This window comes from Amycolatopsis sp. NPDC048633 (assembly GCF_040650695.1).
In the GTDB taxonomy this organism is placed as follows: Bacteria; Actinomycetota; Actinomycetes; order Mycobacteriales; family Pseudonocardiaceae; genus Amycolatopsis.
In genome coordinates this window covers 1-57,671 of sequence record NZ_JBEZHS010000045.1, presented here as the reverse complement: position 1 = coordinate 57,671, position 57,671 = coordinate 1, and the positions used below count along the sequence as shown (strand labels likewise).

Here is a 57,671-nt window from a genome sequence, read left to right as displayed (position 1 = left end):
GACATCGACCTGCCGGGCAAGGACGGCCTCACCGCGGCCGGTGAGCTGCGCGAGCAGCTGCCGTGCTGCCGCACCCTGATCCTCACCGGCCTGGGCCGTCCGGGCACGCTCAGGCGCGCGCTGGACGCGCGGGTGAGCGGGTTCCTGCTGAAGGACGCGCCGCCGGGCGAGCTGGCCCACGCGGTCCGCGGCGTCGCGGCCGGACGGCGGATGGTGGACGGCGCCCTGGCCCTGGCGGCCTGGGACAGCGACGACTGCCCGCTGACCGGCCGCGAGCTCGACGTGCTGCGGCTCACCTCCCAGGGGTACGGGACGGTCGAGGTGGCGGCCCGGCTGTTCCTGTCGGCGGGCACGGTGCGGAACTACCTGACGACGGTGGTGTCGAAGCTGGGGGCCCGCAACCGGGTGGACGCGATCCGGCGGGCCCAGGAGTCCGGCTGGATCTGAAGCGCCGGTCGCCCGGGAAACCGGCTCTCAGACGGGTACCACGGCGCGCAACCGGAACCGGCCGTCGTCCACCACGCCGGCGGTGAGCTCGCCGCCGAGGTCGGTCACCCGGTGGGACAGGTTGCCGATGCCGCTGCCCGACGCGGTGCCGGGCCGCGCGGCTCCGTCGTCCGCCGGATCGGCCGGGGTGACCGGGCGCGGGCCGGACCGCTCGACGCCGTCGTTGACGATCTCGAGGCTGACTCCGCCGTCGACCCGGTGCAGGGCGATCTCGCAGGTCTCCACCCGGCTGTGCCGGAGCACGTTCGTGACGCCCTCCCGCAGCACCACCGCCAGTACCGTGCGGACCGGCGCGGGCAGCTCGTCCTGGAGCATCTCCATCCGGACCCGGACGTCGGCGGCGGCGAGCACGGAGCGGGCCGAGCGGGACTCGCTGTCCAGGGACAGCTCCCGGTAGCCGGTGGCCACCGAGCGCACGTCGGAGAGAGCCTGCCTGGTCAGGCCCAGGATCTCGACCAGCTCCTCGGCCGCCCGGTCGCGGTCCAGTGGCAGCACCCTGGCCGTCAGCTCGCTCTTGAGCGCGATCGCCGAGAGGCTCATGCCGAGCAGGTCGTGCAGGTCGCGGCCGAAGCGCAGGCGCTCCTCGGCGACCGCGGTCTCGGCCAGCCGCCGCCGGCTGTGGTTGAGCTCGGCGACCAGCCGGACCAGCCACAGCATGCCGAACACGATGAGCCCGACCATCACCGTGCCGGCGGAGAACGTCACCGCGTAGAGGGCGTCTTCGCGGGCCTGCCCTGCGACGTACTCGAGCCAGAGGTAGAAGCCGGCGTTCGCGGCGAAGACCAGCCAGCCGGCGACCGGGGGCAGGACCAGCAGCGCGCAGCCCATGAGCAGCGACGGCCAGCTCACCCAGTCCCGTTGCAGCGGCAGCATCGGGAGGTAGATCAGGCAGGCCTGGACGAACAGCATCGCGATGCTCTGGCCCGAGCGCAGCCGGGTGGAGGGGCGGTTGAAGTAGGCGAACTGCAGGGTCAGCAGCGCCGCCAGCGACCCGGCGACGAGCGCGATGTGCCAGCCGTTCGTGGTCAGCAGGAGCTCGTGCACGACGGCCATGAGGCAGAACAGGGTGAAGATGACCGGCAGGAGCACCCGGACCCGCCTCGACTCCGCGTCGGCCGGCTGGGTGCCGTCGTCGGTGGACGGCGGCTCGACCCGGTCCGGCAGCGGCAGCTCGACGAGCAGCCGGAACCGGCCGTCCTCGCCGATACCGCTGCGCGCGGTGCCGCCCAGCGCGGCCACCTCGTCCGGCAGCCGGGCGAGTAGCTCGGACTCCGCGGGCAGGTCGTCGGGGCCCACGCCGTCGTTGACGATCTCCAGCGACACCCGGCCGCGCCGCTGCTGGACCGCGATTTCGCAGTGTTCGACGTCGCTGTGGCGCAGGACGTCGGTGACGCCCTCCTGCAGCACCTTGGCGAGCAGGGTGCGCGCCTGGACCGGCAGGTCGCCCTGGTCCAGGTGGATCCGCACGGCGATGTCGGAGGCGGTCAGCAGCGACTGGGCGGTGCGGAACTCCTTCTCGAGCGACGCGCGGTAGCCGTGGGACACCGCGCGGACGTCGGAGAGCGTGCGCTGCGCGATGGCGGTGATCTCGGCCAGCTCGGCCTGCGCCTGCTCGCTCGACTTGCGCATCAGGCGGTGCACCAGCTCACCCCTGAGGGCGATGGCCGAGAGGCTCATGCCGAGCAGGTCGTGCAGGTCCCTGGCGAAGGCCAGGCGCTGCTCGGCGACCGCGCGGCGGGCGAGCTCGGTCCGGGCCAGGTGCAGCTCGCGGATCATCCGGGCGATCAAAGGAAGCTGGGCGAAGACCAGGCTGTAGACGGCGAGGCCGAGGACGGTGTAAACCGCCTCCAGCGGAGTGTCGTAGCGCAGCTCGATCCACAGCACCGCGGCGAGGTTGAGGCCGAAGAGGGGCCACGCGAACCGGGCGGGCAGCACCAGCAACACCGCGCCGCCGAAGAAGACCGGCATCGCCGACCACACGGCGTCGAAGGTGAAGACCGGCACGTAGCCCAGCAGGGCCAGCACGACCAGCAGGACCCGGCTGGTCCTCGTGTCGAGGCGGACCGACGGCCTGCTGAAGTGGAGCAACTGGATGGCGAGGAGCAGCGCGACCGCGAGGATGGCGTAACCGGCCGCGACCGGGCTCACCGACTGGGGGATGAGGCCGGCGAGCAGCACGGCCCCGAAGCCGGCGACGACCACGGTGATGATCGAGCCGGCGAGGTAGGTCGCCAGCTTGGGCCGCCGGTCGACCGCGCTCGTGCCCCAGGGCACGGAAAGGGCGCCCGAGCGGTTCGAGTCGACGACCGGAGACATGCGCAACGATCCTCCGGTGTCGTGGCGTCGCACGGAGTGGGTTCGGTGACCCGGGCTGAGCTCGGTCTGCATGCTTCCGGCCAATCCTATCTCATCCCGTCGGCTCGTATTACCAATTACCGATCCGGCCCGAAAGTAGGCGGCCCCCTGTACTGCACGTAACCGTTGTCACCAAGCCATTCGGCCGTGACTGTGGCCGGATCGGCGACGATCGGCACAGTCGGCGAAGGGTGGCCGTGCCGCCGTGCGTCCGGCTCCGGCCGAACGTCCGGTCCGCTTCGCCAGCCGCGGCCCCGGCCCCGCGCGACACCGGCCAGCGCGAGGAAATCCAGGTACGGCACCGCGATCGAGCCGGTGTGCAGCACGGATCGCCCGTCCTGGCGGAAGAAGCTCAGGCCGGGACCGTCGTCGTGCTCGCCGGGGCCGGCGCCCTCGAGGCGGCGCGTCGCCGGGAAGTCCGCGGCGAACCCGGTGTCCAGCGCCGAATACACCGGCAGGTCCCACCCGAAGTGCCTGCGGTACTGCTCGATCTTCGTGTAGGGGGCGTGGGAAACGATCACCAGGCGGGTGTCCCGGGTGTGCAGCGCGGCCGAAAGCGCTTCGGCGGAGGCGACGGCGGCGGGCCGGCTGCGATCGGGGACGGTGTGGTGCACCAAGAGCCGTCGATGCCCGTCGAACAACCCGGTCAGGGTGACCGTGCCCGCGGGCCCGGCGAACCGGTACGCCCCGGCCGGCACGGGGCGTGGCCCGGGGTGGGGCCTGCCGGGTCAGGCCGGGCAGCGCCAGTTCGGTCATGATCGCCTCCTGGGTACGGTGTGCCGGTGCCCACCGCGCATTGTGCGCCCGGACGCCGGGCCAGGTCACCGGTTCGTGAGCGGGCAGAGCAAGGTGGGAGACGCGGGCCGCCGGGCGCGGCCGCGGGCCGGGCCCTAGGCTCGCGGCCATGGCGAAGTACTTCGACGTGCACCCGGACAACCCCCAGCGGCGCGCCATCGGCCAGATCGCGGACCTGGTGCGGCGCGACGGGCTGATCGCCTACCCGACCGACTCGTGTTACGCGCTCGGGTGCCGGCTCGACAACCCCGAGGGCCTCGACCGCATCCGGGCGATCCGCAAGCTCGACCGGCGGCACCACTTCACGCTGGTCTGCCAGGACTTCGGGCAGCTGGGCCAGTTCGTGCACGTGGACAACGCGGTCTTCCGGGCGATCAAGGCGGCGACGCCGGGCAGCTACACGTTCATCCTGCCGGCCACCAAAGAAGTGCCGCGGCGGCTGATGCACGACAAGAAGAAGACCGTCGGCGTCCGCATCCCGGCACACGTGGTCACCCAGGCGCTGCTGGCCGAACTGGGCGAACCGCTGGTGTCCAGCACGCTGCTGCTGCCGGACGTGCCGGAACCGCTGACGCAGGGCTGGGAGATCAAGGACGAGCTCGACCACGTGCTCGACGCGGTCGTGGACTCCGGTGACTGCGGGGTCGAGCCGACCACGGTGGTCGACTTCTCCTCGGGGGAGGCGGAGATCGTCCGCCACGGCGCGGGCGACCCGGACCGCTTCGCCTGATCAGTCCGATTCGGACGTCCACAGTGGATTTCTGTGCTGCTGCACCAGTTCCAGCCATCGGCGGGCGCGCGGCCCGGTGGCTTCGACGGCCAGCCCGGCGGCCGGGCGACGGCCGGTGAACAGCAGGCAGAAGTCTTCGGCACGGCCGGAGATCCGGTCCGCCGCGTCGGCGGGGCCGAATTCCCAGAGCGTCCCCGACGGCGCGGTCAGCTCGAACCGGAGCAGCCCGGCGGGCGGCCCGCCGTGCCCGGCGTAGACGTCGCCGCTGGTGCGGGCGCCGTAGTAGGCGACGTGGCCGATGGCGTCGTCGCGCGGGAGCCGGGCGCCGGGCACATCGGCGATGTCCTGGCCGCGGGCGAACAGGACCGTCAGCAGCGCCGCCGCCAGCAGGGACGGCCGCAGCGGGCCACCGGGCCACGGGACGTCCCCGGCCGCGGTGGCCAGCAGCTCGACGGCCTTGCGGTGCTCCGAACGCCAGGCGAGCACGGCGTCGCCGAGCAGGCCGGCGTCGGTGATCCGGGGAGCGGTCCCGGTCCCGGTGCCCTCCACGGCCAGGACGACCCGCCGCGCGACGACCGTCAGTTCGGCGAGGTGGGCGGCGACCGCGCGGGCGGACGGCAGCGGCAAGGCTCCCGCGTGGGCGTGCACCAGGTCCGCGAGGGCGTCCGCCCCGGCCTCCAGATCGGCGTACACGTCGGACATGGTTGCGGCCTCCGTGGCTGATCGGCGCTGAGGTGTCGATGCTGCTCCCGGGCCGCCGCCGCGGGCGACTCGCGGGTTGCGGTCCCGGATCGGCTATGTTCGGGACCGGCAAGGCCGGATCCGGGGAGGACACGTGAAGTACCTGCTGGCGATGTACATGAACCCCGACGTCTGGGAGGCGCTGTCCGAGCAGGACAGGGACGAGGTGATGAGCGGCCACGGCGAGTTCATCCGCCGGATCCGGGAGTCAGGGGAGATGATCAGCACCCAGGCCCTCGACGCCCCGGCCCGCAGCGCCGTCGTCCGGGTGACCGACGGGGTCCCGGCGGTGACCGACGGGCCGTTCATCGAGTCGAAGGAGTTCCTGGCCGGGTTCTACCTGGTCGAGTGCGCCTCGCCCGAGCGCGCCCACGAGGTGGCCGCGATGATCCCGGACGCCGGGATCAAGGGGCTCGGCATCGAGGTCCGGCCGGTGGTGTTCTTCGCCGACGCCGAAACCGAATCCGGGTTCACCGGCGGGTGAGCGCGTCCGTCGGGGAGCGCCTGCGGCCGCTGGTGCCCCAGGTGCTCGGTGCGCTCGTGCGTCGGTACGGCCAGTTCGACGCGTGCGAAGACGCCGTCCAGGAGGCACTGCTCGCCGCGTCGCAGCAGTGGCCCGCCGACGGCGTGCCGGACAACCCGTATGGCTGGCTCGTCGCCGTCGCGACCCGGCGGCTCACCGACCACTGGCGCAGCGAAAGCGCGCGGCGGCGGCGGGAGGAGTCCGTCGCGGTCCGCGAGCCGGTGGTGGCGCCCGGGCCGGACGACGACCGGCCGTCCGACGAGGACGACTCGCTCACCCTGCTCTTCCTCTGCTGCCACCCGGCGGTCTCCCCGCCCTCGCAGGTCGCGCTGACGCTGCGCGCGGTCGGCGGGCTGACCACGGCGCAGATCGCCAAGGCCTTCCTCGTGCCCGAAGCCACCATGACCCGGCGCATCACGCGGGCGAAGGAGAGCATCGCGGCGGCAGGCTCGACGTTCGGCGAACCGGACCCGGCCGACCGCGCGGAGCGGCTCCGGGTCGTGCTGCAGGTGCTGTACCTGATCTTCAACGAGGGCTACGCGGCCACGTCCGGGACGGACCTCCAGGCACCCGAGCTGGCGCGCGAAGCGATCCGCCTGACCCGCGGGGTGCACGCGCTACTGCCGGACGACGGCGAGGTGGCGGGCCTGCTCGCACTGATGCTGCTGACGGACGCACGCCGGCCTGCGCGGGTCGGTCCCGAAGGCGAACTGGTCCCGCTCGCCGAGCAGGACCGCGGGCGGTGGGATCGGGCGATGATCGCCGAGGGCGCCGGCCTGGTCCGCCGTACGCTGGGCCGCCACCCGGTCGGCCCGTACCAGGTACAGGCGGCCATCGCCGCGCTGCACGACGAAGCGCCCAGCGCGGAGACCACGGACTGGCCGCAGATCGTCCAGCTCTACGCGGTGCTCCAGGAGCTCGCGCCGAGCCCGGTGGTCACGCTGAACCAGGCGATCGCGATCGCGATGGCGGAGGGGCCGGAACGGGGGCTGGAGCTGCTGGCCACCCTGGCGGACGACAGCCGGATGAAGCAGAGCCACCGCCTCGACGCGACCCGGGCCCACCTGCTGGAACTGGCCGGCGACCACGAAGCCGCCCGAACCCACTACCGCCGCGCGGCGGAGGCGACCGCGAGCCGGCCCGAGCAGCGTTATCTGCTGGGGCGGGCTGATCGGCTGGGGTGACTCGCGCGCGTGGCCGGGCCGAGCGGGTGCCGCGGCCCGGCACGGGCTCGTGGGTGGCCACCGCGGGGGTGGCCACCCACGGCACTGTCCTCAGTGGACAACGATGCCCTCCTGCGGCGAAGGTGCCGCGGTGATGCGGAAGAACAGGGCGAACAGCTCCAGGTCGGCCAGCCTGCCGTCGATCGCGATGCGGCCCGTGTGGACCGCCTCCGCGGCGCTCGTCCGGCCGCCGATCACGTCGAGGAGGACCCGGCCGCGGTCGGCGTGGATGACCAGGGCCGCGTCCGGGAGGCGGCCCTCCGTCACCTTCAGCGCGCCGTCGTCGACCATCGCGGGACGTGGTCCAGTCGCTGCCGTACTCGGTGAGCTCGTACACCACGCTCGCGTCCAGGTCGGGTCGCACACGCCGGCGGACGACCCCGGGACTTCTCCAGCTCGTCGAGCCGGGCCGAGAGGATGCTCGGCGGGATCTTCGGGAGCCCGGCCTGCAGCTCCGTGTACCGCTTCGAGCCGAGCACGAGGTCCCGCACGGTGAGCAGTGCCCACCGCTCACCGACGAGCTCCATCGCGCGGGCCACTCCGCAGAAACTGGCCATAGGTACGGGTTTGTGCGGTCATCGGTCTTCACTTCGTGCGGTGGGGTGGAACTGGTTGTGGTCGCCCTCGGAGATGAGCTCGCGGTGCAGCAGCTGCAGGTCGTCGCACGGCTCGACGCCCAGCTCCTCGGCGAGCCGGCGGCGCAGGTCGCGGAACACGGCCATCGCGTCGGACCGGCGGCCACTGCGGCCCAGCACCCGCATCAACTGCCCGTGCAGTGCTTCGTCCAGTGGGTTGCCCACGGTCAGCGACCGCAGTTCGCCGATCAGCTCGCGGTGCCGTCCGCTGGCGATCTCCGCCTCGACCAGCAGGTGCAGCGTGGTGCGGTGCTGCTCGGCCAGCTGGGTCACGTACGACTGCAGCACCGGTCCACAAGAGACGTTCGCCAGCGGCGGGCCCGACCACAGGTCCAGCGCCTCGCGGAACCGGCCCGCCGCGTCGTCGTGCCGCCCGTTCCGTTGCAGGACCTGCCCTTCGTGCTGCAGCCGGTCGAAGCGGAAGACGTCCACCTGCGCGGGGTCGATGCGGAAGACGTAGCCCGGGTTCTTGGTGACGAGCAGGTCGTCGGCGTTCTCCGCGAGCCCGCTCTGCTGGATGCACCGCCGCAGATGGTAGACGTAGGTGTGCAGGGTGGTCCGCACCGTGCGGATCGGGTCGCTGGCCCACAGCTCCTGCATGATCGAGTCGGCGTGGACCAGCCGGCCCGGCCGGACCACCAGCAAGGCCAGCAGCTGCAGGACCTTCGGTGTCGTCGGCGCGTAGTCGACGCCGTCACGCAGGAGGCCGAGCGGGCCGAGGACCGTGAAGCGGACGACACTTTCGGATGGTTCCCGTGGCCGCGGGGTTGCCCCGGCCGCTAGCCTAGTTTCGGAGTACATTGCCGAACGCCTCCAGTGTGCAGCCGTGTGCCGGCTCCCCAGTAGTGCCGCGTCAGGACCGATGTACTCCCGATGTACCGTCGATCCCCCGGCTGTCCACATTCGAATGTGACAGAGCGGCCGGAGTGCGGCCAGTGAGCCGCCCACCAGAGTCGAACTGTGTTTCTCCGCCCGGACCCGTGCGTTCCGCACGTTTCGCGGCCGCGTGCCGCGGACTCCCGACCCGGCCGGATTGGCCGTCCGGATCATGCCGCCCGGCCGGGCGAACGGCGGAAGGCCGGTGCTCACCCGCCGTGTCGGGACAGCTTCCACAACGGATCCGTGCGAAGTGCACGACGGGAGCCGTGCCCTTCGCACGGGTTCGGCGTTCCCCGCCGACAGCGCCTTCTCCGGTCTCCGTCGAGGCTCGATCGGTCGTCCACCGACCCGCGACATCCGGCGTCTTACCTGGCGGCGAGGGAAATCCAAGCGGAGGAATTCGAGGTTGGACTGATGATCTTGCGATCGGTTGCGTCCACGGGGGAACAGCGAGAGGCCGGCGAGCCACCGGAGGACGCGGACCGGCTCAGCCGCGAACAAGCCGTCCGGCCGGCGATCCTGCGGGCAATCGAGCTGCTGCTCGAACGCTACTTCGAGCCCATCACCCTGTCGGCGCTGGCCGCCGAGGTGTACGTGAGCCCCTTCCACTTCTCGCGCATCTTCGCGAAGGCGACCGGGGTCACCCCGGGCCGGTTCCTGACGGCCGTGCGCCTGTTCGAGGCGAAACGGCTGCTGCTGACCACTTCCCTGACCGTGTCGGACATCGTCTGCAGCGTCGGCTACAGCAGCGTCGGCACCTTCACCAGCCGGTTCGTCCGGGCCGTCGGCATGACGCCGACCGAGTACCGCGAACCGGACGTCGGCGAGCTGCTCGTCGCGCACTCGGCGTACTTCCAGCGGCTGCCGTCGCAGCAGTCGCTGCGCGAAGCCGGCTGCGCTTCGCAGCCGATGGGCACCGGCCACCTGGACGTCGACCTGGTGCTGCCGGACGACGCGGCCCCGGCCACCGTTCTCGTCGGCGTGTTCGCCGACAACGTGCCGCAGCGCGGCCCGGTCGCCTTCGGCGGCTCGGCCAACACCCGGTCCGGGCGGTTGACCGTGCACGGCGTGCCGGAGGGCAACTGGACCGTGATTGCGATCGCCGACCACAGCATGCACGCCAAGAGCGGCCCCGCTTTCACGGTCGGGACCGCCTCGGCCGCCGTGTCGCCGTTCGACTCGCCGGGCGTCACCGTCCGGCTGCGGCGGCCCGCGCTGACCGACCCGCCGATCGCGATCACCCTGGCGTCCCGGCCGACGCCGTCGAGCCGGCAGCAGTTCGCCACGCAACGGCCGCACCTGCGCGCCGTCGCCTGAGCCCCGTTCCCCCGACCGACAGGAAGATCCGGATGTCGACTCTGCTCGGCGTGCTGCGCAAGCGCGCGCTCGCTCCCTCCCTCGCGTCCGTCGGCTTCGCCGAGCGCGGGTTCCCGGTGGTGCACACCGACGCCACGGCCCGCCTGGAAGCGGTGCCGCAGGCGGTCGTGTGCGGGTTCGAATGGGCCATCGAAGGCGCGTCGCTGTGGGAGATCGAGCGGCGCCTCGCGCTGATCGAGCCCGAACAGCGCGGGTTCGCCTACGAGGGCGCGACGATGGGCTACTCGATCCTCGACGCCATGCCCGGCGGCGGCTCGGATCGGACGCGCGAGCTGCTCGAAGGGCCGGGCCGCCCGCACATCTTCCTGACCTACATCGGGATCGGCTTCGCGATGGCGCGGCTGCCGCGTCCACTGTGGAAGAAGATGCTGCCCGAGCTGACCGGGGTGGCCTACCACCCGGTGATGAGCTGGCTCGCCGTCGACGGCTACGGCTTCGACCGCGCCTACTTCGACACCGGGAAGTGGGTGGAGCGGCAGGCCGCCCCGGAGCCCTACCCGTGGGCCGGCCGCCCGGAGTACTTCCCCCGCGCGTTCGACCAGGGGGTCGGCCGCGCGCTGTGGTTCATCCACGGCGGGAACCCGGACGCGGTGGCCGCCGCGGCCGGCCGGTTCGCCGAGCACCGGCGGGCCGACCTGTGGAGCGGGATCGGGCTCGCCGCGACGTTCGCGGGCGGCAGTGACCAGCTCGGGCTGGCGCGGCTGCGCCGGGCGGCCGGCGGGTACCACGACGAGCTCGGCCTGGGCGTCGTGTTCGCGGTGAAGGCGCGGACCTACTCCGGGTACGTGCCAGCGCACACCGACCTCGCGTGCGGTGCCCTGGTCGACCTGACCGTGCAGGAGGCGCAGAACCTGGCCGACCGCACCGAGCGCGCCGACAGCGACGACGGGCCGGAACCGCCCTACGAGCTGTGGCGGGAGCGGATCCGGCAGGAGCTCCGCCCGGCCGCCGCGCGCCGGGCGAGCTGAGCGGTGATCGCACGCAACCGTGGAGTAGACCGCCGACCAGCGGATCTGCGACCGTGGAATCGACGAGCAGAACCAAGTCCCATTCGACCCGTGAGGGGGAGAGTGCGTTGGGCAATGGCTGGCGAGCGCTCAGACGCCGCATCCTGACACCGAACGTTTCGGAGACCTCGCTGGAAAAGCGTGGCTTCCACCGCAAGAGCCCAGCCGCTCAAGAACGACTCGAGACGGTCGGGGAGAAATTCCTCCTCGGGTACGCACACGCGGTCGAGGCGCGTTCGGTCGAGCAAGCCGAAGAATGGCTCGAGCGCATTCCACCGCAGTTCCGCGGCTTCGCCTACGAAGGCGCGGGAATGGGGTACGGCGTCCTCGACGGGCTGCCGTTCGGCAAGAGCACGAACATCGCCGAATTCCTGGCCGGCCCCGGTGAGAAGCACGACTACATCATCTACGTCGGGGTCGGCTGGGCCATGTGCCGGCTCCCGCGGTTCGCGTGGCCGAAGGCCTCGGCGTTCGACCCGCTGCTGCGCTGGCTCGTGCTTGACGGCTACGGCTTCCACCAGGCGTACTTCAAGACCGACCAGTACATCCGGCAGCAGTACCAGGAGCCGGGTTTCTCGTGGCCGGACAAGCGCTACGACGGTTACGCGTTGCGCGCCATCGACCAGGGCATCGGCCGGGCGCTGTGGTTCATCTGCGGTACCGACGTCGAGCTGGTGACGAAGACGATCGAGGAGTTCCCCGAGTCGCGCCACGGCGACCTGTACGCCGGGGTCGGGCTGGCCTCGACCTACGCGTGCGGCGTCACGGCCGGCGAGCTGGCGGAACTGGTCGACCGGGCCGGCATCCACCACGGGGCGCTGGCGCAGGGAAGCGCCTTCGCCGCCGAGTGCCGGGTGCGCGCGGGCCTGATGATCCCGGAGACCGAGATGGCGGCCCGGGCGATCTGCGGCCTGCCTGCCGAACGCGCGGCGGCCATCACCCAAGAGGTCCGGCCGGACGTGGTCGTCGACGGCGACGACGTCCCGGCGTTCGAAATCTGGCGGCGGCGGATCGCCGACGAAGTCCTGACGCACGGAGGTGTGCACGAATGACCGCGACCTTGGGCCGGCTGCGCAAGCAGCTGGCGGGCATCGTGGCGCTGGCGCTGATCTTCAGCCTGTTCCTGGTCGCGCGCCTGCCGGGCGTCTCGGCCGCCGAGCAGGACTCGATGGCGAGCAAGTTCCACTTCACACCGATGTCGATCGCGCTGCCCGCGGCGAAGAAGGCGCAGTCGATCCGCACGGTGAACAAGGAGTACGAGGACATCGCCGCGTGGATCTCCTCGGTCGGCGCCGCGATCGCGCTCAACGACATCAGCGGCACCGGCAAGGCCAACGACCTCTGCCTGGTCGACACCCGCAGCGACCAGGTCGTCATCACGCCAGCGCCGGACTCGGGCCCGCGGTACGCGCCCTTCGAGCTCGATCCCGCTCCGGTGCTGCCGACGTGGGACTACATGGCGCCGATGGGCTGCGTCCCCGGTGACTACAACGAAGACGGCCGCACCGACATCCTGGCCTACTACTGGGGCCGCACGCCGGTGCTGTTCCTGCAGAAGGCCACCGCGGCGAAGTTCGACGCGGCCGCGTTCCAGCCGGTCGAGCTGGTGGCGGGCAACCACCGCGGCCCGGACGGCAAGTACAACGGCCCGATGTGGAACACCGACTCCGCCACCATCGGCGACTTCGACGGCGACGGGCACGTCGACATCTTCATCGGGAACTACTTCCCGGACAGCCGGGTCCTCGACCCGAACGCCGACGGCGGCATCACGATGAACCAGTCGATGTCGCACGCGCTGAACTCGGGCGCGAAGTACATCTACCGCTGGACCGGCGCCGCGTCCGGCGCGAACCCGAGCGCGCAGTACGTCGACGCTTCGCAGGGCATCCCGGAAAGCGCGCGGTTCGGCTGGACGCTGGCCTCCAGCGCGACCGACATCGACGGCGACAGCCTGCCGGAGCTCTACATCGCCAACGACTTCGGGCACGACCGGCTGCTCTACAACAAGTCCACGCCGGGCCACATCGAGCTCGCCGAGGTCACCGGCGTCCGCGGGATCACCGACCCGAAGTCGAAGGTGCTGGGCAACGACTCCTTCAAGGGCATGGGCGTCGACTTCGGCGACCTGAACCACGACGGGCTCTACGACCTGTTCGTCAGCAACATCACCACGTCGTGGGGCATCGAAGAGTCGAACTTCCAGTTCATGAACACCGCGAAGAACACCATGGACCTGCGCAAGCAGCTGCAGGACGGGGTCGCGCCGTTCGAGGACGAGAGCGGCAGCCAGGGCACCGCCTGGTCCGGCTGGGGCTGGGACGTCAAGATCCAGGACTTCAACAACGGCGGCGAGAACCAGATCGCGCAGGCGACCGGGTTCGTCAAGGGCGAGGTCAACCGCTGGCCGAACCTGCAGGAGCTGGCCACGGCGCACGACGGCATGCTGTCCAACCCGCTCTGGTGGCCGAACGCCCGCGCCGGTGACGACATCGGCGGCGACCACACCCTGCACTTCTTCGTGAAGAGCGCGGACGGCCGGTACACCGACCTCGCGCCGCAGCTGGGACTGGCGGTCCCGGTGCCCACCCGCGGCATCGCCGTCGGCGACACCGACGGCGACGGCCTGCCCGAGTTCGCGGTGGCGCGGCAGTACGAGGCGCCGATCTTCTACCACAACGACAGCCCGAACCCGGGCAAGTACCTGCAGCTGAAGCTGTTCACCGACGCCCCGGTGGCGCCCGGCCCGCTGCCCGCGGCCGGCCCGCCCGCGATCGGCGCCCAGGCCACCGTGACGACGGCGGACGGCAAGAAGTACCTCGGCCGGGTCGACGGCAGCAGCGGTGAGGCCGGCCGGCGCAGTTTCGACGTCCAGATCGGCCTCGGGCACGACGTCAGCGGCCCGCTCGACGTGCACCTGCAGTGGCGGGACCGGACCGGGCAGCTGCGGACCCAGAACCTGAAGCTCGAACCCGGTTGCCACATGTACCAGCTCGGCACCACGGCGAAGGAAGCGATGTGACGTGATGGCGACCCCGACTCTGACCAAAGTGGACACCGCGCCACCGAAGCGCACCGACAAGGTCACCACCGCGCTGCGGCGCTTCGCGATCTCGATCACGATCTTCAACATCGTCGGCTACACCGTGCTCGGCTTCGAGCAGCCGTGGCTGTACCCGTTCGTCGCGCTGGCGACCGCGTACACCACGGAGATCCTACTCGAAATCATCAACGCCCGCGTCACCTCGCGTGCGGTCCGCTTCAAGGGCAACGGGTTCAAGGGGCTCATGGAGTTCCTGCTCCCGGCGCACATCACCGGGCTCGCGCTGAACATGCTGACCTACGTCAACGACCGGATCCTGGTGATGATCTTCGGGGTCGTCGTCGCAGTCGGCACGAAGTGGATCCTGCAGGCGCCGGTGTACGGCCGGATGCGGCACTTCATGAACCCGTCGAACTTCGGCATCACGATCATCCTGCTCCTGTTCCCGTGGGCCAGCATCGCCCCGCCGTACCACTTCACCGAGCAGATCCCCACCTGGGGCGGCTGGCTGATCGTCGGCATCATCCTCGCGTCGGGCACGGTGCTCAACGCGCTGCTGACCGGCCGGATGTTCCTCATCGCGGGCTGGCTGAGCTTCTTCGTCATCCAGGCCGTCGTCCGCGGCTGGCTCTTCGGCACGTCGATCCCCGGCGCGCTGGCGATGGCCACCGGTGTCGCGTTCGTGCTCTACACCAACTACATGGTGACCGACCCGGGCACGTCGCCGTCGAAGCCGGGTTCGCAGTTCGCCTTCGGGGCCGGGGTGGCGCTCGCGTACGGCTTCTTCACCGCCGTGCACGTGGCCTACGGGCTCTTCCTGGCCACCGCGACCGTCTGCCTGATCCGCGGCATGTTCCTGTGGGCCCTGCACTTCTCGAACAAGGCGCGGATCAAGTTCGAGGCCGAGCAGGCCGAGCAGAAGGCGAAACTGGAGCTCGCGCCCGCGCCGGCGGAAGCGGGTGGCGAGAAGCCGGGAGCCGTCGCGGCATGACCGGCCGCCAGCACCGAGCCCGGGCGGCGCGCACCGCGCCGCCCGGGCCGCCGCGCCGGGCGACCCTCCGGTTGCTGAAGCAGCTCTTCACCGACCGGCTCGCGCTCATGGGCGACAACGCCGAGGCTTACGGCGACGTCGTCCGCATCGCCATCGGCCCGAAGGCGATGTACCTGGTGAACCACCCGGACCTCGCGAAGCACGTCCTCGCGGACAACGCCGCGAACTACCACAAGGGCATCGGCCTGCAGGAGGCCCGCCGGGCCCTCGGCGACGGCCTGCTCACCAGCGACGGGGAGACCTGGCGCGAGCAGCGCCGGACCATCCAGCCGGTGTTCCAGCCCAAGCGGATCGCGCGGCAGGCCGCTGTCGTCGCGTCCGAAGTGGACAGGGTGATCAAGCGGCTGGCCGCGCACGACGGGCCGGTCGAGATCCTGCACGAGATGACCGGGCTGACCCTCGGCGTGCTCGGCAAGACGCTGCTCGACGCCGAGCTCGGCGGGTACGAAACGCTCGGCCACTCGTTCGAGGCCGTGCAGGACCAGGCCATGTTCGAGGCGGTCACGCTGAGCGCGATCCCGCAGTGGGTGCCGCTGAAGAAGCAACTGGAGTTCCGCACCGCGCGCGACGACCTGCGCCGGATCGCCGACGAGCTCGTCGAGCAGCGGCTGGCGAACCCGGTCGAGAACGGCGAAGACGTGCTGTCGCGGCTGATCGCGTCCGGGTCTGCACAGGGCGCGTCGCGCGAACGCATGCGGGACGAGCTGATCACCCTGCTGCTGGCCGGGCACGAGACGACGGCGAGCACGCTCGGCTGGGCCTTCCACCTGATCGACGAGCACCCGGAGGTCGGCGAGCGGCTGCACGCCGAAGCCGTCGATGTGCTCGGCGACCGGCTGCCCGAGCAGGAGGACCTGCGGCGGCTCACCTACACCGTGGCCGTGGTCGAGGAAGTCATGCGGCTGTACCCGCCGGTGTGGCTGCTGCCGCGGATCGCCCAGGCCGACGACGAGATCGGCGGGTACCACGTGCCGGCCGGCTCCGACGTCGTCGTGGTGCCCTACACCCTGCACCGGCACCCGGGGTTCTGGACCGACCCGGAGCGGTTCGACCCCGGCCGGTTCGACCCGGCGAACCCGGCCGGGCGGCCGCCGCGGTACGCCTACATCCCCTTCGGGGCCGGGCCGAGGTTCTGCATCGGCAACAGCCTCGGCGTGATGGAGGCGGTGTTCGTGCTCGCCATGGCGGCACGGGACCTGGAGTTGCGCAAGGTGCCGGGCAAGGTCGTCGACCCCGAAGCGATGCTCTCGCTGCGGGTGCGCGGCGGGCTGCCGATGACCGTGCACCGCCGGGAACGGACGCGGCGGGCCGAAGCCGCCTGAGTTCATTGTGGACATTCGACGAGGAGGTAGGCCGGTGCAACCCGAGGCCACCGAAGAAGAACGCGTCAACACCATGACCCTCGAGGCCTACGCGGACACGATCGTGCCGGGGGAGAAGCGGTACGAAGGTGACCGGGCGATCGCCGGGGCCGCGCCCGGCCCCGGTTCGGTGGCGGCGGGCGCGCTCGAGCTGCTGCACTTCGACGCGACCGGCGTCACCGTCGGCCTGCCCTACCTCGCGCAGTCGCTCAACGATCACGCGAAGGCCTACGCGGGCGAGGTGGAGCTCGCGCTCGACCATGACGTCCCGTCGTTCGTCGCGCTGCCCTACGAGCACCGCCGCGAACTGGTGCGCCGGCTGACCGCGCCCGGCCACCCGGAGAAGGACGGCTGGGTCAGTCTCGCGTTGTTCTGCAACATGGCCTTCGACAGCGCCGCGCACAAGCACACCGCCGACGCCATCCGCGAGGGTCACCCGGGCCTGCTGGCGCTGGGCTACACCGCACCGGACGCCGACGGGTTCTGGCGGTTCCCGAAGTACGGCTACGGCCGCAAGCTGGCCGAACTCCACCCCGACACCACGCCTTCCGGGAGCCCCGCATGACTGCCATCGACAAGACCGACGTCCTCATCGTCGGCAGCGGTTTCGGCGGGTCCATCCCCGCCTACCACCTCGCCGCCGGCGGGGCCAAGGTCACCGTGCTGGAGCGCGGGCCGTGGCTGGCCGCGGCCGACTTCGAGCACGACTACCTGCTCGGCTCGTCCTACACGCGGGCGTTCGACTTCGTCGTCGGCGACGGGATGAGCGTGCTCGGCGGCAACTGCGTCGGCGGCGGCAGCGTCGTGTACTTCGCCGCGATGCCGCGGGCGCCGAAGTTCGTCTTCGAGCGCCACGGCAGCATCGGGCGCCGGATGTGGCCCTGGGTGATCAACCGCGACTCGCTCGAGCCGTGGTACGACCGGGTCGACGAGGCGCTGCCGGTGTCCAAACAGGACTGGAGTGACGTCTCCTACGCCGGCGGGCTGTGGGCCGCGGCCTGCAACCACTCGGGCCGGACGGCCAACCCGGCGCCGGTCGCGGTCGACAACGACACCTGCGTCAACTGCAACTTCATGATGGCGGGCTGCAAGTTCGACGCCAAGCGTTCGATGCTGACGAACTACCTGCCCGCGGCCCTCGCGCACGGCGCGGAGATCCGCCCGCTGCACGAGGTCCAGCGGCTCGAGCGCACCGAGGACGGTGACTACCGCGTCTACTTCGACCTGATCGACGAGGAAGACTACCGGATCCACACCGGCAGCGGCGTGATCGAAGCGAAGATCGTCATCATCGCCGCCGGCGCGGGGGCCACCCCGGTGATCCTGCAGCGCTCGGAGGCCGCGCTCGGCACGATGCCGCACGGCGTGGGCCGGTACTTCTCCGGCAACGGCGAGCGGCTCAACACCGCGATCATCGACGAGGACCGCGTCCGCGAGGTGCTGGGACTGTCCCGTGAGGACGGTCCGGTCTACTCGGCCAACCACATCGGCAAGGGCCCGACCGTCGCGAACTGGGACAAGCTCGACGGGTCGCTGCCGGAGTACGAGCGGTACTCGCTGGAGCAGTTGTACTTCCCGCCGGGCCTGGGCACCATCCTCGCCCAGGTGCCCGGCGGCGAGGAGCCGCGCTGGTTCGGGGCGGAGAAGAAGGAAATCCTCAAGCAGTGGGCCAACTGGCTGACGATCTTCCTGATGACCGAGGACGACAACGAAGGCGTGTTCGGGGCCCCGCCGCCCACCGGGAACGCCTACCGGATCTCGCAGCAGATGCTCGGCCGCGGCCCGCTGCGCTACGAGCCGACGACGAACACCCGGCGCGGCTGGGCGCTGGCCGACGCGGACTGCAAGGCGATCATCGAGAAGGACGGCCTGGCGAAGGTGGCCCCCTGGACGAACGACGTCGTCGGGGCGTACACGGTGCACCCGCTGGCGTCCTGCCGGATCGGGGACGACCCGGCGACGTCCGCGCTGCACCCGAACCACGAGCTGCGCAACCACCCGGGCATCTTCGTCACCGACAGCGCGTCGGTGCCGGGCGCGCTGACGGTCAACCCGGCGATGACCATCGCCGCGCTCGCCGAGCGGTCGATCCCGGGCATCGTCCGGGCCCTGCAGGCCCGCGACATCGACGTCAAGTACGGCGCCCCGGCGCCGGACGGCTCGATCACCGGCCGGCGGGCGGTGTCCAAGCTGGACCTGGTCGCCGGCAACTGATGCACGGGTACATCGAACTCGCGCTCCTGGGTGCCTGGGAGCGCGAGTTCGCCGGTTCACGAGGAGGAACGATGGCGCCCGGACTGGTGCGGTTCGCCCTGCGGCGGACATTGCGGGACGTGAAGTACGTCGAGGCCGTGCGGCCGAGGCGAGCGCGGGGGCTCGTGCGGGACGTCTACCGGCAGGTGGAGCGGGACTTCGGGATGCTCGCCCCGCCGATCGCGCTGCATTCGCCGTCGCCGGAGGTGCTGGCCGCGGCGTGGCTGATGCTGCGGGAGTCGCTGGTCGCGGGCGGGGCGGCGAGCCGGGCCGGCAAGGAGGCCGTCGCGGCCGCCGTGTCCGCGGCGAACTCGTGCCCGTACTGCGTCGAAGTGCACGCGATGGCGCTCGGGACGCTGGGGGAGCCGGCCGCCGCCGCGGCCATCGAGGCCGGGGACCCCGCGGCCATCCCGGACCGCGGCCTGCGCGCGCTGACGGCGTGGGCGGGCGGTGACGGCGGGCTGCCCGCGGACGTGCCCGAGGACGCCGCGGCGGAGTTCACGGCCGTGGCCGTCGCGTTCCACTACCTCAACCGGGTGGTGAGCGTGTTCCTCGGACCGTCGCCGCTGCCCGAGGCCGTTCCGCCGACGGCGCGGGCGAAGGCCAAGGCGGTGCTGGGCTTCCTGCTCAAGCCGGGTGCCACGCCGCCGGCCGGGCAGGCGCTGGACCTGCTGCCCGCCGCGCCGGGGCCGGGGCCGGACAGCACGCTGTCCGACGCTTTCGCGCGTGCCGCGGCGGCGATCGAGACCGCCGGGGAACGCTCGGTGCCCTCCCGCGTGCGGGAGCTCGTCCGCCGGGAACTCAAGGCGTGGGACGGGAAACAGCCCGGGCTGAGCCGCGCGTGGGTGGAGCCGGTCCTCGCCGAACTCCCCGCGGAGGAGCACGCACCGGGCCGGATCGCGTTGCTGACGGCCAAGTCGGCCTACCAGGTGACGGCCGCCGATGTCGCCGCGCTCAGTCCGGAAAGGACGGACGACCGCGGGGTGGTCGAGCTGGTGTCGTGGGCGGCGCTCACCGCGGCCGTCGCGGCGGGCGACCGGCTTTCTCCGCCCGCGAAGAGAAGACTCCCCAGGTCGCAACGGCGATGATCGATCAGGAGAAGACGTCGCATCGGTGAAAGGACAGACAGGTGACTGACACCACGGGCGTGATCGCCGACCTGACCGCCGAGGCCGCCGAGGTGGACGCGCTCGTCGCGGGGCTCACCGAGGCGGAGTGGGACACCCCCACGCCCGCGCCGGGCTGGACCGTCCGCCACCAGATCGCGCACCTCGCTTTCATCTTCCGCATCGCGGGGCTGTCGGCGGCGCAGCCGGAGGCGTTCGTCGCCATGACGAAGTCGCTGTCCGGTGGGTTCGAGGCCGCGGTCAACGCCGCGCTGGAGGACTACGTCCACGACCCGGCCGAGGTGCTCCTGACGCGCTGGCGGGCCGAGCGGGACGCGGGGCTCAAGGCCCTCGCGGCCGTGCCCGGGAACCAGCTGGTGCCGTGGCTGGTGAACCCGCTGCCGCCGTACGTGCTGGCGTGCGCGGGGATGATGGAGGTGTTCGCCCACGGCCAGGACGTCGCCGACGCGCTCGGCGTGCGCCGCGAGCGCACCGACCGGATCCGGCACATCGCCGGATTTTCCGTCCGGGTCCGGGACTTCGGCTACGAGGCCCGGAACCTGACGCCGCCCGCGGAAGAGTTCCGGTTCGAGCTCACCGCGCCCTCCGGGGGGCTTTGGGCGTTCGGGCCCGAGGACGCGGCCCAGCGGGTCACCGGCAGTGCCGAGGACTTCTGCCTGCTCGTCACCCGGCGGCGGCACCGCTACGACCTCGATGTGCACGCGACGGGCACGCTGGCCGACCAGTGGCTCGACATCGCCCAGGCCTATCGCGGGCCGGCCGGGCAGGGACGCCGTCCCGGCCAGTTCAACGCCTGAATCCTTTGTGGACATTGCAGGTCGTTGTCCGGTCGTGCTGACGATCCGGTCACGGGCAGCAGCAGAAGAAGACGGTCCGCATCGTCCGGAGATGCTGGACCTGATGGCCCGGCCGCCCGGAGCACCGGGCAGCGGCGGTGCCGCCAGACGGAGACAGGCCGGCGGCGGGACCTCGGTTCCCGCACCGGTGAACAGCGGGGACCTGACGGTACCGATGAAATCGGGCTCGAGAGCCAGCGGGAGTGCTGTGGCATGAGCGTAGAGCGGATTTCGATTGTCGGTATCGGTCTCCGGTACCCCGACGCGAGTTCTCCGGAAGAGCTCTGGGAAAACGTGCTGGCCGGGCGCCGGGCGTTCCGCAGGCTGCCGGACGAGCGGATGAACCGGGCGGACTACTACTCGCCCGACCCGAAGGCACCGGACCGCTTCTACTCGCAGAAGGCGGCCGTGCTACGGGGCTACGAGTTCGACCGGGTGGCGCACAAGGTCGCCGGCAGCACCTTCCGGGCGACCGACACGACGCACTGGCTCGCCCTCGAGGTCGCCGCGGAGGCCCTCGCGGACGCCGGGTTCGGTGAAGGCGAGGGTGCCCCGAAGCAGAGCACCGGCGTCGTCATCGGCAACAGCCTCACCGGTGAGTTCTCCCGCGCCAACATCATGCGGCTGCGCTGGCCGTACGTGCGCCGCACGGTCGCGGCGGCGCTGACCGCCCGCGGCTGGGAGGACGAGGACACCGCGAACTTCCTGCGGGAGCTCGAGGTCCAGTACAAGGAGCCGTTCCCCGAGATCAACGAGGACTCCCTCGCCGGCGGCCTGGCCAACACGATCGCCGGCCGGGTCTGCAACTACTTCGACTTCGCCGGCGGCGGGTACACCGTCGACGGTGCCTGCTCGTCCTCGCTGCTGTCGGTGGTGACCGCGGCCAACGCGCTCGTCCAGGGCGACTTCGACCTCGCCATCGCGGGGGGTGTCGACCTGTCGATCGACCCGTTCGAGGTGATCGGCTTCGCGAAGACCGGCGCGCTGGCCAAGCGCGAGATGAAGGTCTACGACGCCGATTCGAACGGCTTCTGGCCCGGTGAGGGCTCGGGCATGCTGGTCCTGATGCGCGAGAGCGACGCGCTGGAGCAGGGCAAGCGGATCTACGCGTCGATCGGCGGCTGGGGGGTGTCCTCCGACGGCAAGGGCGGCATCACCCGGCCCAAGGCGTCCGGGCACCGGCTGGCCCTCAAGCGCGCCTACGAACGCGCCGGCTACGGCGTCGAGACCGTCTCCTACTTCGAGGGCCACGGCACCGGCACCGCGCTGGGCGACGAGACCGAGATCGAGGCGTTGTCCACGGCCCGCCGTGACGCCGACCCGCTGGCCAAGCAGGCCGCGCTGTCGACGATCAAGGGCAACATCGGCCACACCAAGGCCGCGGCCGGCGTCGCCGGCCTGATCAAGGCGTCGCTGGCGGTGTACCACCAGGTCATCCCGCCCGCGACCGGCCACTACACCCCCCACGAGTCGCTCACCGGCTCCTCGGCGCGGATGTACGTCCCGCGCGAGGCGACGCTGTGGCCGGAGGACCAACCGGTCCGCGCCGGAGTCTCCGCGATGGGCTTCGGCGGGATCAACTCCCACGTCACGGTGACCGAGGCGCCGACCGCGGCCCGGCGCCGGGAGGTCGACGAGCGGGCCCGCTCGCTGGTCGCCGGTCGCCAGGACGCCGAGCTGCTGCTGTTCGACGCCGACGACCTCGCGACCCTGCGCGGGAACATCGCCGCGGTGCTGGAAACCGTGCCGAAGCTGTCGTTCGCGGAACTGACCGACCTCGCCGGCACGCTGGCGGAGGACCTGTCGGGCAAGCCGGTGCGCGCCGCGGTCGTCGCGGCCAACCCCGAGCACGCCGAGCGGAAGCTGACCAAGCTCCTCGAACAGCTCGACTCCGGTGACTCGGTCTTCGACAGCGCCGACGGCATCTTCGCGAGCAGCCGCGGCTCCGCGCCGAAGATCGGCTACCTGTTCCCCGGCCAGGGTTCCGGCCGCGGTGGCGACGGCGCGCTGCGCCGCCGGTTCACCGTGGCGGACGAGATCCACCGAGCCGCCGCGCTGCCCACCACCGGCGACCCGGTCGCCACCGAGGTGGCGCAGCCCCGGATCGTCACCGGTTCGCTGGCCGCGCTGCGGGTGCTGCGCTCGTTCGGCATCGAGGCGTCGACGGCCACCGGCCACAGCCTCGGCGAGCTGACCGCACTGCACTGGGGCGGCGCACTCGACGAGCGAGCGCTGCTGAAGCTCGCCACGATCCGCGGCAAGGTGATGGCCACGACCGTGGGCGACGGGACCGGCGCGATGGCGAGCATCGCCGCTTCGCCCGGCCGGGTCGAGGAACTGGGCCTGGGCGACGACGTCGTCATCGCCGGGTACAACGCACCCGAGCAGATCGTCATCTCCGGGCCGGCCGGGGCGATCGACCGGATCGTCGCCCGTGCGAAGGCCCAGGGTGTCACCGCGACCCGCGTCAAGGTCTCGCACGCCTTCCACTCGCCGGCGGTCGAGCCGGCCGCGAACGCCATGACCGAGCGGCTCGGCGAGTTCGCTTTCGCGCGGCTGGAGCGGCCGGTCGTCTCGACCGTCAGCGGGGACGTGCTGCACGCCGCGGAGGACCTGCCCGGGCTGCTGCGCGACCAGATCGTGCTGCCGGTCCGCTTCCGCGAGGCCGCCGCCAAGGTGGCCGAGCGCAGCGACCTGGTGGTCGAGGTCGGGCCCGGCCGGGTGCTGACCGGGCTGTTCGAGGAGATCGCGCCGGAGACCCCGGTGCTCGCGATCGACACGGACAACGCGTCGCTGCAGGCCCTGCTGCGGGTCGTGGGCGCGGCGTTCGCGCTCGGCGCGCAGATCTCGGTGGACGCGCTGTTCGAAGGCCGGATCGTCCGCGCCCTGCCCGCCGACGGCCAGTTCACCTTCCTGGCCAGCCCGTGCGAGGCGGGGGCGTCGATCGACAGCGAGCTGGCCGCCGAGCTGGCCGCGGAGAAGGCGGAGGCCGCCGCCTCGGACGCCGAGGCGTCCGACGCGGACACCGGCTCGACCCTGGACCTGCTGCGCAAGCTCGCCGCCGAGCGCGTCGAGCTGCCGCTGGAAGCGGTCACCGCCGACACCCACCCGCTCGACGACCTGCACCTGTCGTCGATCACGGTCGGGCAGCTGGTCAACGACGTCACCCGGGCGCTGGGCCGCCCCGCGCTGGAAGGCATGCCGAACTTCGCGACGGTGTGCCTCGGCGACCTCGCCGAGATGATCGACGAGCTGGCGCAGACGGCGAAACCGGCCGACACCGCCGCCGGCGAGGCCCCCGGCGTGGGTCCGTGGGTCCGGCCGTTCGCGGTCGAGTACGTGCCCGCGCCGCGGCCCGCCGCGGACCTCACGTCGGGGGCGGGGAACGCCGAATGGCAGGTCTTCGCGACGCCGCGGCACCCGCTGGCCGAACCACTGAAGGCCGCGCTCGCACGGTCCAGCGCCGGCGACGGCGTGCTGCTCTGCCTGCCGGCGGACTGCGACTCCAGCCACGTCGGCCTGTTCCTCGAAGCCGGTCGCGCGGTCATGGCCGCTCCCAACGGCACGCGGTTCGTGGTCGTCCACCACGGCTACGGGGCCGCCGGCCTGGCCAGGACCCTGCGCCTGGAGGACCCGTCGGCGAAGACGACGATCGTCGACCTCGCCGACCCGGCACCGTCCGATGTGGACGCGATCGCGTCGGCCGTGACCACGGTGGTGGCCGAGGTGGCCGCGACCACGGACTTCGCCGAAGCGCGCTACGGCGCCGATGGCGGGCGCACGGTGCCGAGGCTGTCCGCGCTGCCCGCCCCGAAGCCCGGACCGCTGCGCGACTCGCTGGACGCGACCGACGTCCTGCTCGTCACCGGCGGCGGCAAGGGCATCACGGCGGAGAGCGCGCTGGCGCTCGCCAAGGATTCCGGGGCGCGGCTGGCCCTGCTCGGGCGCAGCGACCCGGAGTCCGACAGCGAGCTGGCGGAGAACCTCGACCGCATGGAGGCGGTGGGCATCCGCTACCGCTACGAGCGGGCCGACGTCACCAGCGCCCCGCAGGTCGCCGAGGCGATCGCCCGGGTGGAGGCCGAACTCGGCCCGGTCACCGCGATCCTGCACGGCGCGGGCCGCAACGAGCCGGCTGCCCTCTTCAGCCTGACCGAGGACAGCTTCCGCAAGACCCTCGCCCCGAAGATCGGCGGCCTCAACGCGGTGCTCGCCGCGGTCGACCAGGACCGGATCAAGCTCCTGGTCACCTTCGGCAGCATCATCGGCCGGGCCGGCCTGCGCGGTGAAGCGCACTACGCCACGGCGAACGACTGGATGACCGAGCTGACCCTGCGCTTCGGCCAGGAACACCCGAAGGCACGGGCGATCGCGCTGGAGTGGTCGGTCTGGTCGGGCACCGGCATGGGCGAGAAGCTCGGCGTGGTCAGCGCCCTGATGCGCGACGGCATCACACCGATCCCGACCGAGGAGGGCATCACCATCCTCCGCCGGGTGCTGGCCGACCCGGCCGCGCCGCCGGTGCTGGTGGTCTGCGGCCGCACGTCGGGCCTGCCCACGCTGCCGATCCGGAAGCGGGAGCTGCCGCTGACCCGGTTCGTCGACCGCGCGATCGTGCACTACCCGGGCGTCGAGCTGATCACCGAAGCCGACCTCTCCGACGGTGCCGACCCGTACCTGACCGACCACCTGCTCGACGGGCAGCTGCTGTTCCCGGCGGTGCTCGGCATGGAGGCGATGACGCAGGCCGCGGCGGCGACGCTGGACCGCACCGGCACCCCGGTGCTCTCCGACGTCGAGTTCCTCCGGCCGATCATCGTCTCGCCCGGCGGGTCGACCACGGTCCGGCTGGCCACGCTGGCCCGCGACGCCGACACCGTGGACGTCGTCATCCGCAGTGACGAGACCGGCTTCAGCGCGGACCACTTCCGGGCGCGGCTGAGCTTCGCGCGGCCGGCCGAGCTGGGGGAGAAGGCCGCCCGCGACGTCGCGCTGCCGCCGGTCCCGGTGGAGCCGATCAGCGAGCTGTACGGCTCGGTCCTGTTCCAGGGCAAGCGGTTCCAGCGCGTCCTCGGCTACCGGCGGGCGAGCGCCCGGCACGCGGTCGCCGAGATCGCGACCAGCGCGGACTTCTCGTGGTTCGCGCCCTTCCTGCCCCAGGAGCGGCTGCTGGCCGACCCCGGCACGCGGGACGCGATGATGCACGCGATCCAGTGCTGCGTCCCCGACGCGACGCTGCTGCCGCAGGGCATCGAGAAGCTGTACCTGGCCGAACCGGGGCGTCAGCACGACGAATACGTCCTGCTGGACGCGAAGGAACGCTCCCAGGACGGCGACAGTTACGTCTACGACCTCGACGTGCGCAACCCCGACGGGACGCTGGTCGAGCGCTGGGAAGGCCTGAAGCTGCGCGCGGTCCGCAAGCGCGACGGTGCCGGGCCGTGGGTCCCGTCGATGCTCGGGTCCTATGTGGAGCGTTCCTGTGAACGGCTGCTTGGCGGGACGCGGTCGGTGGTGCTCGAGCCGGACCCGGCCGGGCGTCCGGCCGAGGGCATCGCCGAGCGGAGGGCGCAGACGGCGCTCGCCGTGGGCCGTGCGCTCGACCGGCCGGTCGAGATCCGGTACCGCCCCGACGGCAAGCCGGAGTGCGACGGCGGGGTCCACATCACCGCGTCACACACCGCACAGCTGACCCTGGCTGTCGCCGGCACCGGCCCGGTGGCCTGCGACATCGAGACGGCGATCGAACGCAGCGAAGAGGACTGGGCCGGGCTGCTCGGCGAAGAGCTCCTCGCCCTCGGCCGGCTGCTGGCCGCCGACACCGGCGAACCGGTCAGCGTGGCCAACACCCGGGTGTGGAGCGCGCTGGAGTGCGTGCGCAAGACCGGGTCGATGACCCAGGCGCTGACCGTGCGCCAGGTCGACGCCGACGGGTGGGCGCTGCTCGCCTCCGGCAACGCCCGGATCGCCACCTGGTCGACCACCGTCAACGACCGGACCGCCCCGATCGTCTTCGCTGTGCTCCACGCAGAGGGGAACTGAGATGTCCGCCTATTACGAGATCCGCCACACGGTCGGGTTCGAAGAGACCAACCTGGTGGGCAACGTCTACTACGTGAACTACGTGCGCTGGCAGGGCCGGTGCCGCGAGATGTTCCTGAAGGAGAAGGCGCCGGCAGTGCTCGAAGAGGTCCGCCACGACCTCAAGCTGTTCACCCTCAAGGTGGAGTGCGAGTTCTTCGCCGAGATCACCGCGTTCGACGAGCTGTCCATCCGGATGCGGCTGGAGGAACTCACCTCGACGCAGATCCAGTTCGCCTTCGACTACGTCCACCTCACCGCCGACGGCGAGGAGCGGCTCGTGGCGCGGGGACGGCAGCGGATCGCCTGCATGCGCGGGCCGAACACGGCCACCGTGCCGTCCCGGGTCCCCGAGCAGCTGCGCGAAGCGCTGGTGCCCTACACGACGGCCGCGGTCAACGGCAAGGGATTCTGACGTGGGCTACGACGCAGAGCCTTCCGAGGTGGCTCCCGTGCCCAAACGGCTGCGGACGTCACGCGCCCGCAGTGGCCTCTCCGTCCAGCCGGGCCTGCGGCAGGTGATGGCCCAGTTCGCGACCGGGGTGACGGTGCTGACGGCGGGCGGGGATGACGCGCACGGCATGACCGCCAACGCGTTCTCGTCGGTGTCGCTGGAACCGCCGATGGTGCTGTGCTGCGTGTCCAAGGCGGCCCGGATGCACACCGCGATCGTCACCGCGGGCTCGTTCGGGGTCAACATCCTGGCGGCCGAGCAGCAGGAGCTGTCGAAGTACTTCGCCGACTGGCGCCGTCCCGACGGGATCGCCCAGTTCGACGCGGTCGGCTACACGGCGGGCAACCTGACCGGCGCGCCGCTGCTCAACGGCGCGCTGGCGTGGCTCGAATGCGAGCTCGCCCAGGTGGTGGCGGGTGGCGACCACTCGATCTTCCTCGGCCGGGTGGTCGCCACCAGCCGCGGCGAGGGCGAACACGCGCTCGTCTTCTACGGCGGCGGCTACCACCGGATCGACGGGCGGGCCCGCGCGGCCTGAGGGAGGCGAAGACAATGCTGATCGCGGTTACCGGCGGTACCGGCTTCCTCGGGACCCACACGGTCGCGGCCCTGCTGCGGCGGGGTCACCGGGTGCGGCTGCTCGCCCGTGACCCCGGCCGACCTGTCCCGTCCACTGTGGACGTCGTGGCCGGTGACGTCACGGACCCCGCTGCCGTCGCCCGGCTGGTCGACGGTGCGGACGCGCTGCTGCACGCGGCGGGTGTCTACACCTTCGACAGCAGGCGCCGGGCCGAGCTGTGGCGGGTCAACGCGGGCGGCACCGACGTCGTGCTCGCCGCCGCACGCAAGGCGGGCACCGGGCGGATCGTGCACGTCTCCACCGTCGGGGCGCTGTACCCGGCGGCCGGGCCGACGATCGGGGCGGCGAGCCCGGTCGGCACCCCGCGGGAGGCCTACCTCGCCTCGAAGGCCGAGGCCGAGCGGATCGCCCGCGCGCACCGCGCCGACGGCGTCCCGGTCACCGTCACCCACCCGCCGGCCCTGCTCGGACCGCACGACCCGCACCTGGGCGACCAGAACGCGCGGCTGCGGGACCTGCTGCGCGGGCTGATGCCGATCTGGCCGTCGGGCGGGCTGCCGATCGGCGACGTCCGCGACTCGGCGGAACTGCACGCGCGGCTGTTCGACGGCGTGCCCGGCGACGGGTACTTCGGGCCGGGCCACTTCCTGACCACCCGCGAGTACCTCGCCGTGGTCCGGGCCGCGACCGGGCGGCGCCTGCCGGCGGCGTTCCTCCCGGCGCGGGCGATGTTCCCGGTCGGCCGGGGTGCCGACTTGCTGCAGCGCGGTTGGCCGTGGCACATCCCGGCCGAGTACGGCGCGCTCTACGTCTGCGCCTCCGCCGCGCCCGTCGCCGCGGACGCACCCGGGGCCGGCGTCCCGGCGCGGCCGGTGGCCCGCACCGTGCGCGACACGGTCGCCTGGTTGCACGCGACCGGACGCCTCACCGACCGGCAGGCGGGCGCGGCCGCCCTGCCCACTGTGCCCATGACGACGACAACGGTCCCGGCCGAGCCGGGACCGTCCCGACCGAGGAGGGTCCTGCCATGACCGCCAGCGACGCCATCGAGCCCATCCGGCCCGGCTCCGACACGGTTCCGACCGCCATGACGGACGTGCCGGACGGCCGGCAGGCCCGGCCGATGCCCCGGCTGGGGCGGGGCATCGTCTGGTCCGACATCGTCGCCGAGATCGAGCACGACTACGAGGTCCGGCTGCGGGATGCCGCATGAGCGGAAGTCACGGCGCGCGGACGCCGCGGTGAGGCACTCGCTCTCGCGTTGAACTGCGGTCGTCGAACCACCTCGGCCACTCGACGGCCGGCCTCCCGGAATGCGTCGAGATTCGTCCGATTCATGAGCTTCCGGGCCGGGGAGGGAGAACGGAGGAAACGCCATGACAGCTCCAGCGTTGCCGGCCGGGAAGGGCCGGGCCGACGGATAGCCGGCCGAACCGAGCGGCCGCCCGCGCGCGGACTCGCCGCGGGAACCGGCCGCGCCGGCCGAGCGGGAGTACCTGCGTGAGCACATCGTTCTCGGTTACAACTGAACGTCCGGCGGCCGGGCGGGTGCCGCGTCACGGGCGCGCGCCTGCCGGTCCGGCGCACGCACAGAGATGACGCGGTCACCGCGAGGGCGGGACACTGGAACCTCACCGGGGCCGGAGTGCGGGGCGGGACTCGCCGTGCGCGCCCGGCGCCCGGCCGAAGTTCGGTTGGGAGGCCGGTGGATGGCGATGCGCCTCCAGCTCACCGCGGGAGTGCAGGTGCTCGAAGACTGGGCCGAGTCGGCGACACAGGCCGAACGGAACGTCGTCTACGAGGCATTGTTCGCTGTGGGCGACGGGTCGGCTTTCCTGGTCTACGACATTTTCGGCGACCCGCACGATCCCGGCAATTTCATGATTATGGTGAAACCGGGTCTGGTGCTGAAGATAATGGTGCAGCGGGCGGAATCCGCATTCGAGATCCGATATGTCGGCAGTCGGCAGGACGGCGTCGACGCGCCGGCCCGTCCGGGCTCCTCGGGTCAGTGAGCACCGGTCGCGAGCTGACGCTGAGGCTTACTCCGGCCAGGCTGCCGCGGCTCGGTCCCATGACGGTTCGTGACCGGGAGGGTCGGGCGGCGTCCGGCAGCCGGATGAGCAGTACTGCGCCGAACGGGGTAAGCCGTCGCCCGGATGGCGTACGTTCCCTCCGGGGCAATGCATGCCACGGAACGGGTATTCCTCACCTTGACAATGTCTCTTGTGGTATGAAAACCTCGTCGTGTTCGCCGTTGCGGCCGTTATTTTCTGGGGTGAATAACGAGGAGGCTTCGTCATGTCGTCGCCCGAATTGCCAGGACTCGATGTTTCCAGCCGGGTCCGCGCCCGGGACATCCAGCTCACCGGCGTAGCCGATGTCGGCCGCCGGGTACTCATGATCACCGGCGCGATCGACACCACCGATCACGACGTTTCGGTGAGTGTCAGCCTGCCGGAGCCGGGGCGTTGGCAGGTCATCAAGGCCGAGACCAACCTGACCGACCGGACGTGGGTCGCCATGCAGGCGGTGCTGGACGAGGACTCGGTGTTCATCGACGACGCCGCGCTGATGTCGCCCCAGTTCGCGAAGAGCTTCATTACGCCCGACCAGCGGCGGCTGACCTTCTACGACGGTGAGGTCCGGCCGGGCGAGGCCGTGCTCAAGACGTACTCGATGGAAACCGGCGGCCGCAAGCCGACGTACTTCTCCTCCCGGTACAGCCCGATCGCCACCGACAGCGCCGAGCGGTCCCAGGAGACGCTCGAGGAGCTGGTCACCAACGGGATGCGGCAGCGACCGGTGGTCGAGCTGATCGTCCCGATCACGGTGATCGGCTGAACCGGCGCCCGGTCCCGGACTCGGGCGTGAGGGGGAGTTCGTGATCAAGTTCGTCCCGGAACCGCACCTGCTTGATTCACCCCGCGGCCGTGACTGGCCGCGGTTGCCCGCCGCGCCGGCCGCGGGCCGCGAAACCCGGCCGCCCGCGACGGCGGAGGTCGTCGTCGTCGGGGCGGGGCCCGCCGGGCTCGCCGTGACGTCGGCGCTGTGGCACCACGGCGTCCGCGACGTCGTGGTGCTCGACCGTGACGGCCGCCCGTGCGGGCGGTTCTTCGACCGGATCGACCGGCTCGGCCAGCGTGTCCTGCGCTCGCCCTACGAGCACCACCCGGGAGTCGAGGGCTACCGCGACTGCGAGCTGGTCGACTTCGCCCGGCTGCACTGGGCGCGGTTGACCCCGGTCGAGCGCCGGGAGATCCGGATGTCGCAGGCCGGCCACCGGTCCGTCGTGCCGGTGGACGTCTTCGAGGCCTACTGCGCGCATCTGGCGGCGAGCCACCACGTCGGCGAGAAGACGTGGCGGGGCGAGGTCCGCGAGGTGCTGCCCGCCGCCGACGCGGTCACGGTGCACGCCGGCGCCTTCACCGTCACCGCCCGCCACGTCGTGCTCTGCCTCGGCGAGGAACGGCGCCCGGCCCCGGATTCGTGGTGGGGCGGCGGCCCGACACCTCCCGGGATCTCGTACTGGGACGAGCCCGTGCCGGACGGCGGGCGGCAGATCGTCGTCGGTGCCGGGCTGACCGCCGCGCACCTGATCACCAACGCGCTTTCGGCCGGGCGGGAGGTGCACTGGGTGCTGCGCGACCCCGGCGAGCGGTACCAGTGCGCCGACGTCAACTCGTCGTTCTTCCGCCCGGAGGGTCGCAAGCGGTTCGACAGCGTCGGCTGGGACGACCGGCTCGCCCTGATGAGCCAGTTCCGCCGGGCGTCGATCATGTTCGAGTTCCAGCCCTTGCTCCGGCAAGCCGAAGCGGACGGCCGGCTGGTCGTCTACCGCGGCGAAACCGTGGCCCGGATCGCGACCGGCGTCGGCGGGACGGTGACGGTGCGCCTCGCGAGCGGCCGCCGGATCGCCGGCGACCACGCCGTCCTGGCGCTGGGCACGGCACCGTCGATCGGCGACGGCCTGCTGCCCGCCGAACTGGTCGGCGAGCGCGACGGATGGCCGGCCCTGGACGAGCGCACCCTGGTCTTCGAGCGCGCCCCCCGCGTTTCGGCGGTCGGCGCCGCCACGGCGATGGTCCTCGGCCCGGCGGCCCGGAACATCGACGGGCACCGCGTGGCGACGACCCGGGCGGCCGCGGCCATCGCGGCCGCCGTCCGCGAGGAAAGCCCCGTCCGGACGCTCCGGGAGGCCGTCGGTGTCTGAGCCCGCCGACAGCCGGTTCGCCCGGCCCGACGTCGACGCGCCCCCCGACAACCGGTTCGCCCTGCCCGACGTCGACGCGCCCGCCGACGTCGAGGTCGGCATCATCCTGCTCGGCCTCGATCCCGACCGCCTGCTCGGCGGGCTGGGCCTGGCGCGGATCGCCGACGATCCCGCGCTGGTCACCCAGCTGGTCGACCAGGTGCGCCACGGGGGGAGCAGCTTCGACCTGGCGGGCCTGGTCGCGCTCGGCCGGGCCCACTGGCGCTCGGTGCGCTCCGCCCTCGGCGAGCCGGCGGCGGACACCCCGGGCTCGCTCCGCCAGGAGTGGGTCAAGACCGCCGCGCGCGTCGCCGCCGTCGCGCCCGGTGCGGGCCACGCTTCGATCGCGTACCTGACCGCGTGCGTGCTGCGCCGCGCGGACGTCGATCCCCGTGCCGACGCACCCTCGAACGGAAAGGATCCACGATGTCCTACCTGAAGTCCCTGCCGGCCGAGACGACCCTGCTCCAGGTGTTCCAGGCCTACCCCGAGCCGGCCCGGCACCTGCTGGCCTTCCACGAGCTGGTGCTGCGCGGCGAGTCCCCGTTCACGCCGGGCGAGCGCGAGCTGATCGCGGCTTACGTGTCCGGCGTGAACAGCTGCGACTACTGCCACGGCATCCACACCGTCACCGCCGAGGCGTTCGGCATCCCGGAGGGCACGCTGGCGGCGGCACTCGCCGACCTCGAGTCCGCTCCGGTGGACGCCCGCCTCAAGCCGGTGCTCGCCTACGTGGGCAAGCTGACGAGGACGCCGTCGAAAATGACCGACGCGGACGCCGAAGCGGTCTTCGCGGCCGGCTGGGACGAGCGTGCGCTCCACGACGCCGTTCTGGTCTGCGCCCTGTTCAACTTCATGAACCGGATGGTCGAGGGACTCGGCATCCGCGCCGCCGAGGGCTACACGACGACCTCGGGCGAGCGGCTGAAGAACGCGGGCTACGCGGGTCTGGCGGAGTTGCTCGACGCCCCGGTCTGACCGGGTGCGGGCCGGGCTCACGAGCCCGGCCCGCCTGCTCGTCAGGTGTTGAGAACGGCTTCGATGTCCAGCGTGATGTCGACCTTGTCGCCGATGACGACCTTGCTGCCGTCGACCGCGAGGCCGAAGGTGAGCCCGAAGTCGGAGCGCTTGATCGTGGCCCGCCCTTCGAAGCCGATGCGGGTTTCACCCTCGAGACCGGTCGGGTCGATGCCGAGCAGCTCGAGCCGGATGTCGACCGGCCGGGTGGTGTCCACGATCGTGAGGTCGCCGGTGAGCACCCAGTGCTCCCCGTCCGGACGCAGTCCGGTGCTGACGAACCGCATCTTCGTGTTCTGGTCGGTCCGGAACCAGTCGGCCGAGCGCAGGTGGTCGTCACGCATCTTGAGGCCGGTGTCGACCGAAGCCAGGTCGATGTCGGCGGTGACGGTCGACCGGGCCGGGTCGTCGGCGGTCACGATCTGCGCGGTGAATTCGGAAACTGCCGCGCACCTTGCTCATCAGGTGCCGGGCGGAGAACCCACCGCGGAGTGGAAGTGGTCGACGGTCCACGTGCCGGCGATCCACTCCGGAACCGCCGCCGGATCCACCGTGGCCTCGCTCATGAAAGGCCTCCCCGTGCGCTCGTGGTGCCTTTCAGCCGACCTTGACACCGTCCCCCTCCGGAAGGCACCCTTCGCACGTGCTCTGTTCCGGCGGGTATTCATCCGCCCAGCGCCTCGAGATCGGCGACGACATCGAGAGGTGAGAGCTGCGCCGCCATCTCGCGGGCGACGGCCGAAGCAGCCGCGGCGAACGCGGGCGTGCCGAGCAGTTCTTCGCAATGCGCGGCCACGGCTCTCGGGGTGACTTCGTCCGGCAGCATCCTGATCCCCGCGCCGGCCTTGGCGACCGCGTCCGCGTTCTCGAACTGGTCGTCGAACTGCGGCAGCGCCAGTTGTGGCACACCGGCGGAGAAGGCGGTCAGCGTGGTTCCCTGGCCGCCGTGCTGGATCAGCACATCGCAGGCGCCGAGCACCTGGTGCAGCGGCATCCGGCCGGCCTGGCTGACGTTCTCCGGCAAGGGACCCCAGGAGGCCATGGCCCGCTCGTCGACCGCGATCACCACGTCGACGTCCAGCCGCCCGAGCTCCCGCACGACGGCCAGCATTTTCCTGTGCAGGTCGGGAATTCCGAAAAGCGGAACCAGCGTGCCGAGCGTCAGGCAGATCCTGGGCTTCGTGCGCGGCGCCAGCACCCAGTCGGGAACGTCCGCGGTGCCGTTGTAGGACACGTGCCGGAAGCTCAGCTGGCCCGTCGCGTGCGGCAGGCGCAGGCTGGGTGGCCACGGGCTCAGCGACAGAGCGGGCTCGGGAATAGCCAGTCCCGCCGCGACCGGCGAGCCGGCGAGCACCTCGACCGCACCCGCGCGGTACTCCGGCAGTTCGGCCACACCCCAGCGCACGTCGGCCAACGGCGTTCCGTGCGCGGCCGCGGCGAGCGGGCCGGCGAACTCGGCACGCTCGCTCAGCACGACATCGGGCCGCCAGGCGTCCACAATGGACAGCATGCGCGGGAGCGTCGCGGCGGCGATCCGCCCGAATACCCGGCCGTGCACGTGCCGCCGCTGTTCGATCGGGTGCGTGGACAGGTCCGGGCCCAGCTCGACGAAGTCCATCGGCGGCCCGCTCGACACCGCGGGCAGCCCGGACCGCAGGACAGTGTCGACGAAGTTTTCCGGGACGGCGACCAGCACCTCGTGCCCCGCCGCCCGGCAGGCCCAGGCGAGCGGGACCAGCGGGAAGAAGTGCCCGAGCAGCGGCTCGGTGGTGAACAGGATCCGAATGATTGGCTCCGATCTCGGTAACCGGCATGCCCGGTCAGTGCCCCAAGGCCACTTCGGCGGCTTTGCACTTGTCGTAGTGCGGAAGCAATCCGCGTTCCCGGGCTTCGGCGAGCGTCGGCGCGACTCGGTCGCGAGCGGACAGGATCGGTGTGAGGTCCTGCGGCAGCGGAAGTCCGAGCTCGGGGTCCGTCACCGAGAGCGCGAGCTCGTTCTCCGGCACGTACTCCCCGGAAAACAGGTAGGACATCACGGTGTCGTCCTGCAACGCGATGAACGCGTGGCCGACGCCGACCGGGAAGTAGACCGCACGGAAGTGCTCCTGATCGACCCCCACGGCATCCCAGTTGCCGAAGGTCGGTGAATCGACGCGGATGTCCACGACGACATCGATCGCCGATCCCCCGGGGCAGTAGACGTATTTGGCACAGCCGGGCGGCGTCGCCGTGAAGTGCACACCCCGGACCACGCCCCGGCGCGACCGGCTGTGACTGGTCTGGGCCACGCTGAAGAGCCGCCGACCGGTGGCCAGCCGGAACGGCGTCTCCTGGAACGGCGAGACGAAGAGGCCGCGATCGTCTGAAATCGGGTTCGGCGTGATTTCCAGGGCACCTTCGACGGAAAGCTCACGTATCTGCATCGCTGTCCCCGCTCAAGAGTGACTCCCACGATGTTCGGACTGCGCCTGGATTCACCGCAGCAAGCGTGGCACCGGCACAACCGGGCCGGCGTCTTCAGCCATGCTGTTCGCCGCCGGGCGATGGCGGGTGGCGCTTCGCGCGCGGTGTCACCGGACCGCTGTCCTTGTGGAGACAAGACCGCCGGGCTCCGGTGGTCCGGTCCTCTTGCCCGCCCTGCCCGCCCTGCCCGCTCGCCGGCGTCAAGCCGCGTCCGATGTGGAGGGCGGGTGCTCCGTTGGCTCTTCGGGCGTTCGGGGCGGTGGTTCCGGAGTGGGGCGGGCACGGTCGGCGAGGTGGCTGAGCTTGGTCAAGTGGCGTTGGACCAGCCCGGCGCGGCGGGCTTCGTCGAGCGCTGTCCGGGTGATGGTGTTCTGCCGTCGTCGGCGGTGACGACCGCCGGGTGCTTCCTGGTGCACTGTGGGTCTCCTTTCCGTTCGGTGCTTCACTCGATCGTGGGGTGCGTGCGCGCACCGAAGCCGCGGTCGATCGGTCAGGTAACAAGGTTGTTTCGGGAAGAACTCGTTCGGGACCCACTGGGCCACCTGGGCGCTTACGCGGTGCGCCTTCCGGAGTCCTGCACGCGAGAGGGGACGAGACGCGGGACCGTCCACAGTGGGAGTACGGCCGAGGCGACGAGTGTGGGCCCGATCACTGGCCCGGGGCACGCCGTGCGCTGCTGCGCACGGCGTCTTCCCTGGTGGCGCCCCCGGCAGGACTCGAACCTGCGACCTAGAGATTAGAAGGCTCTTGCTCTATCCAGCTGAGCTACGAGGGCCCGCGCCGACGGCTGCTGCCGGTAACCCGGCACTGGCAGCTTAGTCGTCGCCATCCTCTCGATCGTTCGACACCGGCGAATCGTTTCAGGTCTCGTTCGACGGAATTCGGAATTTCGGTGGAAGCGTCGTCGAGAGCGTGGTGCAGACCTCCTTGAGTGTCGGGTGCGGTGCTGAGGGTGACCGAGCGGGCTACCCGGCGGGCCTCGAACCTGTAATCTGGCGATCAGAAGGCTCTTGCTGTGTCCAGCCCGACCACGCTCGCCCGCACGACCAGCGGCCGGGCAGGCAGCGCCGCGAGCGTCCGCACGCCGCTGCCTCCCTGCCGCGGCGGGCGGCGCGGTGGTCGCCTCACCTGCATGAATGTGGTCTTGGGACACCTGCGGGCCTCCCGGTCGCTGTCTACGGCGGCCGGTCTGGGGTACTGAGCCGGCCGCTTGGGTCATCGCGGGTCCCTGCCGCGGTGGACGGGGTTCTTGATCGGCGGACTGTTGCGATGGCTGCGGTGGTGCCTGCCGTGCGGGCGGTCGGGGGTCGCCGAACCGGCCGCTTGGGGTGCTTGCCCGCCGTGACTGGGCGGTGGCCGTCGGCGGATCGGCTGAGGTGGGCGCCACCGGAGCTGGCCGCTGCGGCCGTCGGGGGTCGCCGAACTGGCCGCTTGGGGTGCTTGCCCGCCGTGACTGGGCGGTGGCCGTCGGCGGATCGGCTGAGGTGGGCGCCACCGGAGCTGGCCGCTGCGGGCCATCGGGGTCGCCCGACTGGTTGACTGCCGCCGTCGGCGTGTGCCGCCGCAGGACTGGCTCAGACGCATCCTCAGGCGTCTGTGGGCGCCTACTCACCTTTGCTCAGCCCGCGCGGGCCCGAACCGCCGTGAGACACCTCCTGGGAAGCCCGTGGGCGCGCCCCGCCGCTGGGGCGCGCCCACGGGTGGGGCCGCTGTCGGGGGAGCGGCCCCGGTCGGGTCCGGCCGCCGCCGCGAGCCGGCTCTCCCTTGGGAGCGGACGGCGGTGCGGGCCCGGGTCTCAGTGCGTCACTCCCAGATCTGGATCCCGCGGACCAGGAACGGCGCGTCCGGCACGAACGTGCCACCACCCGGGTAGGTGACGAAATCTCCCTCGGTCGAGCATTCCTCGCTCTGGTAGACCGTGACGTCCCGCGTCAGCAGATTCGCGAATGACGACCCGACGAATCCCTCGGACAGGGGAATGCATTCCCCGGGATTCGCGGTCCGCAGGTCGAATCGCTGGATCTCGCCGCCGTAGTCGTCCGTCGACCACAGGCAGAACTCGCCCTTCTGACAGCCCGGATCGGCCTGCGCCGATACGGCGGCCTGAGCGGTTCCGACGCTGGTCAGCAGGCCCAGCGCGGCCAGGACCAGCAGGTGCGGCAGCCGGGCGCGGAGGCGGCGTGAAGACATGGTGGATTTCCCCTCTGGATTCGCGGCTTTCGCGGGCCGCGGTGAACTGGTGATTCCAGATTGGCGGGCGGCGGAAGATTTGTCAGCCCGCGATTTCGAATCTGTGGACAGGTCGCCGGGCGGGAACCGGTTGTCCACAGATCCGCGAACGGTCTTGTGGGAGCGCGAAGGAAATGCTAGGCGGGGCCCGTGCTGCCCCGCACCACCAGGGAAACCGGCACTTCGGCCGGCGACGGCACCGAGTCGCCGGCCAGCAGCCGCAGCACCAGCTCCCCGGCGATCCGGCCCTTCGCCGCGAGGTCCTGCCGGATCGTCGTCAGCGGCGGCGACGACCACGACGCCGGTGGGCTGTCATCGAAGCCGACCACCGAAAGCTCGTCCGGCACGCCGATCCCGAGCTGCCCGGCCGCGGCGAGCACCGCCAGCGCCAGCTGGTCGGACATGCACAGCAGCGCGGTCGGCCGCGGCGTCCGCCCGAGCAACGCGAACGCCCCGGTCAGCGCACTCTCCACGCTGAGCCCGGCCGCTTCCTCCACGACGACCGACGCCGAAGTCGGCTCCAGCTCGCCGAGATACCCCGCCAGCCGCTCACGCGTGTCGTGGAAGACCGCGGTCGAACCGGCCGGAACCGGGCCCCCGCCCGGAGTGATCCGGCTCGACGCCGCGAAGATCCCGAACCGCCGGTGCCCCAGCTCGACGAGGTGCCGCGCCGCCAGCGCCGCACCCAGCCGGTCCTGGCAGCCGACCCGCGCCACGCCGGGCAGCAGCGGCTGGTCGACGACCACCAGCGGCAGCCCCCGCGCCCGCACCGAGTCCAGCGCCGGGGCACCGTCGGCCAGCGAATACGCGACCGCGATGTCCGCCTGCGCCGTCAGCACCCGGGCGGCCGGCGGGCCACCCGAAGCGCCGCCCGGCAGGAGCAGCAGCGCGTGCCCGTGCGGGTCGACGACGCGCGCCAGCGCGTCCAGCGTCAGGGACAGCGCGGGGTCGGAGAACGCCGCCGACAGCGAGGTGTCCAGCAGGACGGCGATCGCCCCGGTCCGGCTGGTCGCGAGGCTGCGCGCGGTCGGGTCCGGGCCGGCGTAGCCGAGCTCCGCCGCCGCCCGAAGGACCTCGCCCCGCAGGCGGTCGGACAGCTGGTCAGGCCGGTTGTACGCGTTCGACACCGTGGCTCGCGAGACACCCACGGCCGAGGCGACGTCGTCGAGCGTCGGACGGCGGCGCCGGGTCATCCGCGCAGTCTAGCCATGGACTTTCTGAAGCGCTTCAGTCACGCTGGTGACCACGAAAGGGGGAACCGATGCGGGACCGGGTCGCGGTGTTCGTCGTCTTCGCGATCAACGGCCTCGCGCTGGGCTCCTGGGCGTCGCGCACGCCGGCGCTGGCGGCGCAGGTGCACGCCTCGCCCGGCGTTTTCGGCCTGGCCCTGCTCGGCGCCAGCGCCGGGATGCTCGCCGCCGCCTCGGTGGCCGGCCGGATCATCGAACGGGCCGGCGCCCGCGTGGTCGTCGCCGGCAGCACCGGGTGCGCGGCCGGTTCGATGGTGCTGGTCGGCTTCGCGCCGGACGTGCCCTTGCTGGCCGGCGCCCTGCTCCTGATCGGCGCGAGCGTCGGGATGCTCGACGTCGCGATGAACGTCGCCGCGGTGGCTGTCGAACGCCGGGTCCGCCGCCCGATCATGCCGGAGTTCCACGCGGGCTTCAGCTTCGGCGCGCTCGCCGGTTCGCTGGCCGCGGGCCTCGCTGCCGGTCACGACTGGTCCCCGGCACGGCACCTGACCGTGGCCGCCGTCGTCGCCGTCGCGGTGCTGCTGTTCATCGTCCGCGCGGTCCCCGGCAGCCGTCCCGAACACACCGAAGCCGCGACGCCGAGCCGGGTGCCGATCCGCCGGCCGGTGCTGTGGCTGCTCGCCGCGGTCGCCCTGAGTTCGGCCATCGCCGAAGGGGCGTCTTCGGACTGGTCCGCCTTGCTGATGACGGCCGAACGCGGCGTCGGCCAGGGTGCCGCGGCGCTCGCGTTCGCCGGCTTCCAGCTGGTCATGGGGCTGACCCGGCTCGCCGGTTCCTGGGCGCAACGCCGGTTCGGCCCCACCCGCTGCCTCGCCGCGGGTTCGGTCCTGGCCGCCATCGGGCTGCTTGCCGCGGCCGCGATCCCGGTCGCCGCCGTCGGTTACGCCGGCTTCGCGCTCGCCGGCGCGGGGCTGGCCGCGTCGTTCCCGCTCGCCTTGAGCCTCGCCGGCGACGCCGGGAAACGCGGGGACGGCACCGGCGGCGAGCGCGAGATCGCCTTCGTCACGGCCATCGCCTACACAGGGTTCCTCGGCGGGCCGCCGATCGTCGGCGGCATCGCGCAGGTGACGAACTACGGCGTGGCGTTCGGGTTCGTCGCGCTCGTCGGCGCGCTGATCCTGCCCGCCGCTCTCGGCGCCCGGTGGGCGCGGAAGCGGGAGGAAGCCGCACTGACGCCCGAATCGTGACAAAACCCCTGGAGCCGCGGTGGGCGAGCGTGCGTCTCTTCCCCGTACGGCCCCTATCGCCGAAGCCCCGTTGACAGTGCGGAACCGCGCGGGGCAAGCTGAGCGCGTCGTAAGCTGAAATGAATGCACCGACGTTACGAGTTCAGGTGGGCTGGTCAGGGTAGGGGCCTTGACCCGGGGAGGACGTCGTGAGGGTTGTGCTGCTCGGCGGAGCGGGGGCGCTCGCCGGCGGAGCCGGGCTCCCGCTCGTGCAGGGGGCGGTGCCGAGGCTCGTGCTCGTGCCGGTGGCGTTCCGGCTCGCTCTTTTCCTGCAGGCGATCTGGGCCGGCGGCCCGCTGGGCGCGCCGGTGATCGGCGTCGCCATCGTGCTGTACCTCCTGCCGAACCTGGCCGAGGTGGCCTGGGTCTTCCACCGCAGCACCGGCATCCGGCCGGTGCTCGCCGCCGACACCGCGTACACGCTCTTCACGAGCATCGCCGCGGCGCTGTTCGCCGGGCACGCGCCCGATCTGCTCGCCCTGACCTGGCCGAACATCATGGGCACGGTCATGGTCTGGACGTTGTTGCGCGGCGCCCCGGCGGGCGCGATCGCGATCACCGGCGCCGTGTTCCTGCGCTACGGCATGGCCGTGGTGTCCGGCACGTCGGCGCCCGCGACGTGGATCGTGCTCGCCCTGGTCGCGGCCGCCGCGACGGCGCTGGCGATCGTCATGCTCGTCGCCGGGGCGATGCGGTTCGCCCACCGGCTCGGGGAGCAGCGCGGCCGCGCCGCGGAACGGGAGCGGTACCGGCGCGACCTGCACGACACGGTCCTGCAGGTGATGGAGTCGCTCGCGCTGCCGGCGCCCCGCGACGGCCTCGACCCGGTCGGCAGCCTCGACCAGGTCCGCCGCATCGCCCGCGCGCACGCCCTGCGCCTGCGGCTGAGCCTCGACGGCGACGCACCCGCCGAGCCGGGCGGTCTCGAGCACCGCCTCGGCGCGCTGGCGGTCGAGATGACGGCGGAGGGCCTGCGCGTCGACCTCGTCGCGCTCGCGAAGCCCGCCGACGTCCCCGAGAGCGTCGTCAACTCCTTGCACGACGCGGCTCGCGAAGCACTGCGAAACACCTTGAAGCACGCGAAGACGCTCAAAGCCGTCATGTGCCTCGAAGAGCACGACGGCATCGTCACGGTGTCCGTCCGCGACCACGGGACCGGCTTCGACGCCGGGGCCCACCGCGCCGGGTTCGGCATCGAGAACTCGATCCACGCCCGGCTGGCCGAGATCGGCGGCACCGCGCGCATCGACTCGGCGCCCGGCCAGGGCACCCGCGTCGTGCTGACGGCGCCGCTAGAGCTGCGTTTCCCCGTCGGGTGAGTCCCGCCACTGCGCGAACGGGCGGTCCAGCGACCACTTGCCGCCCTGCTCTTCGAGGACGCGGTACTCGCAGGTCCCCGGGTTGGACAGCGACTCGAAAAGCTCGATGCTCCAGCCGAAGAGCCGGCGGCACAACAGCCGCAGCGTGAGCCCGTGCGAGACGATCAGGACCGTGTCCGGGTGACCTTCGTCGCGCTGGCGCAGGTCCGAAAGGAACCCCGCGACGCGGTCGTCGACGTCCGCGCCCGACTCGCCGAACGGCAGCCGGTAGAAGAAGTGCCCGAACTCGTTGCGCCGCGCTTTCTGGATCTCCTGGTCCGCCGGGTCCTGGAGGTTGCCCCAGTCCTGTTCGCGCAGCCGCGGCTCCGGCAGCAGCCGTTCGCACGACGCCCGGATGTCCAGCAGCCGCAACGTCTCCCGCGTGCGCAGGTACGGGCTGACGTAGACGGCGGGCCGCTCGCCGTCGAGCAACCGGGCGATCTCCGGCCCCACCGCAAGCGCTTCCCGCTCGCCCCGGTCCGTCAGCGGCAGGGCGTGGTCGGGGATCCGCGTGTAGGCGAGCTCGTCGACGTTGCCGAGCGACTCGGCGTGCCGCAGGAGGATCATCTTCACGCTCCCATCCTGCCCGTCACACGGGCCTGACCGGGGCTGGGCATACCCTCTGGGGCGTGTCCAGCGAGAGCGTGACGAAATCCGACGTCCCGACGCAGCGCCGGGCCAGTGTGCTGCCCCTGCTCGCGGTCGGCGTGCTGCTGGCCGCCGTCGTCGCGATCGGGCTGATCGCACTCACCGGCGGGGCCGGCTACGTCATCGCGGGCCTGCCGGATCCGGGGCTGGTCACCAAGTACGGCATCACCGTCATGCGCGTGCTCTCCGAGGCCGCGTCGGTGATCTGCGTCGGGTCGCTCCTGCTGGCCGCGTTCCTGGTGCCGCCGCAGAAGTCCGGCACGCTCGGCCCGGAGGGCTACGGCGCCGTGCGCGCGGCCGGGATCGCCGCCTGGGTGTGGTTCGGCGCGGCCCTGCTCTCGGTCGCCTTCACCGCCGCCGACACCGCCGGGAAGCCGTTCGGCGAGGTCCTGGACCCGCAGACGCTGCTCGACCTCGTCGGCGCCATCGAGCAGCCGAAGGCCTGGCTGTGGACGTCCTTGATCGCGATTCTCGTCGCGCTCGGCTGCCGGCTCGCGCTGTCGTGGGGCTGGACGGCGGTGCTGTTCTTCCTGGCCGTCGGCGGGCTGATCCCGGTCGCGGTCACCGGGCACTCCGCCAGCGGCGGCTCGCACGACGTCGCCACCAACAGCCTGCTGTTCCACCTCGTCGCCGCGTCCTTCTGGGTCGGCGGGCTGATCGCGCTGCTGGCACTGGCGTACCGGCGCGGGAACCACCTGACCCTCGCCGCGCAGCGGTTCTCGCGGCTGGCGCTGGTCTGCTGGATCGTGATGGCGATCTCCGGCGTGGTCAACGCGCTGGTCCGGATCGGTCTCGGCGACCTGTTCACCACCGACTACGGCCTCCTGGTCGTCGCCAAGACGGTCGCGCTGCTGCTGCTCGGCGTCTTCGGCCACCAGCAGCGCCGCAAGGGCGTCGCGGACCTCGTCGACGGCAAGGGCGGCGGCCAGCTGATGCGGCTGGCCGCGGTCGAGATCCTGATCATGTTCGTCACCATCGGGATCGCGTCCGGGCTGGCCAGGACGCCGCCACCGGCGGACGCGGTCACCCAGCCGTCCACCACCGAGCTGCTCATCGGCTACAACCTCGACGGCGCGCCGACGGTGTGGCGGCTGCTCTTCGACACCCGCTTCGACCTGGTCTACGGCACCCTCGCGCTCGTGCTCGGCGGGCTGTACCTCGCCGGGGTGCAGCGGCTGCTGCGCCGCGGCGACACCTGGCCGGTGGGCCGCACCGTCGCCTGGATCGTCGGCTGCGTCGTGCTGCTGATCGCGACGTCGTCGGGCATCGGCCGCTACGCGCCCGCGATGTTCAGCGTGCACATGGGCAACCACATGCTGCTGTCGATGGTGGCGCCGGTGCTGTTCGTGCTGGGCGGGCCGGTGACGCTGGCGCTGCGCGCCCTGCCGGCCGCGGGCAAGGACGCCCCGCCGGGGCCGCGTGAGTGGCTCGTCGCCTTCGTGCACTCCCCGGTCTCGCGGTTCCTGACCCACCCGGTGGTCGCGCTGCTGCTGTTCGTCGGCTCGTTCTACGCGCTCTACTTCTCCGGCATCTTCGACAACGCGCTGAACTACCACTGGGCGCACCTGGCGATGAACGCGCACTTCCTGCTCGCCGGGTACGTCTTCTACTGGCCGGTGATCGGGGTCGACCCGGCGCCGCGGCGGATCCCGTACCTCGGCCGGCTCGGCATGATGTTCGCCGCGATGCCGTTCCACGCCTTCTTCGGCGTGATCCTGATGAGCAAGCAGACCGTGATCGGGCAGGCGTTCTACGGCCAGCTGCACCTGCCGTGGGTGTCCGACCTGCTCACCGACCAGCGGCTCGGCGGCGGCATCGCCTGGGCGGCGGGCGAGCTCCCGGTGCTGCTGGTGCTGATCGCGCTGCTGGTGCAGTGGTCGCGCCAGGACGAGCGCGAGGCGAAGCGGCGGGACAGGCGCGAAGCGGCGACCGGCGACGAGGAGCTGAACGCGTACAACGCGATGCTGAAGAACCTCGCCGACGGCAAACGGGCCGACTGAGTCTCGACTTCCGGTTGAGGGTGAGACCGTTCCCGGAGCCCGGCAAAACGGCGGTTTCGGTGTTCTCGCGGTGATCCCGGGCTGACTTTCGGTAGTCCGACGGTGACCGGCGTCAGGTCGCGATCAGGTGCGCTCTACGATCGTCGGTATGGCCGAGTTCATCTACACCATGAAGAAGGTGCGCAAGACCGTCGGGGACAAGGTCATCCTCGACGACGTCAGCACCGCGTTCTACCCCGGCGCCAAGATCGGCGTGGTCGGGCCGAACGGTGCCGGTAAGTCCACCGTTCTCAAGATCATGGCGGGGATCGAGCAGGCCAGCAACGGCGAAGCGTTCCTCCAGCCCGGCGCGAGCGTGGGCATCCTGATGCAGGAGCCGGAGCTCAACGAGGAGAAGACGGTCCGGGGGAACGTCGAGGAGGGCCTCGGCGAGATCAAGACCAAGCTCGACCGCTACAACGAGATCGCCGAGCTGATGGCGACCGACTACAGCGACGCCCTGATGGAGGAGATGGGCCAGCTCCAGGAGGAGCTGGACCACGCCGACGCCTGGGAGCTCGACTCGACCGTCGAGCAGGCGATGGACGCGCTGCGCTGCCCGCCGCCCGAGGAGGGTGTCTCGCACCTCTCCGGTGGTGAGCGCCGCCGCGTCGCCCTGTGCAAGCTGCTGCTGTCCGCGCCCGACCTGCTGCTGCTCGACGAGCCCACCAACCACCTGGACGCCGAAAGTGTCCTGTGGCTGGAGCAGTTCCTCTCCCGCTACGCCGGCGCCGTCCTCGCCGTCACCCACGACCGGTACTTCCTGGACAACGTGGCCGAGTGGATCATGGAGATCGACCGCGGCCGCGTCGTCGGCTACGAGGGCAACTACTCCACGTACCTGGAGAAGAAGCAGGAACGCCTCGCGGTCCAGGGCAAGAAGGACATGAAGCTCGCGAAGCGCCTGAAGACCGAGCTCGAGTGGGTGCGCTCCAACGCGAAGGCCCGCCAGACGAAGTCCCGGTCGCGGCTCGACCGCTACGAGGAGATGGCGGCGGAGGCGGACAAGCACCGCAAGCTCGACTTCGAAGAGATCCAGATCCCGCCGGGCCCGCGGCTCGGCAGCATCGTGGTCGAGGTCGACAAGCTCAAGAAGGGCTTCGACGGCCGCGTCCTCATCGACGGCCTGTCGTTCGACCTGCCGCGCAACGGCATCGTCGGCGTGATCGGCCCGAACGGCGTCGGCAAGACCACGCTGTTCAAGACGATCGTCGGGCTCGAGGAGGCCGACGACGGCATCGTCAAGATCGGCGAGACGGTCAAGCTGTCCTATGTGGACCAGAACCGCGGCGGGATCGACCCGAAGAAGACCGTCTGGCAGGTCGTCTCCGACGAGCTCGACTACATCCACGTCGGCCAGACCGAAATGCCGTCGCGCGCGTACGTCAGCGCGTTCGGCTTCAAGGGCCCGGACCAGCAGAAGCCGGCGGGCGTGCTCTCCGGTGGTGAGCGCAACCGGCTCAACCTGGCGCTGACGCTCAAGCTGGGCGGGAACCTGATCCTGCTCGACGAGCCGACGAACGACCTGGACGTCGAGACGCTGGGCTCGCTGGAGAACGCGCTGGAGCAGTTCCCCGGCTGCGCCGTCGTGATCTCCCACGACCGGTGGTTCCTCGACCGGGTCGCGACGCACATCCTGGCCTGGGAAGGCACCGACGAGAACCCGTCGCAGTGGTTCTGGTTCGAGGGCAACTTCGAAGGGTACGAGAAGAACAAGGTGGAGCGGATGGGCGCCGAGGCCGCCCGCCCGCACCGTGTCACCCACCGCAAGCTGACCCGCGACTGAGGGGGCGGGTTTCCCCGTGGAAGCCAGCAAGCAGCACCGGACGGGCTCGCTTTCCCACGAGAGCGGGCGCGCCGCCAATGCCGGGGGAACCCTCTCCGCAGTCGGCCGGCTGATCGAGCGGGCGGACGCCCTGCACCTGCGCGCGCCCGAGCTCGCGCTCGTCCTCGGTGAGCGCGCGGCCGCGTTGTCCGAAGCCGCCGGTGCCGAGGAGCAGTGGATCCGGTCCGAGAGCCTGGTCGTGTCAGCGCGCGTCCGGCTCGGCGAGCGGCCGGGCACGGTCGGGCGGGCGGTCGCGGCGTTGCGCGCGGCCGAGCACGCCGGCTACGGCGACATCGCCGCCCGGCTGCGCATCGACCTCGCCGTCTGCGCCCGCAGCCTGGGCGTGCCGCTGACCGGGCTCGCCGCGCTGCGGCCGGTCCTCACGGACCCGGTGGTGTCGCCGGTGCACCGCGCCGCCGCGCTCTGTCACCTCGTCGGCTGCCTCGCGCAGATCGGGCGGAAGTCGGAGCTGGACCGCGTGCTCGTCGAGGCGGACAAGCTCGTCCTCGGCGACGAGTCCCTGGGCGCCGACACCCAGCTTCTGGTGCGGGCGCTGCTGCGCGTCGGCACGGCCGCGCACCGGCGCCGCCACGGCGACCTGACCGCGGCGGCCGACGCCGCCCGGACCGGCCTGGGCTTCCTGGAGAAGCTCGACAACCCGGCCGACGACGGCGGCCTCGTCCGGATCCGGCTGGTGCTGCTGCTGGTGAGCACGCTGCTCGACCGCGGCGACGCCGAAATGGCGTACGAGATCGCCGAGCCGGTCCTGGCCGAGCCGGTGCGGGCGGCCGGCGTCGCGCCGATGGGCTGGCTGCGGCTGGCCGTCGCGACCCGGATCCACCTGCCGTCCGGCTCCGGCGAGGCCGCGATGGAGCTGGTCCGCGAAGCCGTGGCGAGCACGGATCGGCACGGGCTGTCCGCGGTCACCGCCCGGCTGTGGCTGGAGCTGGCGCAGCTGCAGGAGCGGTTCGGGCAGGCCGAGGAGGCCATCGCGTGCCTGTACCGCTCGCGGGCGGCCGAGCAGCTCCACGCGCGGGCCCGGCGGCAGGCGTGCAACGTGCTGGCCGGCGAGTTCGGCAGCGGGGAGCCGGCGTCGGTGGACCTCGACGAGGTTTTGAAGGCGGTGCCGTCGCGGCCGGTCCCGGTGATCGCCGCGGTTCCGGAGGTCCCGGCCGAGCCGGTCGCCGCGCCGCCGGCGCCCGAACCCGCGCCGCGGACGCCGGCCTGGTCGTTCGGCCGCGAGGAGACACCCAAGCCCGAGCCGCGGCAGCCGGCGCCCGCGTGGTCGTTCGAACGGCCGCGCGTGACCGCCGACGCGGCCGAGACGTCGGTGATGCCAGCGGTGCGGGACGAGCCCGCGGAGCCTCGCGTGCGGCCGGAGCCGGTGGTCGTGGAGCGGCGGCCGTCGCCGGTCCGGGCGGAGCCGATCGAGGTGCGGTCCGGGACTCCGCCGACGGGGCGTCGCCGGCAGCCGGAACCCATCGAAGTCCGGTCCGCGCCGGCACCCGAAGCCGAACGTCCTCGCGAGCCGGCCGAGCCGGTCCGGCCTGCGGCACCCGATTTCCGTTCGGAACCGGCCGAGGAGCCTCCGGCGCCGATCGAGGTCCGGAGCAGCGCGCCGGAGCGGCGTCCCGAGCCGCCGGCCGAACGCCGGAGCGAGCCGGAACCGCCGCCTGCGGCCGCCGAGAACGGGAAGACCAAGTTCTCCTGGGCGGCGCTCGCCGAATCGCGGCTGCGGGAGACCGCCGCCGAACGCGAGTCGGCGCCCACGCGCGTCACCCCGGCGTTGCCGCTGGCGCCCGAGCCCGCCGCCGAACGGGAGCCGTGGGAGCCGGACGCGCGGCGCGAACCGCAGCCGTCGACCCGGCACGACGCCGAGCACGGCTCGGAGGCCGCCCGGTCGGTGCTGGACCGCCTGGGGATCTCGTCGTCGGGCGGCGCGGGCGGCGGCCGCCGCCGGGCGGAGGACGCGGAAAGCCCGCGCGAAACCGGCACCGAGCGGCCCGCCGAAAGCCCGCGCCGCGAGCGCGCCGAGGCCCGTCCCGAGCCGGAGCTCGCGCCGCCGCCGAGGCCGGAGGACGAGCCGCCGTCGGTGCCGGACTACCGCGACGAAGCCGAGCCCTGGCTGCCGCGGCTGCGGATGCCGCCGACGCTGGAGCCGATGGAGGACTTCGGCCACTGGACGCCGGCCACGGCACCGTTCCCGGAGAGCTACGCGCGCGCCATCGCGGAGGACGAGCCCCCGCCGGACGCGGGCCTCGCCGACCTGCTGGCCCGCGCGCTCGCCGAGCACCAGGCGGGCACCGCGAGCGCGGCCGCGCTCGTCAAGCAGCTGGGTTCCCAGGACACCGGCCGCCGCAACGGTCACGGCCGCAACGGTCACGGCGCCGAGTCCCGCCGCCACGGCTCGGGCGACTGACCGGAGTCCGCCGGCGACGTCATGAACGACTCGTTCATGACGCCGGACGACATGAACGAGTCGTTCAGGTCGTCACCGGCCGCCCCGCGTCGGCGAGACACCCCTATTCGTCGCCGACCTGCCGCGGCCCCGGAAACAGTGGGATCCGTCGCACTCCTACGTCGCCGACCGGCCGACAACGTTCGCCGAGCGGCGCCGCGGCCCGTCAGCTGAACCGATCATGTTGGCTCTACCTCAGGTAACGCCCGTCGAGCCGGGCTGGTCAGCGGCGCGCGGCGCCCCGGAACGCAACCCGTCAGTAGCTTGACCGATCATGCGAATCCGCTGGCCCGGAAGGGTTTTCCGACACTGGGGAACCCCCGGGTCTTCATGTGATCCCCGGCCGGGGCGCATTAGTGTGGGGTGGCCGGACTTCAACGCCGAACCGGCGCGGTGCCATCTCACGAATACTGGAGAGTTGCCTCAAATGAGCTCGACCGGAGTCTCGTCCCTACCCGGAACCGGAGCCGAAACCGAACCCGAATTCGGTCAGCGCTCCCCGGCCAGCCCGGAGCAGATCAGGGACGACCTGATCGACGCCGCCGCCGGCCTGGCGCCGGAGATCGGGGAGCTCATCCGGCTTTACTACCGGCACATCCCGGCCGAGGAGATCGTCGGCGACGAGCCCGTCAACCTGGTCGGCGCGGTGCGTTCGCACCTGCAGCTCGCCAAGCACCGGATGCCCGGCCGCCCGGCCGTGCGGCTGCTGAACCCCACCGTCGCCGAAGACGGCTGGGCTCGCGAAGCCACCGTCGTGCAGGTCGTCACCGACGACATGCCCTACCTCGTCGATTCGATCGCCGCGGAGTTCGCCCGCGACGGCGTGCAGGTGCAGCGGATCGTCCACCCGATCATCGTCGTCAGCCGTGACCTCACCGGCGAGCTGCAGGAGGTCCACCCCGACGCCGACCCGGGCAACCCGCCCGCGAACTCGGCCGCCGAGTCGTGGATGTACATCGAGATCGACTTCGTCACCGACCCGAACCGGGCCCGCGAGCTCGACAACCGCCTCGCCAGCGTCCTCGGGGACGTCCGCGAGGTCGTCGAGGACGCCGAGAAGATGGCCCAGACGGCCTGCCAGCTCGCGAGCGAGCTCGAGACGGACCCGCCGCAGCTGGCCCAGGCCGGGGAGGTCGCCGAGGGCGCCCGCCTGCTGCGCTGGCTGGCCGACGGGCACTTCACCTTCCTCGGCTACCGCCGGTACGAGCTCGTCGAGAACCCGCACCCGGACTCCGAAGAATCGACTGTGCCGGCCCTGCGCGCGGTGCTGGCCTCCGGGCTCGGGGTGCTGCGCCAGGACAGCCTGGCCGCCCGCGGCCTCACCGCCGGCCCGGACACCGCCGCGTCCGCGCTCTCGCCGACGCTGCTGGTGCTGACCCAGGCGAGCGCGCCGTCGACCGTGCACCGGCCGGTCTACCCGTACTACGTCGGCGTGAAGACCTTCGACGGCGAAGGCAACGTCACCGGCGAGCACCGCTTCCTCGGCATGTTCACCACCACCGCGCTGCACGAGAACGTGCTCGACATCCCGGTGGTCTGCAACCGGGTCCGCGAGGTCATCCACCGCGCCGGGTTCCCGATGGAGTCCTTCTCCGGCCAGCGGATGCTGGAGGTGCTGCAGAACTGGCCGCGTGCCGACCTGTTCTCCGCCGACACCGACTCGCTGTACTCGACGACCACCGGCGCGATCACGCTGTCGGACCGCCGCCGGCTGCGGCTGTTCCTGCGCCGCGACCCGTACGGCCGCTTCTACTCCTGCCTCGTCTACCTCCCGCAGGACCGCTACACGACGCGGTCGCGGCTGGCGATGCAGGAAGTCCTGCTGGAGGAGCTCGAAGGCACCCAGCTCGAATACAGCGCCCGCATCGGCGAGACCGTCCTCGCCCAGGTGCACTTCATGGTGCACACCGATCCCGCGCGCCGCTTGGAGCCGGACACACCGCGGATCCAGGACCGGCTGAACGACGCCGTCCGCAGCTGGGACGACCGGATGGTCGAGGCGGTCCTGGACGAACGCCGCGAGCGGTCGGACGGCGGCGTGGCCGTCGGCGTCCTCGGCGAAGAGTCGGCGACCGAGCAGGGCCAGCGCTTCGCGAGCATTTTCCCCGAGGGCTACAAGGAGGACTTCGCCGCCGGAGAGGCCTTGGCCGACCTCCGCTCCCTCGACTCGCTGACCGACGAGGGAGACCTCGCGCTGTCGTTCTACCGGCCGGCCGACGCCGAGCCGGGCGAACGGCGCTTCAAGCTCTACCTGCGCGGCGAAGGCGTCACCCTCTCGAAGGTGCTCCCGGTGCTGCAGGCCATGGGCGTCGAGGTGGTCGACGAACGGCCGTACGAGCTGCACCGCGAAGACGGCGGCGCCTGCTGGATCTACGACTTCGGCCTGCGCGTCGCCCAGAAGATGCTCGACGAGGGCGACGACCACGCGGTCGAGCAGCTGCGCGGCCGCTTCCAGGACGCCTTCGAGGCCGCCTGGCGCGGAGACGCCGAGGTGGACGGGCTCAACGGCCTGGTCCTGCGCGCCGGGCTGACCTGGCGCCAGGCCGCCGTGCTGCGCGCGTACTCCCGGTACCTGCGCCAGGCCGGCAGCGCGTTCTCCCAGGACTACATCCAGAACACGCTGCTGAACCACACCCAGGTCGCGACGAAGCTGCTGAGGCTGTTCGAGGCCCGCTTCGACCCGCAGCTGGGCGACGCCGACCGCGAAGCCGCCACCGAAGCGCTGACGAGCGAGCTGAGCGCGATGATCGACGAGGTCACCAGCCTCGACGAGGACCGCATCCTGCGCCGGCTGATGGCCGTCATCCGGGCCACGCTGCGGACGAACTACCACGTCACCGACGCCGACGGGAACCAGCGGACCTACCTGGCGATCAAGCTCGACCCGGCCGGCGTGCCCGACCTGCCCGAGCCGCGGCCGCGGTTCGAGATCTTCGTCTACTCACCGCGCGTCGAAGGTGTGCACCTGCGCTTCGGCGAGGTCGCGCGCGGGGGCCTGCGCTGGTCGGACCGCCGCGAGGACTTCCGCACCGAGATCCTCGGCCTGGTCAAGGCGCAGGCGGTGAAGAACGCCGTGATCGTGCCGGTCGGCGCGAAGGGTGGCTTCGTCGTGAAGATGCCGCCGGCCCCGACCGGCGACTCGAGCATCGACCGCGACGCCCAGCTCAACGAGGGCATCGCCTGCTACCGCATGTTCATCTCCGGCCTGCTCGACCTGACCGACAACCGCGTCGAGGGCAAGACCGTGCCCGCGCCGGGCGTCGTCCGGCACGACGCCGACGACTCGTACCTGGTCGTCGCGGCGGACAAGGGCACCGCGAAGTTCTCCGACATCGCCAACGAGATGTCCGCCCGGTACGGCTTCTGGCTGGGCGACGCGTTCGCCTCCGGCGGCTCGGTCGGCTACGACCACAAGGCCATGGGCATCACGGCGAAGGGCGCCTGGGAGAGCGTCAAGCGGCACTTCCGCGAGCTGGGCAAGGACACCCAGACCGAGGACTTCACCGTGGTCGGCATCGGCGACATGATGGGCGACGTCTTCGGCAACGGCATGCTGCTCTCGGAGCACATCCGGCTGGTCGCCGCGTTCAACCACATGCACGTGTTCCTCGACCCGAACCCGGACGCCGCTTCGACGTTCGCCGAGCGCCGCCGGCTGTTCGACCTGCCGCGCAGCTCCTGGGACGACTACGACCGCTCGCTGATCAGCGAAGGCGGCGGCATCTACTCCCGCTCGGCCAAGTCGATCCCGGTCAGCCCGCAGGTCCGCGAAGCCCTCGGCCTCGATGAGAGCGTCACCGCGCTGGCACCGATGGACCTGATCCAGGCGATCCTGCTGGCGCCGGTCGAGCTGCTCTGGAACGGCGGCATCGGCACCTACGTCAAGGCGGAGTCCGAGACCCACGCCCACGCCGGCGACAAGGCCAACGACGCCATCCGCGTCGACGGCAAGCAGCTGCGCGTCAAGGTGTTCGGCGAGGGCGGCAACCTGGGCCTGACCCAGCTCGGCCGGATCGAGTTCGCCCGCGAGGGCGGCAAGATCAACACCGACGCGCTGGACAACTCGGCCGGCGTCGACTGCTCCGACCACGAGGTCAACATCAAGATCCTGCTCGACCACCTGGTGCAGACCGGGAAGCTCGAGGAGGCCCAGCGCAACGAGCTGCTGGCCGAGATGACCGACGAGGTCGGCGCGCTGGTGCTCGACGACAACTACCGGCAGAACGCCGTCCTCGGCGTCAGCCGGGCGCACGCCGCGCCGATGCTGTCGGTGCACGCGCGCCAGGTCCAGGCGCTGGTGTCCGCGGGCGCCTTCGACCGGAAGCTCGAAGCGCTGCCGAGCAACTCCGAGTTCCGCGAGCTGGAGAAGGCGGGCAAGGGCCTCACGTCGCCGGAGCTCGCGACCCTGCTCGCGCACGTCAAGCTGGAGCTGAAGGGCGAGCTGCTGGCCAGCGACCTGCCCGACTCGAAGGTCTTCGCGGCCCGGCTGCCCGGGTACTTCCCGGAACCGCTGCGCGAGCGGTTCCCGGACGCGATCGGGGAGCACCCGCTGCGCCGGCAGATCATCACCACGATGATCGCCAACGAGGTCGTCGACGGCGGGGGCATCTCCTTCGTCTACCGGCTGATGGAGGAGATGAACGCGACCGCCACCGACGCGGTGCGCGCGTACGCGGTCGTGACGCAGGTGTTCGACCTGCCGGCGCTGTGGAAGGAGATCGACGCGCTCGACAACGTCGTGCACACCGACGTCGCCGACGCGATGGTGCTGGAGACGCGGCGGCTGCTCGACCGGGCCGCGCGCTGGTTCCTCACCAACCGGCCGCAGCCGCTGGCGCCGCTGTCGGAGATCAAGCGCTTCGGCCGGGTGCTGGGCAAGCTCGTCCCGAAGATCGGCGACCTGCTCCGCGGCCGCGAGGCGGAGTCGGTGCAGAAGCATGTGGACGAGCTGATCGCCGCGAACGTGCCCGAGGAGCTGGCTCGCCGCGTCTCGCTGCTGCTGCACACCTTCGGCCTGCTCGACGTCACCGAGGTGGCCGAGCTCGCCGAGCAGCAGGTCGGCGTGGACGCCCCGCACAGCCCGGCGGAGACGGCGGAGCTGTACTACGCGCTTTCGGCGCACCTGGACGTCGACAAGATGCTGACCGAGATCAGCGCGCTCGAGCGCGGCAACCGCTGGCACGCGCTCGCCCGGCTTTCGCTGCGCGACGACGTCTACGGCTCGCTGCGGGCGATCACGCTGGACGCCCTGAAGCACAGCGACCCGGGCAGCAGCGGGGACGCCAAGATCGCCCAGTGGGAGACGACGAACGCCTCGCGGTTGCAGCGGGCGCGCGTCGCGCTCGACGAGATCACCAAGTCCGGCCGGCTCGACCTCGCGACGCTTTCGGTGGCGGCCCGGCAGATCCGGAGCACGGTGCGGTGACCTACGTTGCACACGTCCGCCCGCGCTGGACGGACATGGACGTCTACGGCCACATCAACCACGCGAAGATGGTGACGCTGCTCGAAGAGGCGCGGATCCCGCTGCTGTTCAAGGGCGCCGTCGAGGCCGGGCTCGAGCAGCTGCCCAAGGGCATCGTCGTGGTCAAGCTGGAGATCGCCTACAAGGCGCCGATCGTGGTGTCCGGGCAGGAGCTGCGCGTCGGCATCGACCTGACGGAGCTGCGCGCGGCGAGCTTCACGCTGGCCTACCGGGTCCACGCCGGGCCGGCGGAGTCCGACCCGGTCGCGGTGACGGCGGAGACGGTGCTGGCGCCGTACGACACGGTCGCGTTGCGGCCGCGTAGGCTCAGCCCGCCCGAGTCGGAGTTTCTGAAGCAGGGGTTCGCGGATGCCTGAGTTGTTGGTGCCGGACGCGGCGGACCGGGAGACCCTCGGCGCCTTCGTCGCCCGCGCGGTCCGGCTGGACGGCCAGACGGCCGTGCGGCTGCGGCAGCGCGGCGACGGCGTGGTCGAGGCCTGGACGGCGACGCCGTTCGAATGCCTGGCCACGCGCGCGGTGGCCGGTGACGTCACCCCCGGCGACGTCACGGTGTCCGGCAACGAGCTGCTGGCGGCGCTGACGGTGGCGGGCGGCCCGCGGATGGACCCGGGCCCGGCCCGCGACCTCCTGTGGCACGGCGAGCTCCCGCCGTCCGGGCCGTGGCAGCGGGTCGACGAGCTCCCGGCGGCGGTCGTCGCGGACCTCGCCGACCGCGGCGTGACGCTGGCCCGCGACAACGCCGGCCCGCACGGCAACCCGCCGGCGTCGCTGATGGACCAGGCGGTGCTGACGGTGACCGGCGGCTCGCTGGAGATCAAGGTCCAGATGCGCTGCCTGTTCGCGATGTCCGGCATGGGGTTCGTGGACTCGGACGTGGAAGGCGACGTCGTCCGCGTGACGGCGACCGATTCGTGGCTGCGTCTCGACGCCCGCTACGGCGCGATCGTCCGGCGCCGGCACGCGTTGCTGCCGTTGCTGTTCTGATTACGGAGTTCTTGCGTCTCGGGCGTGCGCCGGGTTTCGGTGGCACCCTGGAGGCATGCCCCCGGACGACGACCCGACCGCGGACTTCCTCGACGGAGTCCGTGCGGAGGAGACGCCGTGGCGCCGCGAGCGGCCACCGGGGGAGCAGGCGCCGGAGCGCGCCGAGCGTCCTGAGAGGTGGGGCCGCACGCGAACGGTGGGCCGGGCGGCCGCCCAAGCGGCGCCCTACCTCCAGGCCGCGGCGCTGGTGGCCTGGCTGGCGAGTGGTGCCTTCGACGACGGCTCGGACGACCAGAGCGGTTGACAGGTCCGTGACCGATTGGTTACAGTCCGCGCCTTCCCGGAGGTGAGCCAGTTGATGAGGTTCCCGGCGTTCACCATCACCGTGACCCGCGAAGCCGCCGTGTGGACCGCGAAGGTGACCGACGGCCTCGACGGCGCCACGGGTGAGTTCAAGCAGTTCGGCGACGTCGACCCCGGCATGCGGAAGGTCGTCGCGAACCTGACCGGCCTCCCGGCCGAGCGGTTCCACCTCCGCTGGCGCTACGAGTTCGACGACGCGGACGCGACCGAGCTCGTCCTGCAGTACCAGGAGGCGGACCGGCTCGCCGAGGAAGTGACGCGGTGGCGGGAAGGGGTCCGTGCCCGCCTGGTCACCACGCTGAACGGGCAGATCCCGCAACGGGCGATCGCCGACCTGGTCGGCCTGTCCCACCAGCGCGTCAACCAGATCACCCACGGCCCGGTGCCCGCGGCGGCCGAGGTCGTCAAGCCGGGCACCTGGGTTCCCCGCTTCTAGACCAGCCAAGCGGCGGCGTCGGCCGGGAGCTTCCCGTCCACCAGCGGGCTGCTGGACAGCAGCAGCTCACCCGGCGGCAGCGCGATCGGGCTCGCGGACGTGTTCAACGCGCACACCAGCCCGCCGCTCTTGCGGCGGAACGCGAAGCACCCCGCGGGCGCGCCGTACCACTCCAGCTCGTCGCCGCCGAACGCCGAGTGCGTCTTGCGCAGCTCGATCGCCTGCCGGTACAGCGAAAGCGTCGAGTCGGCGTCTTCGATCTGCTTTTCGACCGTCAGCCCGGCCCACTCGGCCGGCATCGGCAGCCAGGTCCGCGGGTTGCGCGAGAACCCGAACGGCGGCAGGTCGCCCTCCCACGGCAGCGGCACCCGGGAGACGTCCCGCCCGAACTCGGCCCCGCTGGTCTTCGCGCGCGGATCGGCCATCTCCGCAGGCGGGATGTCCACGTTGGCCAGGCCCAGCTCTTCGCCGTTGTACAGGTAGACCGCGCCCGGCAGCGCCAGCTCGACCAGCGCCATCGCCCGCGCGCGGCGCACGCCGGCCGCGCCCCCGCCGTAGCGGCTGACCTGGCGCCAGACGTCGTGGTTGCTCAGCGTCCAGGTCGCCGGCGCGCCGACCTTCGCCGGCACGGTCAGGGAGCGCTGGATCGCCGTGCGCATCGCGTCGGCGTCGAAGTGGGTCAGCACCAGGCGGAAGTTGAACGCCAGGTGCAGTTCGTCGGGGCGCAGGTACCGGGAGAGGCGCTCCTCGTCGGTCACCCAGATCTCGCCGACGGCCATCGCTTCCGGGAACTCGTCGAGCACCTTGCGGATCATCTGGTGGATCTCGTGGACGCCGTCGTAGTCCCACCGCGGGTCGTAGTAGTGGCTCGGCCCGAGCGCGTCGGCCCGCGGGTCCATGTCCGGCAGTCCGGGCGGCTTGGCCATGCCGTGCGCGACGTCGATGCGGAAGCCGTCGACGCCGCGTTCGAGCCAGAAGCGCAGGGTGCGTTCCAGGTCGGCGGCGACCTCCGGGTTGGTCCAGTTCAGGTCCGGCTGCTGCGGCGCGAACAGGTGGAGGTACCACTGGCCGTCCGGCACGCGGGTCCACGCCGGCCCCCCGAACGCGCTGACCCAGTTGTTCGGCGGGTCCTCGCCCTTCGGGCCGACGCCGTCGCGGAAGACGTAGCGGTCGCGCTCCGGGCTGCCCGGCGCGGCCGCCATCGCGGACTTGAACCAGGCGTGCTGGTTGCTGGTGTGGTTGGGCACGACGTCGACGGTGACCTTGATGTTGCGCTTGTGCGCCTCGGTCAGCAGCACGTCGAAGTCGCCGAGGGTGCCGAACATCGGGTCGACGTCGCGGGGGTCGGCGATGTCGTAGCCGTGGTCGGCCATCGGGGAGCGGTAGAACGGCGTCAGCCACAGCGCGTCGACGCCCAGCAGCTCCAGGTAACCGAGCCGGGAGTGGATGCCTTCCAGGTCTCCGACGCCGTCACCGTCCGAATCGGCGAACGAGCGTACGTAGACCTGGTAGAACACCGCGTCCCGCCACCAGGCGGGCTCTCCCGGCTCCGGTCTCATCAGACGAAGCTGTTCATCATGCTGTGGGCGGCCATCTCCAGGTAGGCCCAGAGCTGCCCGCGGTAGGGCTCCTCGAGGTTCTCCTCGTCGACCGCGATCCGGATGCAGCGCAGCCAGGCGTCGCGCTCGATCGGCCCGATCTTGAACGGCGCGTGCCGCATCCGCAGCCGCGGGTGCCCGCGCTGGTCGGAGTAGGTGTGCGGGCCGCCCCAGTACTGCATGAGGAACAGCCGGAAGCGCTCCTCGGCCGGGCCGAGGTCCTCCTCGGGGTAGAGCGGGCGCAGGATCTCGTCCCGCGCGACTTCTTCGTAGAACCGCCCGACGATCCGGCGGAACGTGGGTTCGCCGCCCACAGCTTCGTAGAGGTTCGCCGGTTCGCTCACTGCTGACACGCCTTCCATTTTGCCTTCCGGGTGCGGGTTCCCGACGCGATCCAGCGCTACAAGGGTCTCGGCGAGATGAACGCCGAAGAGCTGTGGGAGACCACGATGGACCCGGCCAACCGGCTGCTGGGCCAGGTC

At 71.9% G+C, this 57,671-nt stretch carries 46 protein-coding genes, 1 tRNA gene and 3 pseudogenes (1 of these 50 running past the window's edge); 35 read left to right on the top strand and 15 right to left on the bottom strand.

All coding sequences use genetic code 11. From position 1 onward, the window contains the following. On the top strand, positions 1-447 hold the 3' portion of the coding sequence (locus AB0C38_RS44235; protein ID WP_360685728.1) for a response regulator transcription factor. It extends 159 nt beyond the left edge of the window; the window shows 447 of its 606 coding nt (coding positions 160-606); the start codon falls outside the window, past its left edge; it ends in the stop codon at positions 445-447. A 27-nt stretch (positions 448-474) separates the two neighbouring features. Here the strand turns inward: AB0C38_RS44235 and AB0C38_RS44230 are convergent, their stop codons facing one another. Next, positions 475-2,823, bottom strand: coding sequence for a histidine kinase (locus AB0C38_RS44230; protein ID WP_360685725.1), 2,349 nt, complete (start codon positions 2,821-2,823; stop codon positions 475-477). A gap of 116 nt (positions 2,824-2,939) precedes the next feature. Next, positions 2,940-3,560 (bottom strand): DUF899 family protein, encoded by a 621-nt coding sequence (locus AB0C38_RS44225; protein WP_360685722.1) that lies wholly within the window; start codon positions 3,558-3,560, stop codon positions 2,940-2,942. A gap of 206 nt (positions 3,561-3,766) precedes the next feature. Here AB0C38_RS44225 and AB0C38_RS44220 point away from each other — a divergent pair, with 206 nt between their 5' ends. Next, on the top strand, positions 3,767-4,387 hold the full coding sequence (locus AB0C38_RS44220) for an L-threonylcarbamoyladenylate synthase (protein WP_360685719.1): 621 nt from the start codon (positions 3,767-3,769) through the stop codon (positions 4,385-4,387). Here the strand turns inward: AB0C38_RS44220 and AB0C38_RS44215 are convergent, their stop codons facing one another. Further along, positions 4,388-5,089: a wyosine base formation gene (locus AB0C38_RS44215; protein ID WP_360685716.1), complete on the bottom strand. Its 702-nt coding sequence runs from the start codon at positions 5,087-5,089 to the stop codon at positions 4,388-4,390. A gap of 133 nt (positions 5,090-5,222) precedes the next feature. Here AB0C38_RS44215 and AB0C38_RS44210 point away from each other — a divergent pair, with 133 nt between their 5' ends. Further along, positions 5,223-5,612: a YciI family protein gene (locus AB0C38_RS44210; RefSeq protein WP_310972070.1), complete on the top strand. Its 390-nt coding sequence runs from the start codon at positions 5,223-5,225 to the stop codon at positions 5,610-5,612. Further along, positions 5,609-6,835, top strand: a complete 1,227-nt coding sequence (locus AB0C38_RS44205) for a DUF6596 domain-containing protein (protein WP_191307830.1) — start codon at positions 5,609-5,611, stop codon at positions 6,833-6,835. The genes AB0C38_RS44210 and AB0C38_RS44205 overlap by 4 nt, the downstream gene beginning before the upstream one ends. A 90-nt stretch (positions 6,836-6,925) precedes the next feature. On the opposite strand, the pseudogene AB0C38_RS44200 reads toward AB0C38_RS44205, so the two are convergent. Together AB0C38_RS44200 and AB0C38_RS44195 are read right to left on the bottom strand one after the other, a co-directional pair. Next, a pseudogene (locus tag AB0C38_RS44200) lies at positions 6,926-7,453 on the bottom strand (helix-turn-helix domain-containing protein). Then, positions 7,450-8,310: an AfsR/SARP family transcriptional regulator gene (locus AB0C38_RS44195; RefSeq protein WP_360685712.1), complete on the bottom strand. Its 861-nt coding sequence runs from the start codon at positions 8,308-8,310 to the stop codon at positions 7,450-7,452. Before AB0C38_RS44195 ends, AB0C38_RS44200 begins: the two are co-directional and overlap by 4 nt. Before the next feature lie 492 nt (positions 8,311-8,802). Here AB0C38_RS44195 and AB0C38_RS44190 point away from each other — a divergent pair, with 492 nt between their 5' ends. The 20 genes from AB0C38_RS44190 to AB0C38_RS44095 all read left to right on the top strand — a co-directional run bounded on the left by AB0C38_RS44190 (position 8,803) and on the right by AB0C38_RS44095 (position 32,788). Next, the gene (locus AB0C38_RS44190; protein ID WP_360685709.1) at positions 8,803-9,705 is read left to right on the top strand and encodes an AraC family transcriptional regulator; all 903 of its coding nucleotides are present in this window, start codon (positions 8,803-8,805) and stop codon (positions 9,703-9,705) included. Positions 9,706-9,737: 32 nt separating this feature from the next. Next, entirely contained in the window at positions 9,738-10,733 is a 996-nt protein-coding gene (locus AB0C38_RS44185; RefSeq protein WP_360685706.1) for a DUF1702 family protein, read from the top strand. A gap of 107 nt (positions 10,734-10,840) precedes the next feature. After that, positions 10,841-11,824, top strand: coding sequence for a DUF1702 family protein (locus AB0C38_RS44180; protein ID WP_360685703.1), 984 nt, complete (start codon positions 10,841-10,843; stop codon positions 11,822-11,824). After that, on the top strand, positions 11,821-13,794 hold the full coding sequence (locus tag AB0C38_RS44175) for a VCBS repeat-containing protein (protein WP_360685700.1): 1,974 nt from the start codon (positions 11,821-11,823) through the stop codon (positions 13,792-13,794). The genes AB0C38_RS44180 and AB0C38_RS44175 overlap by 4 nt, the downstream gene beginning before the upstream one ends. A 4-nt stretch (positions 13,795-13,798) precedes the next feature. Beyond that, positions 13,799-14,806 carry an enediyne biosynthesis protein gene (locus AB0C38_RS44170; RefSeq protein ID WP_360685697.1) on the top strand — a complete coding sequence of 336 codons (1,008 nt, stop codon included), beginning with the start codon at positions 13,799-13,801 and terminating at the stop codon, positions 14,804-14,806. Further along, positions 14,803-16,188: a cytochrome P450 gene (locus AB0C38_RS44165; protein ID WP_360685694.1), complete on the top strand. Its 1,386-nt coding sequence runs from the start codon at positions 14,803-14,805 to the stop codon at positions 16,186-16,188. Before AB0C38_RS44170 ends, AB0C38_RS44165 begins: the two co-directional genes overlap by 4 nt. Positions 16,189-16,222: 34 nt before the next feature. Further along, positions 16,223-16,792, top strand: a complete 570-nt coding sequence (locus AB0C38_RS44160; protein WP_360685691.1) for a DUF5987 family protein — start codon at positions 16,223-16,225, stop codon at positions 16,790-16,792. Then, the gene (locus tag AB0C38_RS44155; protein ID WP_360685688.1) at positions 16,789-18,441 is read left to right on the top strand and encodes a GMC family oxidoreductase; all 1,653 of its coding nucleotides are present in this window, start codon (positions 16,789-16,791) and stop codon (positions 18,439-18,441) included. The genes AB0C38_RS44160 and AB0C38_RS44155 overlap by 4 nt, the downstream gene beginning before the upstream one ends. 71 nt (positions 18,442-18,512) lie before the next feature. Further along, positions 18,513-19,568: a carboxymuconolactone decarboxylase family protein gene (locus AB0C38_RS44150; RefSeq protein ID WP_360685685.1), complete on the top strand. Its 1,056-nt coding sequence runs from the start codon at positions 18,513-18,515 to the stop codon at positions 19,566-19,568. 41 nt (positions 19,569-19,609) lie between these two features. Further along, a complete protein-coding gene (locus AB0C38_RS44145) occupies positions 19,610-20,404 on the top strand; it encodes a TIGR03084 family metal-binding protein (RefSeq protein WP_360685682.1) in 795 nt (264 codons plus the stop codon). A 252-nt stretch (positions 20,405-20,656) separates the two neighbouring features. Beyond that, positions 20,657-26,485 (top strand): type I polyketide synthase, encoded by a 5,829-nt coding sequence (locus AB0C38_RS44140; protein WP_360685679.1) that lies wholly within the window; start codon positions 20,657-20,659, stop codon positions 26,483-26,485. 1 nt (position 26,486) lies between these two features. Further along, on the top strand, positions 26,487-26,939 hold the full coding sequence (locus tag AB0C38_RS44135) for an acyl-CoA thioesterase (protein ID WP_360685676.1): 453 nt from the start codon (positions 26,487-26,489) through the stop codon (positions 26,937-26,939). Position 26,940: 1 nt separating this feature from the next. Beyond that, positions 26,941-27,516: a flavin reductase family protein gene (locus AB0C38_RS44130; RefSeq protein WP_360685673.1), complete on the top strand. Its 576-nt coding sequence runs from the start codon at positions 26,941-26,943 to the stop codon at positions 27,514-27,516. Between the two features lie 14 nt (positions 27,517-27,530). Continuing rightward, positions 27,531-28,589: an NAD-dependent epimerase/dehydratase family protein gene (locus AB0C38_RS44125; RefSeq protein ID WP_360685670.1), complete on the top strand. Its 1,059-nt coding sequence runs from the start codon at positions 27,531-27,533 to the stop codon at positions 28,587-28,589. Beyond that, positions 28,586-28,771: a DUF6222 family protein gene (locus AB0C38_RS44120; protein ID WP_360685667.1), complete on the top strand. Its 186-nt coding sequence runs from the start codon at positions 28,586-28,588 to the stop codon at positions 28,769-28,771. The genes AB0C38_RS44125 and AB0C38_RS44120 overlap by 4 nt, the downstream gene beginning before the upstream one ends. Positions 28,772-29,267: 496 nt before the next feature. Continuing rightward, positions 29,268-29,573: a DUF6235 family protein gene (locus AB0C38_RS44115; RefSeq protein WP_360685664.1), complete on the top strand. Its 306-nt coding sequence runs from the start codon at positions 29,268-29,270 to the stop codon at positions 29,571-29,573. Positions 29,574-29,859: 286 nt separating this feature from the next. Further along, positions 29,860-30,402: a DUF6423 family protein gene (locus AB0C38_RS44110; RefSeq protein ID WP_360685661.1), complete on the top strand. Its 543-nt coding sequence runs from the start codon at positions 29,860-29,862 to the stop codon at positions 30,400-30,402. Positions 30,403-30,442: 40 nt separating this feature from the next. After that, positions 30,443-31,771 carry an NAD(P)-binding protein gene (locus AB0C38_RS44105; RefSeq protein ID WP_360685658.1) on the top strand — a complete coding sequence of 443 codons (1,329 nt, stop codon included), beginning with the start codon at positions 30,443-30,445 and terminating at the stop codon, positions 31,769-31,771. Continuing rightward, complete coding sequence (locus AB0C38_RS44100) at positions 31,764-32,249, top strand: DUF6187 family protein (RefSeq protein WP_360685655.1); 486 nt, start codon at positions 31,764-31,766, stop codon at positions 32,247-32,249. Before AB0C38_RS44105 ends, AB0C38_RS44100 begins: the two co-directional genes overlap by 8 nt. Beyond that, on the top strand, positions 32,237-32,788 hold the full coding sequence (locus tag AB0C38_RS44095) for a carboxymuconolactone decarboxylase family protein (RefSeq protein ID WP_360685652.1): 552 nt from the start codon (positions 32,237-32,239) through the stop codon (positions 32,786-32,788). The genes AB0C38_RS44100 and AB0C38_RS44095 overlap by 13 nt, the downstream gene beginning before the upstream one ends. A 41-nt stretch (positions 32,789-32,829) precedes the next feature. On the opposite strand, the pseudogene AB0C38_RS44090 reads toward AB0C38_RS44095, so the two are convergent. The 7 genes and pseudogenes from AB0C38_RS44090 to AB0C38_RS44060 all read right to left on the bottom strand — a co-directional run. Next, positions 32,830-33,258, bottom strand: a pseudogene (locus tag AB0C38_RS44090) (YceI family protein); the annotation flags it as partial. A gap of 233 nt (positions 33,259-33,491) precedes the next feature. Further along, positions 33,492-34,565: a nucleotide disphospho-sugar-binding domain-containing protein gene (locus AB0C38_RS44085; protein WP_360685778.1), complete on the bottom strand. Its 1,074-nt coding sequence runs from the start codon at positions 34,563-34,565 to the stop codon at positions 33,492-33,494. An 82-nt stretch (positions 34,566-34,647) separates the two neighbouring features. Beyond that, positions 34,648-35,250: a dTDP-4-dehydrorhamnose 3,5-epimerase family protein gene (locus AB0C38_RS44080; RefSeq protein WP_360685649.1), complete on the bottom strand. Its 603-nt coding sequence runs from the start codon at positions 35,248-35,250 to the stop codon at positions 34,648-34,650. A 738-nt stretch (positions 35,251-35,988) separates the two neighbouring features. After that, positions 35,989-36,065: transfer RNA gene (locus tag AB0C38_RS44075), tRNA-Arg, on the bottom strand. A gap of 224 nt (positions 36,066-36,289) precedes the next feature. Continuing rightward, positions 36,290-36,418: a hypothetical protein gene (locus AB0C38_RS44070; protein WP_284742184.1), complete on the bottom strand. Its 129-nt coding sequence runs from the start codon at positions 36,416-36,418 to the stop codon at positions 36,290-36,292. A 675-nt stretch (positions 36,419-37,093) separates the two neighbouring features. Then, positions 37,094-37,480, bottom strand: coding sequence for a peptidase inhibitor family I36 protein (locus AB0C38_RS44065; protein ID WP_360685646.1), 387 nt, complete (start codon positions 37,478-37,480; stop codon positions 37,094-37,096). 176 nt (positions 37,481-37,656) lie between these two features. Then, positions 37,657-38,712 carry a LacI family DNA-binding transcriptional regulator gene (locus tag AB0C38_RS44060; protein WP_360685643.1) on the bottom strand — a complete coding sequence of 352 codons (1,056 nt, stop codon included), beginning with the start codon at positions 38,710-38,712 and terminating at the stop codon, positions 37,657-37,659. Between the two features lie 68 nt (positions 38,713-38,780). Here AB0C38_RS44060 and AB0C38_RS44055 point away from each other — a divergent pair, with 68 nt between their 5' ends. Both AB0C38_RS44055 and AB0C38_RS44050 read left to right on the top strand, forming a co-directional pair. Further along, positions 38,781-39,956, top strand: coding sequence for an MFS transporter (locus AB0C38_RS44055; protein WP_360685640.1), 1,176 nt, complete (start codon positions 38,781-38,783; stop codon positions 39,954-39,956). Positions 39,957-40,153: 197 nt separating this feature from the next. After that, positions 40,154-41,314, top strand: a complete 1,161-nt coding sequence (locus AB0C38_RS44050) for an ATP-binding protein (protein ID WP_360685775.1) — start codon at positions 40,154-40,156, stop codon at positions 41,312-41,314. On the opposite strand, the gene AB0C38_RS44045 is transcribed toward AB0C38_RS44050, so the two are convergent. Further along, on the bottom strand, positions 41,288-41,926 hold the full coding sequence (locus tag AB0C38_RS44045) for a phosphoglycerate mutase family protein (protein WP_360685637.1): 639 nt from the start codon (positions 41,924-41,926) through the stop codon (positions 41,288-41,290). The two genes, AB0C38_RS44050 and AB0C38_RS44045, sit on opposite strands and share 27 nt — an antisense overlap. A gap of 56 nt (positions 41,927-41,982) precedes the next feature. On the opposite strand from AB0C38_RS44045, the gene AB0C38_RS44040 reads away from it, so the two are divergent. From AB0C38_RS44040 to AB0C38_RS44005, 8 genes are all read left to right on the top strand, one after another. Continuing rightward, complete coding sequence (locus AB0C38_RS44040) at positions 41,983-44,001, top strand: cytochrome c oxidase assembly protein (RefSeq protein WP_360685633.1); 2,019 nt, start codon at positions 41,983-41,985, stop codon at positions 43,999-44,001. Positions 44,002-44,149: 148 nt separating this feature from the next. After that, positions 44,150-45,826, top strand: a complete 1,677-nt coding sequence (ettA, locus tag AB0C38_RS44035; RefSeq protein WP_360685630.1) for an energy-dependent translational throttle protein EttA — start codon at positions 44,150-44,152, stop codon at positions 45,824-45,826. A 16-nt stretch (positions 45,827-45,842) separates the two neighbouring features. Further along, entirely contained in the window at positions 45,843-48,284 is a 2,442-nt protein-coding gene (locus tag AB0C38_RS44030) for a hypothetical protein (protein ID WP_360685627.1), read from the top strand. A 466-nt stretch (positions 48,285-48,750) separates the two neighbouring features. After that, positions 48,751-53,748 (top strand): NAD-glutamate dehydrogenase, encoded by a 4,998-nt coding sequence (locus AB0C38_RS44025; RefSeq protein WP_360685624.1) that lies wholly within the window; start codon positions 48,751-48,753, stop codon positions 53,746-53,748. Then, positions 53,745-54,164 (top strand): thioesterase family protein, encoded by a 420-nt coding sequence (locus AB0C38_RS44020; protein ID WP_360685621.1) that lies wholly within the window; start codon positions 53,745-53,747, stop codon positions 54,162-54,164. Before AB0C38_RS44025 ends, AB0C38_RS44020 begins: the two co-directional genes overlap by 4 nt. Further along, positions 54,157-54,792: a hypothetical protein gene (locus AB0C38_RS44015; RefSeq protein WP_360685618.1), complete on the top strand. Its 636-nt coding sequence runs from the start codon at positions 54,157-54,159 to the stop codon at positions 54,790-54,792. The genes AB0C38_RS44020 and AB0C38_RS44015 overlap by 8 nt, the downstream gene beginning before the upstream one ends. 55 nt (positions 54,793-54,847) lie before the next feature. Then, positions 54,848-55,096, top strand: coding sequence for a hypothetical protein (locus AB0C38_RS44010; protein ID WP_360685615.1), 249 nt, complete (start codon positions 54,848-54,850; stop codon positions 55,094-55,096). Between the two features lie 54 nt (positions 55,097-55,150). Then, positions 55,151-55,591, top strand: a complete 441-nt coding sequence (locus AB0C38_RS44005; RefSeq protein WP_360685612.1) for a hypothetical protein — start codon at positions 55,151-55,153, stop codon at positions 55,589-55,591. Here AB0C38_RS44005 and AB0C38_RS44000 read toward each other — a convergent pair. Both AB0C38_RS44000 and AB0C38_RS43995 read right to left on the bottom strand, forming a co-directional pair. Then, a complete protein-coding gene (locus AB0C38_RS44000; RefSeq protein WP_360685609.1) occupies positions 55,588-57,150 on the bottom strand; it encodes a glycoside hydrolase family 13 protein in 1,563 nt (520 codons plus the stop codon). The two genes, AB0C38_RS44005 and AB0C38_RS44000, sit on opposite strands and share 4 nt — an antisense overlap. Further along, positions 57,150-57,551, bottom strand: a complete 402-nt coding sequence (locus AB0C38_RS43995) for a globin (RefSeq protein WP_257920085.1) — start codon at positions 57,549-57,551, stop codon at positions 57,150-57,152. Before AB0C38_RS43995 ends, AB0C38_RS44000 begins: the two co-directional genes overlap by 1 nt. Positions 57,552-57,575: 24 nt before the next feature. Between AB0C38_RS43995 and AB0C38_RS43990 the strand changes: the two are divergent. Beyond that, a pseudogene (locus tag AB0C38_RS43990) lies at positions 57,576-57,671 on the top strand (hypothetical protein); the annotation flags it as partial.

What these genes read in the sequence shown, in the direction of transcription:
- AB0C38_RS44120 (WP_360685667.1), top strand. Translation starts at nt 28,586, where the DNA reads ATGACCGCCAGCGACGCCATCGAGCCCATCCGGCCCGGCTCCGACACG.
- AB0C38_RS44005 (WP_360685612.1), top strand. Translation starts at nt 55,151, where the DNA reads ATGAGGTTCCCGGCGTTCACCATCACCGTGACCCGCGAAGCCGCCGTG.
- AB0C38_RS44215 (WP_360685716.1), bottom strand. Translation starts at nt 5,089, where the DNA reads ATGTCCGACGTGTACGCCGATCTGGAGGCCGGGGCGGACGCCCTCGCG.
- AB0C38_RS44135 (WP_360685676.1), top strand. Translation starts at nt 26,487, where the DNA reads ATGTCCGCCTATTACGAGATCCGCCACACGGTCGGGTTCGAAGAGACC.
- AB0C38_RS44080 (WP_360685649.1), bottom strand. Translation starts at nt 35,250, where the DNA reads ATGCAGATACGTGAGCTTTCCGTCGAAGGTGCCCTGGAAATCACGCCG.
- AB0C38_RS44155 (WP_360685688.1), top strand. Translation starts at nt 16,789, where the DNA reads ATGACTGCCATCGACAAGACCGACGTCCTCATCGTCGGCAGCGGTTTC.
- AB0C38_RS44150 (WP_360685685.1), top strand. Translation starts at nt 18,513, where the DNA reads ATGGCGCCCGGACTGGTGCGGTTCGCCCTGCGGCGGACATTGCGGGAC.
- AB0C38_RS44175 (WP_360685700.1), top strand. Translation starts at nt 11,821, where the DNA reads ATGACCGCGACCTTGGGCCGGCTGCGCAAGCAGCTGGCGGGCATCGTG.
- ettA (WP_360685630.1), top strand. Translation starts at nt 44,150, where the DNA reads ATGGCCGAGTTCATCTACACCATGAAGAAGGTGCGCAAGACCGTCGGG.
- AB0C38_RS44140 (WP_360685679.1), top strand. Translation starts at nt 20,657, where the DNA reads ATGAGCGTAGAGCGGATTTCGATTGTCGGTATCGGTCTCCGGTACCCC.
- AB0C38_RS44015 (WP_360685618.1), top strand. Translation starts at nt 54,157, where the DNA reads ATGCCTGAGTTGTTGGTGCCGGACGCGGCGGACCGGGAGACCCTCGGC.
- AB0C38_RS44125 (WP_360685670.1), top strand. Translation starts at nt 27,531, where the DNA reads ATGCTGATCGCGGTTACCGGCGGTACCGGCTTCCTCGGGACCCACACG.
- AB0C38_RS44115 (WP_360685664.1), top strand. Translation starts at nt 29,268, where the DNA reads ATGGCGATGCGCCTCCAGCTCACCGCGGGAGTGCAGGTGCTCGAAGAC.
- AB0C38_RS44000 (WP_360685609.1), bottom strand. Translation starts at nt 57,150, where the DNA reads ATGAGACCGGAGCCGGGAGAGCCCGCCTGGTGGCGGGACGCGGTGTTC.
- AB0C38_RS44065 (WP_360685646.1), bottom strand. Translation starts at nt 37,480, where the DNA reads ATGTCTTCACGCCGCCTCCGCGCCCGGCTGCCGCACCTGCTGGTCCTG.
- AB0C38_RS43995 (WP_257920085.1), bottom strand. Translation starts at nt 57,551, where the DNA reads ATGGAAGGCGTGTCAGCAGTGAGCGAACCGGCGAACCTCTACGAAGCT.
- AB0C38_RS44010 (WP_360685615.1), top strand. Translation starts at nt 54,848, where the DNA reads ATGCCCCCGGACGACGACCCGACCGCGGACTTCCTCGACGGAGTCCGT.
- AB0C38_RS44185 (WP_360685706.1), top strand. Translation starts at nt 9,738, where the DNA reads ATGTCGACTCTGCTCGGCGTGCTGCGCAAGCGCGCGCTCGCTCCCTCC.
- AB0C38_RS44190 (WP_360685709.1), top strand. Translation starts at nt 8,803, where the DNA reads ATGATCTTGCGATCGGTTGCGTCCACGGGGGAACAGCGAGAGGCCGGC.
- AB0C38_RS44055 (WP_360685640.1), top strand. Translation starts at nt 38,781, where the DNA reads ATGCGGGACCGGGTCGCGGTGTTCGTCGTCTTCGCGATCAACGGCCTC.
- AB0C38_RS44110 (WP_360685661.1), top strand. Translation starts at nt 29,860, where the DNA reads ATGTCGTCGCCCGAATTGCCAGGACTCGATGTTTCCAGCCGGGTCCGC.
- AB0C38_RS44165 (WP_360685694.1), top strand. Translation starts at nt 14,803, where the DNA reads ATGACCGGCCGCCAGCACCGAGCCCGGGCGGCGCGCACCGCGCCGCCC.
- AB0C38_RS44220 (WP_360685719.1), top strand. Translation starts at nt 3,767, where the DNA reads ATGGCGAAGTACTTCGACGTGCACCCGGACAACCCCCAGCGGCGCGCC.
- AB0C38_RS44195 (WP_360685712.1), bottom strand. Translation starts at nt 8,310, where the DNA reads ATGTACTCCGAAACTAGGCTAGCGGCCGGGGCAACCCCGCGGCCACGG.
- AB0C38_RS44095 (WP_360685652.1), top strand. Translation starts at nt 32,237, where the DNA reads ATGTCCTACCTGAAGTCCCTGCCGGCCGAGACGACCCTGCTCCAGGTG.
- AB0C38_RS44060 (WP_360685643.1), bottom strand. Translation starts at nt 38,712, where the DNA reads ATGACCCGGCGCCGCCGTCCGACGCTCGACGACGTCGCCTCGGCCGTG.
- AB0C38_RS44025 (WP_360685624.1), top strand. Translation starts at nt 48,751, where the DNA reads ATGAGCTCGACCGGAGTCTCGTCCCTACCCGGAACCGGAGCCGAAACC.
- AB0C38_RS44230 (WP_360685725.1), bottom strand. Translation starts at nt 2,823, where the DNA reads ATGTCTCCGGTCGTCGACTCGAACCGCTCGGGCGCCCTTTCCGTGCCC.
- AB0C38_RS44170 (WP_360685697.1), top strand. Translation starts at nt 13,799, where the DNA reads ATGGCGACCCCGACTCTGACCAAAGTGGACACCGCGCCACCGAAGCGC.